The organism is Aeromonas sp. EU05-FHT14A05 (genome assembly GCF_058791175.1).
The window spans coordinates 1-56,456 of the sequence record NZ_JBYTDH010000013.1; the positions used below are offsets into that span (position 1 = coordinate 1).

Annotated in this window: 53 protein-coding genes and 1 rRNA gene (1 of these 54 running past the window's edge); 28 read left to right on the forward strand and 26 right to left on the reverse strand. The window is 62.4% G+C overall.

Going from position 1 to position 56,456, the window contains the following annotated elements; translation table 11 throughout:
- From rrf to AC3WR3_RS16770, 8 genes are all read left to right on the forward strand, one after another.
- Nucleotides 1–83, forward strand: a 5S ribosomal RNA gene (gene rrf / locus AC3WR3_RS16735); the annotation flags it as partial.
- Nucleotides 84–238: 155 nt separating this feature from the next.
- On the forward strand, nt 239–1,204 hold the full coding sequence (ebgR, locus tag AC3WR3_RS16740; protein ID WP_492292426.1) for a transcriptional regulator EbgR: 966 nt from the start codon (nt 239–241) through the stop codon (nt 1,202–1,204).
- 320 nt (nt 1,205–1,524) lie between these two features.
- Complete coding sequence (gene ebgA / locus AC3WR3_RS16745) at nt 1,525–4,599, forward strand: beta-galactosidase subunit alpha (RefSeq protein WP_492292428.1); 3,075 nt, start codon at nt 1,525–1,527, stop codon at nt 4,597–4,599.
- Complete coding sequence (locus tag AC3WR3_RS16750; protein WP_492292430.1) at nt 4,596–5,051, forward strand: beta-galactosidase subunit beta; 456 nt, start codon at nt 4,596–4,598, stop codon at nt 5,049–5,051. Before ebgA ends, AC3WR3_RS16750 begins: the two co-directional genes overlap by 4 nt.
- 102 nt (nt 5,052–5,153) lie before the next feature.
- The gene (locus tag AC3WR3_RS16755) at nt 5,154–6,599 is read left to right on the forward strand and encodes an amino acid permease (RefSeq protein WP_492292432.1); all 1,446 of its coding nucleotides are present in this window, start codon (nt 5,154–5,156) and stop codon (nt 6,597–6,599) included.
- A 62-nt stretch (nt 6,600–6,661) separates the two neighbouring features.
- Nucleotides 6,662–7,000 (forward strand): tRNA-binding protein, encoded by a 339-nt coding sequence (locus AC3WR3_RS16760; protein WP_492292434.1) that lies wholly within the window; start codon nt 6,662–6,664, stop codon nt 6,998–7,000.
- A gap of 167 nt (nt 7,001–7,167) precedes the next feature.
- Nucleotides 7,168–8,610, forward strand: a complete 1,443-nt coding sequence (locus AC3WR3_RS16765) for an amino acid permease (protein WP_492292436.1) — start codon at nt 7,168–7,170, stop codon at nt 8,608–8,610.
- 269 nt (nt 8,611–8,879) lie between these two features.
- Nucleotides 8,880–9,851 carry a bile acid:sodium symporter family protein gene (locus AC3WR3_RS16770; RefSeq protein WP_202047902.1) on the forward strand — a complete coding sequence of 324 codons (972 nt, stop codon included), beginning with the start codon at nt 8,880–8,882 and terminating at the stop codon, nt 9,849–9,851.
- A 57-nt stretch (nt 9,852–9,908) separates the two neighbouring features.
- On the opposite strand, the gene ovoA is transcribed toward AC3WR3_RS16770, so the two are convergent.
- Nucleotides 9,909–12,059: a 5-histidylcysteine sulfoxide synthase gene (ovoA, locus tag AC3WR3_RS16775; RefSeq protein ID WP_492292439.1), complete on the reverse strand. Its 2,151-nt coding sequence runs from the start codon at nt 12,057–12,059 to the stop codon at nt 9,909–9,911.
- A gap of 340 nt (nt 12,060–12,399) precedes the next feature.
- On the opposite strand from ovoA, the gene AC3WR3_RS16780 reads away from it, so the two are divergent.
- The gene (locus AC3WR3_RS16780) at nt 12,400–13,122 is read left to right on the forward strand and encodes a head GIN domain-containing protein (RefSeq protein WP_492292440.1); all 723 of its coding nucleotides are present in this window, start codon (nt 12,400–12,402) and stop codon (nt 13,120–13,122) included.
- Between the two features lie 64 nt (nt 13,123–13,186).
- Here AC3WR3_RS16780 and AC3WR3_RS16785 read toward each other — a convergent pair whose 3' ends face one another.
- The 3 genes from AC3WR3_RS16785 to AC3WR3_RS16795 all read right to left on the reverse strand — a co-directional run bounded on the left by AC3WR3_RS16785 (nt 13,187) and on the right by AC3WR3_RS16795 (nt 15,805).
- Nucleotides 13,187–13,693: a DinB family protein gene (locus AC3WR3_RS16785; RefSeq protein WP_492292441.1), complete on the reverse strand. Its 507-nt coding sequence runs from the start codon at nt 13,691–13,693 to the stop codon at nt 13,187–13,189.
- Between the two features lie 78 nt (nt 13,694–13,771).
- Nucleotides 13,772–14,626 (reverse strand): S-formylglutathione hydrolase, encoded by an 855-nt coding sequence (gene fghA, locus AC3WR3_RS16790; protein WP_247627670.1) that lies wholly within the window; start codon nt 14,624–14,626, stop codon nt 13,772–13,774.
- 51 nt (nt 14,627–14,677) lie between these two features.
- Complete coding sequence (locus AC3WR3_RS16795) at nt 14,678–15,805, reverse strand: S-(hydroxymethyl)glutathione dehydrogenase/class III alcohol dehydrogenase (RefSeq protein WP_247627671.1); 1,128 nt, start codon at nt 15,803–15,805, stop codon at nt 14,678–14,680.
- 119 nt (nt 15,806–15,924) lie between these two features.
- On the opposite strand from AC3WR3_RS16795, the gene AC3WR3_RS16800 reads away from it, so the two are divergent.
- Both AC3WR3_RS16800 and AC3WR3_RS16805 read left to right on the forward strand, forming a co-directional pair.
- A complete protein-coding gene (locus tag AC3WR3_RS16800) occupies nt 15,925–16,830 on the forward strand; it encodes a LysR substrate-binding domain-containing protein (RefSeq protein ID WP_492292444.1) in 906 nt (301 codons plus the stop codon).
- 409 nt (nt 16,831–17,239) lie between these two features.
- Nucleotides 17,240–18,421 carry a M28 family metallopeptidase gene (locus tag AC3WR3_RS16805; RefSeq protein ID WP_492292446.1) on the forward strand — a complete coding sequence of 394 codons (1,182 nt, stop codon included), beginning with the start codon at nt 17,240–17,242 and terminating at the stop codon, nt 18,419–18,421.
- Between the two features lie 77 nt (nt 18,422–18,498).
- On the opposite strand, the gene AC3WR3_RS16810 is transcribed toward AC3WR3_RS16805, so the two are convergent.
- The 4 genes from AC3WR3_RS16810 to AC3WR3_RS16825 form a co-directional block, all read right to left on the reverse strand.
- A complete protein-coding gene (locus AC3WR3_RS16810) occupies nt 18,499–19,464 on the reverse strand; it encodes an ABC transporter permease (RefSeq protein WP_025325295.1) in 966 nt (321 codons plus the stop codon).
- Nucleotides 19,465–19,466: 2 nt separating this feature from the next.
- On the reverse strand, nt 19,467–20,585 hold the full coding sequence (locus AC3WR3_RS16815; protein ID WP_202047911.1) for an ABC transporter permease: 1,119 nt from the start codon (nt 20,583–20,585) through the stop codon (nt 19,467–19,469).
- An 82-nt stretch (nt 20,586–20,667) separates the two neighbouring features.
- Complete coding sequence (locus AC3WR3_RS16820) at nt 20,668–22,245, reverse strand: ABC transporter ATP-binding protein (RefSeq protein ID WP_139437734.1); 1,578 nt, start codon at nt 22,243–22,245, stop codon at nt 20,668–20,670.
- 97 nt (nt 22,246–22,342) lie between these two features.
- Nucleotides 22,343–23,341, reverse strand: coding sequence for a BMP family lipoprotein (locus tag AC3WR3_RS16825; protein WP_005326140.1), 999 nt, complete (start codon nt 23,339–23,341; stop codon nt 22,343–22,345).
- A gap of 409 nt (nt 23,342–23,750) precedes the next feature.
- Here AC3WR3_RS16825 and uvrD point away from each other — a divergent pair, with 409 nt between their 5' ends.
- Nucleotides 23,751–25,922, forward strand: a complete 2,172-nt coding sequence (gene uvrD / locus AC3WR3_RS16830; protein ID WP_492292449.1) for a DNA helicase II — start codon at nt 23,751–23,753, stop codon at nt 25,920–25,922.
- A gap of 143 nt (nt 25,923–26,065) precedes the next feature.
- Here the strand turns inward: uvrD and AC3WR3_RS16835 are convergent, their stop codons facing one another.
- The 5 genes from AC3WR3_RS16835 to AC3WR3_RS16855 form a co-directional block, all read right to left on the reverse strand.
- A complete protein-coding gene (locus AC3WR3_RS16835) occupies nt 26,066–26,692 on the reverse strand; it encodes a hypothetical protein (RefSeq protein WP_492292451.1) in 627 nt (208 codons plus the stop codon).
- Nucleotides 26,682–27,551: an HAD family hydrolase gene (locus AC3WR3_RS16840; RefSeq protein WP_492292453.1), complete on the reverse strand. Its 870-nt coding sequence runs from the start codon at nt 27,549–27,551 to the stop codon at nt 26,682–26,684. Before AC3WR3_RS16840 ends, AC3WR3_RS16835 begins: the two co-directional genes overlap by 11 nt.
- Nucleotides 27,552–27,809: 258 nt before the next feature.
- Nucleotides 27,810–28,340, reverse strand: coding sequence for an REP-associated tyrosine transposase (locus AC3WR3_RS16845; protein ID WP_492292455.1), 531 nt, complete (start codon nt 28,338–28,340; stop codon nt 27,810–27,812).
- 173 nt (nt 28,341–28,513) lie between these two features.
- Entirely contained in the window at nt 28,514–29,407 is an 894-nt protein-coding gene (locus AC3WR3_RS16850) for a LysR family transcriptional regulator (RefSeq protein ID WP_492292457.1), read from the reverse strand.
- A 167-nt stretch (nt 29,408–29,574) separates the two neighbouring features.
- Nucleotides 29,575–30,360, reverse strand: coding sequence for a hypothetical protein (locus AC3WR3_RS16855; protein WP_492292459.1), 786 nt, complete (start codon nt 30,358–30,360; stop codon nt 29,575–29,577).
- Nucleotides 30,361–30,690: 330 nt separating this feature from the next.
- Here AC3WR3_RS16855 and AC3WR3_RS16860 point away from each other — a divergent pair, with 330 nt between their 5' ends.
- Together AC3WR3_RS16860 and AC3WR3_RS16865 are read left to right on the forward strand one after the other, a co-directional pair.
- Complete coding sequence (locus tag AC3WR3_RS16860) at nt 30,691–32,028, forward strand: DUF4397 domain-containing protein (RefSeq protein WP_492292559.1); 1,338 nt, start codon at nt 30,691–30,693, stop codon at nt 32,026–32,028.
- Nucleotides 32,029–32,238: 210 nt separating this feature from the next.
- Nucleotides 32,239–32,580, forward strand: a complete 342-nt coding sequence (locus AC3WR3_RS16865) for an SH3 domain-containing protein (protein ID WP_319917466.1) — start codon at nt 32,239–32,241, stop codon at nt 32,578–32,580.
- A gap of 163 nt (nt 32,581–32,743) precedes the next feature.
- Here AC3WR3_RS16865 and ydfZ read toward each other — a convergent pair whose 3' ends face one another.
- Nucleotides 32,744–32,941 carry a putative selenium delivery protein YdfZ gene (gene ydfZ, locus AC3WR3_RS16870; protein ID WP_043132242.1) on the reverse strand — a complete coding sequence of 66 codons (198 nt, stop codon included), beginning with the start codon at nt 32,939–32,941 and terminating at the stop codon, nt 32,744–32,746.
- 283 nt (nt 32,942–33,224) lie between these two features.
- On the opposite strand from ydfZ, the gene AC3WR3_RS16875 reads away from it, so the two are divergent.
- Complete coding sequence (locus tag AC3WR3_RS16875) at nt 33,225–33,725, forward strand: DUF1993 domain-containing protein (protein WP_492292462.1); 501 nt, start codon at nt 33,225–33,227, stop codon at nt 33,723–33,725.
- A gap of 201 nt (nt 33,726–33,926) precedes the next feature.
- Complete coding sequence (locus AC3WR3_RS16880) at nt 33,927–34,592, forward strand: hypothetical protein (RefSeq protein WP_492292561.1); 666 nt, start codon at nt 33,927–33,929, stop codon at nt 34,590–34,592.
- Nucleotides 34,593–34,671: 79 nt separating this feature from the next.
- Here the strand turns inward: AC3WR3_RS16880 and AC3WR3_RS16885 are convergent, their stop codons facing one another.
- Together AC3WR3_RS16885 and AC3WR3_RS16890 are read right to left on the reverse strand one after the other, a co-directional pair.
- Complete coding sequence (locus tag AC3WR3_RS16885; RefSeq protein WP_492292464.1) at nt 34,672–35,121, reverse strand: SRPBCC family protein; 450 nt, start codon at nt 35,119–35,121, stop codon at nt 34,672–34,674.
- 72 nt (nt 35,122–35,193) lie between these two features.
- On the reverse strand, nt 35,194–35,850 hold the full coding sequence (locus tag AC3WR3_RS16890) for a hypothetical protein (RefSeq protein WP_342059302.1): 657 nt from the start codon (nt 35,848–35,850) through the stop codon (nt 35,194–35,196).
- Nucleotides 35,851–35,878: 28 nt separating this feature from the next.
- Between AC3WR3_RS16890 and AC3WR3_RS16895 the strand changes: the two genes are divergently transcribed.
- Complete coding sequence (locus tag AC3WR3_RS16895) at nt 35,879–36,016, forward strand: hypothetical protein (protein WP_342059301.1); 138 nt, start codon at nt 35,879–35,881, stop codon at nt 36,014–36,016.
- 96 nt (nt 36,017–36,112) lie between these two features.
- Entirely contained in the window at nt 36,113–36,772 is a 660-nt protein-coding gene (locus AC3WR3_RS16900; RefSeq protein ID WP_492292466.1) for a chromophore lyase CpcT/CpeT, read from the forward strand.
- Between the two features lie 92 nt (nt 36,773–36,864).
- Here the strand turns inward: AC3WR3_RS16900 and AC3WR3_RS16905 are convergent, their stop codons facing one another.
- The 3 genes from AC3WR3_RS16905 to rarD form a co-directional block, all read right to left on the reverse strand.
- Nucleotides 36,865–37,509, reverse strand: coding sequence for a LysE family translocator (locus tag AC3WR3_RS16905; RefSeq protein WP_492292469.1), 645 nt, complete (start codon nt 37,507–37,509; stop codon nt 36,865–36,867).
- An 82-nt stretch (nt 37,510–37,591) separates the two neighbouring features.
- Entirely contained in the window at nt 37,592–38,395 is an 804-nt protein-coding gene (locus AC3WR3_RS16910; protein WP_319912584.1) for an AraC family transcriptional regulator, read from the reverse strand.
- Between the two features lie 56 nt (nt 38,396–38,451).
- A complete protein-coding gene (gene rarD, locus AC3WR3_RS16915; RefSeq protein ID WP_492292471.1) occupies nt 38,452–39,348 on the reverse strand; it encodes an EamA family transporter RarD in 897 nt (298 codons plus the stop codon).
- A gap of 208 nt (nt 39,349–39,556) precedes the next feature.
- On the opposite strand from rarD, the gene AC3WR3_RS16920 reads away from it, so the two are divergent.
- On the forward strand, nt 39,557–40,909 hold the full coding sequence (locus AC3WR3_RS16920) for a type II toxin-antitoxin system HipA family toxin (RefSeq protein WP_492292473.1): 1,353 nt from the start codon (nt 39,557–39,559) through the stop codon (nt 40,907–40,909).
- Between the two features lie 2 nt (nt 40,910–40,911).
- A complete protein-coding gene (locus AC3WR3_RS16925) occupies nt 40,912–41,226 on the forward strand; it encodes a helix-turn-helix transcriptional regulator (protein WP_236661792.1) in 315 nt (104 codons plus the stop codon).
- 6 nt (nt 41,227–41,232) lie between these two features.
- Here the strand turns inward: AC3WR3_RS16925 and AC3WR3_RS16930 are convergent, their stop codons facing one another.
- The 3 genes from AC3WR3_RS16930 to AC3WR3_RS16940 all read right to left on the reverse strand — a co-directional run bounded on the left by AC3WR3_RS16930 (nt 41,233) and on the right by AC3WR3_RS16940 (nt 43,763).
- Nucleotides 41,233–41,400, reverse strand: a complete 168-nt coding sequence (locus AC3WR3_RS16930; protein ID WP_162852236.1) for a hypothetical protein — start codon at nt 41,398–41,400, stop codon at nt 41,233–41,235.
- A gap of 125 nt (nt 41,401–41,525) precedes the next feature.
- Complete coding sequence (locus tag AC3WR3_RS16935; protein WP_492292476.1) at nt 41,526–43,022, reverse strand: aldehyde dehydrogenase; 1,497 nt, start codon at nt 43,020–43,022, stop codon at nt 41,526–41,528.
- A 198-nt stretch (nt 43,023–43,220) separates the two neighbouring features.
- Nucleotides 43,221–43,763 carry a cupin domain-containing protein gene (locus AC3WR3_RS16940; RefSeq protein ID WP_139437613.1) on the reverse strand — a complete coding sequence of 181 codons (543 nt, stop codon included), beginning with the start codon at nt 43,761–43,763 and terminating at the stop codon, nt 43,221–43,223.
- A 172-nt stretch (nt 43,764–43,935) separates the two neighbouring features.
- On the opposite strand from AC3WR3_RS16940, the gene aptA reads away from it, so the two are divergent.
- From aptA to AC3WR3_RS16970, 6 genes are all read left to right on the forward strand, one after another.
- Nucleotides 43,936–45,267 carry an omega-aminotransferase AptA gene (gene aptA, locus AC3WR3_RS16945; protein ID WP_492292478.1) on the forward strand — a complete coding sequence of 444 codons (1,332 nt, stop codon included), beginning with the start codon at nt 43,936–43,938 and terminating at the stop codon, nt 45,265–45,267.
- Between the two features lie 102 nt (nt 45,268–45,369).
- Complete coding sequence (locus AC3WR3_RS16950; RefSeq protein ID WP_492292480.1) at nt 45,370–46,866, forward strand: CoA-acylating methylmalonate-semialdehyde dehydrogenase; 1,497 nt, start codon at nt 45,370–45,372, stop codon at nt 46,864–46,866.
- Between the two features lie 83 nt (nt 46,867–46,949).
- Nucleotides 46,950–47,678: a glutamine amidotransferase-related protein gene (locus AC3WR3_RS16955; RefSeq protein ID WP_042650122.1), complete on the forward strand. Its 729-nt coding sequence runs from the start codon at nt 46,950–46,952 to the stop codon at nt 47,676–47,678.
- A gap of 155 nt (nt 47,679–47,833) precedes the next feature.
- Nucleotides 47,834–48,805 (forward strand): LysR substrate-binding domain-containing protein, encoded by a 972-nt coding sequence (locus tag AC3WR3_RS16960; RefSeq protein ID WP_005326177.1) that lies wholly within the window; start codon nt 47,834–47,836, stop codon nt 48,803–48,805.
- Nucleotides 48,806–48,870: 65 nt separating this feature from the next.
- Nucleotides 48,871–49,710 carry a PfkB family carbohydrate kinase gene (locus AC3WR3_RS16965; RefSeq protein ID WP_139437620.1) on the forward strand — a complete coding sequence of 280 codons (840 nt, stop codon included), beginning with the start codon at nt 48,871–48,873 and terminating at the stop codon, nt 49,708–49,710.
- A gap of 287 nt (nt 49,711–49,997) precedes the next feature.
- Complete coding sequence (locus AC3WR3_RS16970; RefSeq protein ID WP_005326180.1) at nt 49,998–50,450, forward strand: Rrf2 family transcriptional regulator; 453 nt, start codon at nt 49,998–50,000, stop codon at nt 50,448–50,450.
- A 92-nt stretch (nt 50,451–50,542) separates the two neighbouring features.
- On the opposite strand, the gene AC3WR3_RS16975 is transcribed toward AC3WR3_RS16970, so the two are convergent.
- Nucleotides 50,543–51,055 (reverse strand): ferredoxin-type protein NapF, encoded by a 513-nt coding sequence (locus tag AC3WR3_RS16975; RefSeq protein WP_247627693.1) that lies wholly within the window; start codon nt 51,053–51,055, stop codon nt 50,543–50,545.
- A gap of 137 nt (nt 51,056–51,192) precedes the next feature.
- On the opposite strand from AC3WR3_RS16975, the gene AC3WR3_RS16980 reads away from it, so the two are divergent.
- The gene (locus AC3WR3_RS16980; RefSeq protein ID WP_139437624.1) at nt 51,193–51,408 is read left to right on the forward strand and encodes a hypothetical protein; all 216 of its coding nucleotides are present in this window, start codon (nt 51,193–51,195) and stop codon (nt 51,406–51,408) included.
- 55 nt (nt 51,409–51,463) lie between these two features.
- Nucleotides 51,464–52,795: a DNA recombination protein RmuC gene (gene rmuC, locus AC3WR3_RS16985; RefSeq protein WP_492292484.1), complete on the forward strand. Its 1,332-nt coding sequence runs from the start codon at nt 51,464–51,466 to the stop codon at nt 52,793–52,795.
- A gap of 81 nt (nt 52,796–52,876) precedes the next feature.
- On the opposite strand, the gene AC3WR3_RS16990 is transcribed toward rmuC, so the two are convergent.
- The 3 genes from AC3WR3_RS16990 to rsmB form a co-directional block, all read right to left on the reverse strand.
- Entirely contained in the window at nt 52,877–54,319 is a 1,443-nt protein-coding gene (locus AC3WR3_RS16990) for a TrkH family potassium uptake protein (protein WP_492292486.1), read from the reverse strand.
- A gap of 93 nt (nt 54,320–54,412) precedes the next feature.
- The gene (gene trkA, locus AC3WR3_RS16995; RefSeq protein ID WP_139437629.1) at nt 54,413–55,789 is read right to left on the reverse strand and encodes a Trk system potassium transporter TrkA; all 1,377 of its coding nucleotides are present in this window, start codon (nt 55,787–55,789) and stop codon (nt 54,413–54,415) included.
- Between the two features lie 80 nt (nt 55,790–55,869).
- Nucleotides 55,870–56,456 carry the end of a 16S rRNA (cytosine(967)-C(5))-methyltransferase RsmB gene (rsmB, locus tag AC3WR3_RS17000; RefSeq protein WP_492292488.1) on the reverse strand. It continues 706 nt past the right edge of the window, so 587 of the gene's 1,293 nt are visible here — the last part of the coding sequence; its start codon lies off the right edge, out of view; the stop codon is at nt 55,870–55,872.

Genomic DNA, 56,456 nt, shown 5'->3' on the forward strand with positions numbered 1-56,456 from the left:
TCCCATGCCGAACTCAGAAGTGAAACGCGGTAGCGCCGATGGTAGTGTGGCATTCGCCATGCGAGAGTAGGACACTGTCAGGCACCTATTTAGAAGAGGCCTCCCATTCGGGAGGCCTTTTTGCTTTGGGATTTTTTCGATGCAGGCCGGCTTCTTTTAGTAAAAATGCTGGGCTGTCAGCGGCTTGCCCGTTACTCTTGGTCAGGTATTGTCGGGAGTCATCGCCAGAGGAGTATGCATGGCCACGTTGAAGGAAATTGCACAGGAGGCGGGGGTGTCCCAGGCCACTGTGTCGCGGGTGCTCAATGAAGATCCGACGCTGAGCGTCAAGGAAGAGACCAGGCAGAAGATCTTCGAGATTGCCGAGCGGCTGGAGTACAAGACCAGCAGCGCCCGCAAGGGGGTGCACAAGAGCAAGCTGCACTTTCTGGCGGTCTATGCCTACCCGCAGAGCACCGAGGTCAACGACCCCTACTATCTCGCCATTCGCTATGGCATCGAGACCCAGTGCGCCCGCTTCAACATAGAGCTGACCCATTTCTACAACGGTGCCGAGGGGCGTGAGCTCTCCGCCGTCGACGGCATCCTGGTCATCGGCCACCTGCCCGAGGAGCGTCTCGCCGCGCTCCATTCTCTCTCTGCCCAGCTGGTGTTCGTGGATTGCCGATCCCAGGGGGAATTTGACTCCGTGGACGTGGATCTGGTGCTCATCAGCCAGCAGGTGGTGGACTTCTTTATCGCCCAGGGGCATGGCCGCATCGGCTATATAGGGGGTCAGGATGAGGCGCCGGATCTCCGTGAACTGGCCTTCCTCGACTACGGCCAGCGGCTGGGGGTGGTGCAGGAGGGCGATCTCTATCGCGGGGACTTCTCCAGCGCCTCCGGCTACCGGCTGGCCAAAGAGATGCTGGCGGGAGATTGGCCCAAGGCGCTGTTCGTCGCCTCCGACTCCATCGCCATCGGGGTGCTGAGAGCCATCCACGAGAAGGGACTGGCGATCCCCCAGCAGATCGAGCTTATCAGCGTCAACGACATCCCCACCGCCAAGTTCACCTTCCCGCCGCTCTCCACGGTGCGGATCCACTCCGAGTTGATGGGCTCCCAGGGGGTCAATCTGCTGGTCGAGCGGCTGCGGGACGAGCGGGATATTCCGCTTCGGGTACTGGTGCCGAGCCGCCTGACCCTGCGCGGCACCACTCGCTGATTTTAGTAAAACAAAGCCTGTTTTAGTTGCGCCATCTTGCGGTGGTGCGACTCCTTCCCTTCATCATCCTCTCCACTATCTCTCCTGATAAAATCATAATGCATTGTTTTACAGTGGTTTTAGCCATTGCTTGCCTGCATTTATCAACATCCATGCCATCCCTGCCTGCTTTACCCCCTTTTATCCTCCGCTTCTGATCTCGCTCACAAAACCATCCAGCCATTGTGATCAGGTTAAAATTTTATCGATCCAAAACTGATATTTAGTAAATATTTATCTAAGGTTTACCCAGTCAAAGTTGCCTTGTTCCGGGAGGACATGTGAATAACTGGGAAAACGTCCAATTCGTTGGTGAAAACAGGCTGGCTCCGCGCGCCTACTTCTTCTCTTATGCCGGCCACGGGCTGGCGGCCACCATGCAGCGCGAGCTGAGCCGCCGTTTTCTGAGCCTAAGCGGCCAGTGGCAGTTCCACTACTTCGACCATCCCCTGCAGGTACCGGAGGCCTTCTATCACAGCCCCATGAGCGACTGGGGCCAGATCACCGTGCCCAACATGTGGCAGATGGAAGGGCATGGCCAGCTGCAGTACACCGACGAAGGTTTTCCCTTCCCCATCGACGTGCCCTTCGTACCGACCAACAACCCCACCGGCGCCTATCAGCGCAGCTTCACGCTGAGCCCGGCCTGGGACGGCGAGCAGGTGATCATCAAGTTTGACGGGGTGGAGACCTACTTCGAGGTCTATGTGAACGGCCACTACGTCGGTTTCAGCAAGGGCAGCCGCCTTACCGCCGAGTTCGACATCAGTGCCCATGCCAAGGTTGGCGAGAACCTGCTGTCGGTGCGGGTGATGCAGTGGGCCGACTCCACTTACATCGAAGATCAGGACATGTGGTGGATGGCGGGGATCTTCCGCGACGTCTATCTGGTGGGCAAACCGGCTGTCCATGTGCAGGACTTCTTCATCCGCACCGCGCTGGCTGATGACAATCAAAGCGCTACCCTGAGCTGCGATATCCAGCTGGAAAATCTGGGCGCTCCCGCCCGTGATCACCGTCTGGTCTGGTCGCTGCTGGATCAGGGCTGCGAGATCGCCAGCGGCTCGCTCGACCATCTCGCCATCGATGGCAAGTGTGATTGCCGCTTCACGCTGGATCTGGCCAACCCCCATCTGTGGAGCGCTGAAGACTCTTACCTCTACCAGCTGCAACTCTCCCTCTACAACGGTCAGGGCGAGCTGCTGGAAGTGATCCCGCAGCGGGTCGGGGTGCGTGAAATCAAGGTCAAGGATGGCCTCTTCTACGTCAACGGCCACTACCTCAAGCTGCACGGGGTGAACCGTCACGACAACGACCACCTCAAGAGCCGTGCGGTCGGCATGGATCGGGTGGAACGCGATATCGTGCTGATGAAGCAGCACAACCTCAACTCGGTACGTACCGCCCACTACCCGAATGACCCGCGCTTCTACGAGCTGTGCGACCAGTACGGTCTGTTCGTGATGGCGGAGACCGACGTGGAGACCCACGGCTTTGCCAACGTCGGCGATCTCAGCCGCATCACTGACGATCCCTTCTGGGAGCCGGTGTTTGTGGATCGCATCGAGCGCCACGTTCATGCCCAGAAGAACCACCCCTCCATCATCATCTGGTCGCTCGGCAACGAGTCCGGTTACGGCTGCAACATCCGAGCCATGTACCAGCGCTGCAAGGGGATCGACCCGACCCGGCTGGTGCACTACGAAGAGGATCGCGATGCCGAGGTGGTGGATGTGGTGAGCACCATGTATTCCCGCGTCTCCCAGATGAACTGCTTCGGCGAGTTCCCGATGGAGAAGCCGCGCATCCTCTGCGAATACGCCCACGCCATGGGCAACGGCCCGGGTGGCCTCAGCGAATACCAACAGGTGTTCGACCGCCATCCCCACATTCAGGGCCACTACATCTGGGAGTGGTGCGATCACGGCATCCTGGATCAGGACGAGCAGGGTCGCCCCGTTTACAAGTACGGTGGCGACTACGGCGACTACCCCAACAACTACAACTTCTGCATGGATGGCCTCATCTATCCGGATCAGACCCCGGGGCCGGGCCTGCGTGAATATAAGCAGGTGATCTGCCCGGTCAAGGTGCGGGCCCTGGATCTGGCGAGCGGCAAGCTGGCGGTGGAAAACCGCTACTGGTTCTCCACTCTCGACGACATCCGCCTGCTGATCGAAGTGAAGGCAGAAGGCGAGCTGTTAGCCAGCCAGCAAATCCGGCTGGAAGGGGTGGCTCCCGGTGCCAATACCGAGCTGCAGCTCGAACTGCCATCCCTCGATGGGCGGGAGACCTTCGTCCAGCTGCGGGTCATCAAGGCCACCGCCACCCGCTACAGCGCGGCGGAGCACGAGCTGGGCCAGTACCAGTTCCAGCTGAAGGCATCGACTCGCCAGCTGCAGCCCTTTGCCAATCCCAATGCCACGGCGTTGCAGATCGCCGATGAGCGCCTCGACCTGACCTTAAGCGGCAGCGGCTTCGTCCTGCGCTTCTCGCGCCTCGACGGCAAGCTGGTTAGCTGGCAGCAGGATGGCATCGAGCTCATCGAGCGGGCGCCGCGCCTCACCTTCTTCAAGCCGATGATCGACAACCACAAGCAGGAGTACGAGAGCCTGTGGCACCCGAACCACCTGCAGATCATGCAGGAGCACTTCCGCACCTTTAGCTGGCGTCAGCTGGGTGACGCGGTCGAGGTGACGGTGGAGAGCCTGATCGCGCCGCCGGTGTTCGACTTCGGCATGCGCTGCCGCTACGTCTACACCCTGAGCCCGAATGGTCAGCTGCATGTGGCACTGTCCGGTCAGCCCTACGGCGGTTATGACGACATCATCCCCAAGATCGGCTTCGAGCTGGGCATTCGTCAGGATCTCGATCGGGTGCACTACCTTGGCATGGGCCCGGGGGAGAACTATCAGGACAGTCGCCAGAGCAACTGGATCGACAGCTTCCAGAGCACAGTCGGCGAGATGTGGGAGCACTACCCCTTCCCGCAGGACAACGGCAACCGCCAGCAGGTGCGCTGGGCAACCCTGACCAACCGCCACGGCGCCGGTCTCTACGTGCGCCCCGATGCCCCCATCAATCTGAGCGTCTGGCCCTACAGCTGGGAGCATATCCACGCCGCCCAGCACATCAACGAGCTGGAGCCCTGCGGCTATCTCACCCTCAATCTGGATCACAAGGTGCTGGGGCTCGGTTCCAACTCCTGGGGCTCCGAGGTGCTGGACTCCTGGCGGGTGCGCTTCGAGCCGTTCAGCTTCGGCCTGACCCTGCTGCCCATCGCCCGTGGCAATCTCAATCCGGCTGCGCTGGCCGGGCTCGATCTCACCATCAACGGCGGGAGGAACCTCGCATGATCACCTTAGGCAACCTGACCCTGTTCAAAAACATCTACCGGGAGGGCAAGAAGTGGGGGCGCTGCGTGGAGGCCATCGACAACCTGGCCAACCTCAAGCCCGGCATCTGCCACTCCATCGGTGACTCCCTCATCTACCGCTTGCAGGAGGGGGCCAGTCCGGCCACCTCCCTGTTCGAGGGGCAGCGCCGCTACTTCGACGTCCACTACTACCTGGAAGGGGCAGAGACGGTGGAGTGGGCTGCCAAGAGCGAGCTGGGGGTCGAGCAGCCCTATGACGACACCACGGATCGCGAGTGGCTGGCCGGTGAGGTGCGTGAGCGCCAGAAAGTCGGCAACGGTCAGGTGGTGATCTTCGAGAACGACGAGGCCTACCGGTTCGTCGGCGACGGGCCGGTGCGCAAGCTGATCATCAAGGTCACCGTCGAAGGCGGCTACTTCAAAAACAAATAACAAGCCGCTGTTTTTGCACTGACAAAGCCGGAAGGGCGGGGCTCACCCTACAAATCATGCCCCGCCCTTTCGCGGAAATAACTACAGGTCTGGAGATGCACCATGTCTGATTCCAAACGTAATACGATAGGCAAGTTTGGTCTGCTGTCGCTCACCTTCGCGGCGGTATTCAGCTTCAACAACGTCATCAACAACAACATCGAGATCGGTCTGGCGTCCGCCCCGATGTTCTTTCTGGCCACCCTTTTTTACTTCATTCCGTTTTGCCTGATCATTGCGGAATTTGTGTCACTGAACAAAAACTCCGAAGCGGGCGTCTATGCCTGGGTGAAGAGCTCCCTCGGCGGTCGCTGGGCCTTTATCTCGGCCTACACCTACTGGTTCGTGAACCTCTTCTTCTTCACCTCGCTGCTGCCGCGGGTCATCGCCTACGCCTCCTATGCCTTCCTCGGCTACGAATATATTTTCACCCCGCTGGCGACCACTTTCTTAAGCATGGTGCTGTTTGCCTTTGCCACCTATGTCTCCACCAATGGCGCCAAGCTGCTTGGCCCCATCACCTCGGTGACCTCGTCCCTGATGCTGCTGCTGACCCTCTCCTACATTCTGCTGGCAGGTGTGGCGTTAGTCGGCGGTGTACAACCGGCTGACCCCATCACGGTCGAAGCCATGGTCCCCGATTTCAGCTGGGCCTTCCTCGGCATTACCACCTGGATCTTTATGGCGGCCGGTGGTGCCGAGTCGGTCGCGGTCTACGTCAATGACGTGAAAGGGGGCTCCAAGTCCTTCGTGAAAGTGATCATCGTCGCCGGGCTCTTCATTGGTGTGCTCTACTCCATCGCCTCCCTGCTGATCAACGTGTTTGTCCATAGCGACACCCTGAAATTTACCGGTGGCTCGGTGCAGGTGTTCGAGGGACTGGCGGCCCATTTCGGTCTGCCCACCGTGCTGATGAACCGCTTCGTCGGGCTGGTCTCCTTCACCGCCATGTTCGGCTCCCTGCTGATGTGGACGGCGACCCCGGTGAAGATCTTCTTCTCCGAAATTCCGGCCGGCATCTTCGGCAAGAAGACGGTCGAGCTGAACGAGAACGGCGTGCCCGCCCGCGCAGCCTGGATCCAGTACCTCATCGTGCTGCCGCTGATGGTGATCCCGACTCTGGGCTCCAACACGGCGCAGGATCTGATGAACACCGTCATCAACATGACCGCTGCCGCCTCCATGCTGCCGCCGCTGTTCATCATGCTGGCCTACCTCAATCTGCGCCTGAAGCTCGATCACCTGCCGCGGGATTTCAGGATGGGTTCGCGCACCACGGGGATCGCCGTGGTCTCGGTGCTGATCGCCATCTTCTCGGTGGGCTTCCTCGCCTCCACCTTCCCGACCGGCGCCGACATAGTGACCATCATCTTCTACAACGTCGGCGGGATCGTGATTTTCCTCGGCTTCGCCTGGTGGAAGTACAACCGCTACGAAGCCTCCCTCAGCGCCGAAGCGCGCGCGAAAGAGGCCCAGCCGGCGGCGCAGGCGGTCATCCAGCCGTCATGACCCCATCAAGCCGGGTGGCCGTTGGCCACCCGCAAACCCTTGAACCAGAAAAGGAGAAGAGCATGAGCGAGACGATCGAGTTTGCCGAATTCAAACGGGTCGAGATGAAGGTGGGCAAGGTGCTGGAGGTGGTGCGCCACCCCGGGGCCGACAAACTCTATATCGTCCAGATCGACGTGGGGGGCGAGCGGCCGCTGCAGACCGTCACCAGCCTGGTGCCCCATTACCGCGAAGCGGAGCTGCTGGGCAGCGAGGTGGTGGTGCTGACCAACCTCAAACCCACCAGGATGCGCGGCGAGCGCTCCGAGTGCATGTTGCTCTGCGCCGAGACTCCGGACGAGAGCCAGAGCGTGCTGTTGCAACCCCGGGTGCCGATGGCGCCGGGCACCCCCATCGTCTGACTGGTATTGCGAGCCGGTGCGGGGAGATTGCACCGGTTCACCAAGGAGGCCGTCCAAGCGGCCCGATCATAACAAGAGAGTAAAGCGCGGGGCCGACAGACCCTTGCCGAACACATCACAGAGTCACAGCGTTGCCCGCAGGGAGCGCGAGTCCATTGGAGGACACCATGTCTGAATCCGTACGCGGCACCATAGGCAAGTTTGCCCTGTTGTCGATGACCTTTGCCGCCGTGTTCAACGTGCGCAACATCGTCAACAACAACATCGAACTGGGGCTTAGCTCCGCCCCCATCTTCCTGCTGGCGACCCTCGTCTACTTCATCCCCTTCGTCTTCATCATCGCCGAGTTCGTCTCGGCCAACAAAAACTCCGAGTCGGGGATGTACGACTGGCTGAAGAAACCGCTCGGCACCCGGATGGCCTATCTGGGCTCCTTCCTCTACTGGTTTGTGAACCTGTTCTGGTTCGTCTCATTGCTGCCGAACGTCATCGCCTACGCCTCCTACGCCATGCTGGGGTACGAGTACAGCTTCTCGCCGACCGTCACCTCGATCATCTCCATCGTGCTGTTCGCGGCGGCGACCCATATCTCCACCAAGGGGGCGAGCTGGCTCGGCAAGATTGCCGAACTGGTGGCCTACGGCGTCTTTGCCCTGTTCGCCATCTATGTGCTGGGTGCCCTGATGGCCCTCGGCGGTGACCATGTGGCGGCCCAGCCCATCACCCTGGAGGCCATGACCCCCACCGTCAACTGGGCGACGCTGGGCATCATGTGCTGGATCTTCCAGGCGGCCGGTGGTGCCGAGACGGCGGCGGCCTATCTCAACGACGTGAAAGGCGGCCAGAAGTCCTTCATCAAGGTGATCATCATCGCCGGTGTGGTCATCGGCGCCATGTATGCGCTGGGTTCCCTGCTGGTGAACGTCTTCGTGCCGAGGGAGAGCCTCACCTATGCCGGCGGCATGGTGGAGATCTTCACCGGCATGGCCCAGTACTTCGGGCTTTCCGAGACGCTGGTGGGCCGCGCGGTCGGAGTGGTGCTCTTCATCGCCATGTTCGGCTCCATGATGATGTGGACCTCGGCGCCGGTGAAGATCCACTTCTCCGAGATCCCCCAGGGGGTTTACGGCAACAAGACCACCCGGCTCAACGAGCACGGGGTGCCGGTGCGCGCCGCCTGGTGGCAGTTTGCCTTCGTGTTCGTGATGCTGGTGGTCAACGGCTTTGGCTCCGAGTCGGTGCAGCAGATGATGAACACCGCCATCAACCTCACCGCCGGGACCGCCATGCTGCCGCCCATCTTCATCATGGTGGCCTACTTCGTGTTCCGCTGGAAACATGACGACACCCCCCGCGAGTTCCGCATGGGGTCGCGCACCTTCGGCATGGGCGTGGTGTCGGTGCTGATCACCATCTTCGTGGTGAGCATGAGCGCCTCCGCCTTCCCGGCCGGGGTGGATCTGGTGCGCGCCTTCTTCATCAACGTCTTCATGACCGCGGTCTTCTCGGCGCTGGCCTACTGGTGGATCTCCCGCTTCGAGAAGCGTCAGGCCCGCAAGCTGGCGGCCGGGGGCAAGGCGGGGGGCGACGCCCTGGCCCGGCAGAGCTGAGCATCGACTGCGGTGCAGCGCGGGTGGCCTCTGGCCACCCGTTTTTTTGTCTCTGCGGCCCGCCGTGGCCCCCCTGGGTGTTCAGTTTTAAAGCGCTAAAATCCCACTCGTTTAATTTCACTGAATGCTTGGATACGCCGCTCAACTTTGCGCCACCCTGTGTTCGGGGTAAGCTGGGGTTTCGTGTCGAGGGTCGCCGTCTGAGGATGGCCCTCGAGTGCCCTGTCGTCCCCATACGGTGCGGGACGCGCTTTCCCTGGAGACTTCCCGTGCGTCTGGATCCCTTTACCTCTGTATTGATTGCCGTGGTGGCCCTGGCCTCCTTCTTCCCCTGCGAGGGCCAGGTGGCCGTCTGGTTCGCGCTGCTGACCAAGCTGGCGGTGGCGCTCTTGTTCTTCATGCATGGCGCCAAGCTGTCGCGCCAGAACCTGCTGGCGGGCCTCGGCCACTGGCGGCTGCACCTGGTGGTGATGGCCAGCACCTTCCTGCTGTTTCCGCTGCTGGGGCTCTTGCTCACGCCGCTGGTGCCCCAGTGGCTGAGCCCGGCCATCTACCTCGGTTTCCTCTATCTGTGCGCCCTGCCCGCCACGGTGCAATCGGCCATCGCCTTCACCTCCATGGCCGGGGGCAATGTGTCGGCGGCGGTGTGCAGCGCCTCGGCCTCCAGCATCCTCGGCATCTTCCTCTCCCCTGTGCTGGTGGGGCTGATGATCCAGGTGCAGGGGGAGGGGGTCGACACCTGGCACTCCATCCAGGCCATCATGGTGCAGCTGATGCTGCCCTTCGTGGTGGGCCATCTGTCGCGGCCCCTCATCGGCCGCTGGGTCGACAGCCACCGGCCGCTGATCGGCAAGCTGGATCAGAGCTCCATCCTGCTGGTGGTCTATGTGGCCTTCAGCGAGGCCGTGGTGCAGGGGATCTGGCATCAGGTCGGCTGGTACGATCTCGCCAGCATAGTGCTGCTGAGCTGCGTGCTGCTGGCCCTGGTGCTCTGCTGGAACGTCTGGATCAGCCGCCGCCTCGGGTTCGACAGGGCGGACGAGATCACCATCGTCTTCTGCGGCTCCAAGAAGAGCCTGGCCAATGGTGTTCCCATGGCCAACGTCATGTTCCCCGCCGCCAGCGTCGGGGTCATGGTGCTGCCGCTGATGATCTTCCACCAGATCCAGCTGATGGTGTGCGCCGTGCTGGCCCGCCGCTACCGCGAGCAGGAGGCCCTGCCCCAGGTTCAGGAGGGGTAAGATGCCCGGATAAAGAAGAGGGAGGCCACTGGCCTCCCTCTCTCGTTTGCCGCTCCCTCAGCGTTTACGCCAGACGGTGAGCTGGGCCACCGTATGCTGGTGCTTGCGCGCGGTCTCGCGGATGACGAAGGGGACGTCTCTCGGCGGGCACAGCTCCTCGAACTCCGCCGCCAGCAGCCGTTGCAGCGCCTGATGGGTGGAGAGGGCCTCGCCATTTTCACGGATGCCGCCGAGCCAGTTCGCCTTGGGGGTGTAGTCGGTCAGCCAGGTGTAGGGGCTGGTGAGCACCAGCAGGCCGCCGCTGCGAAGGCGCGGAGCAATGTCCCGCAGGAAGCGGGCGGGCTCCCGCAGCCGGTCGATCAGGTTGGAGGCGAGCACCAGATCGTAGTGCTCGTACCTGGGCTTGAGATTGCAGGCATCCCCCTGGCTGAAGTGGACCCGATCGCTCTGCTCGCGGCCGAGATCATGGCGGGAGAGGTGCGCCTCGCAATACTCCACCAGATCCCCCTCCAGGGGCAGGGCATAGCGGAAGCTGTCCTGGCTGGCCAGGGCCAGCGCCACGTCGATGAAGCGGGCCGAGTAGTCCACCCCGTCCACGTGCTGGAAGTGGCGGGCCAGCTCGAAGCTGGCGCGGCCGGTGGCGCAGCCGATGTCCAGCGCCCGCTCATGGCGGCTGCACAGTTCGCTGGCGAGGCTGGCCAGGGTCTGGGCGTAGTTGGCCACCCCGAAGTGGGTCGGGCCGTACTGGAAGTCGAGGTATTGCGCCACCAGGGCGTCGGTTTCATAAGGATTCACTGTGATGGCTTCCTGATAGCGTGAGACCAGATAGCGGAAGCCCGCATGCTGGAAGAAGTGGCGGCGGAAGGCGTAGCGGGAGGACCTGAGCGCCTCGTTGCCTGTGCTGATCCAGCTGCCGCCCTTGATGAGGCTGTGCTTGCCATCGAAGGTGGGGGTGGAGAAGTCGTCGTAGAGGGGGTGCACCTTGAACCCCTCGAAGCCGTCGATGGCGGTGCTGGTCCACTGCCAGACGTTGCCCACCAGATCGTAGAAGTCGCCCTGGGGGCAGGCATCCACCGGGCAGGAGGAGGCGAAGCGGGCCAGGTTGATGTTGCCGGGTGCCTCGATCCAGTTCGGTTGATCCCCGGGCACCTGCTCGCGCAGCAGCGCCCACTCCCCCTCGCTTGGCAGCTGGATGGGCAGGCCGGTCTGATCCGCCTTCCAGCGGCAGAAGGCGGCGGCCTCCAGCTGGTTCACCTCCACCGGCCAGTCCCAGGGCAGGGGGACCTGCTCGGTCATCAGCCGCAGTTGCAGTTGCTCGGGCTCGCTGGGGTCGCCGACCCAGAAGCTGGGCATGCGCGCCCTGGCATACTGGCACCAGCCCCAGCCCTCGTCGTCCCACCAGGCCCGGGTCTGGTAGCCGCCCGCCTGCACGAAGGCGAAGTACTCGGCGTTGCTCACCAGCATGCGGCTGGCCTGGAAGGGGGCCAGCGCTATGTGGCGCTCGCCATATTCGTTGTCCCAGCCGTAGGTGGCGTCCTGCTTGCCGAGGCGCACCCGACCGCCGGCCACCGGCAGCAGGCTGTTGGCGGGCACCTGGTCGCGCCTGTGGCGGGCCTGGGTGCAGGCGGGCCAATGGGGCCGTGATTGCACCCAGGCCAGGGGCAGCTGGCGGATCAGCACGCTGGAGGTCTCCAGGTGGATGCGCTCGTGCTCTATCCCCATCAGGATGACCCAGGCCGGGCTCTGCCAGTCGATGGGCAGGGCGAGCGGCATCCGCTCGATGAAATCACACACCAGGGCGCGCACGCGGCCACGGTAGGCGCGCAGTTCACTGACGGCGGGCCAGTCGTAGTGGGTCTCGTCCAGATCGTCCCAGCTCATCTCGTCCACCCCTATGGCCACCATGGCCTCGATGCGGGGGTCGAGGCGGCTCTCGATGAGGCGCGCCGCCAGCAGCTTGTTGACGAAGAAGGCGGCGGTGTGGCCGTAGTAGAAGATGAGGGGGTGGCGCAGGGGGATCGCCTTGTTGAACCAGGCCCGCTCGTCGGCCAGGCAGTCAAACAGGCTGTCGTAGAGATCGAAGGTCTGACAGAAGTAGTCGAGCAGCTCGCGGCGCTTGTGCTCGGGATTGTCGCCGCCGAGCAGCGGGGTGCGGGTCGGGGCCGGCAGGCCCTCTGGGCTGGCGAATGGGTGGCTGACTTGGGTCACGCTCTGACTCCTTGTTGGCGGTGACAAATGCACGGTGGAGAGCTCTATACGCACAAGGTATCACTATTGGCTCAACAGACCGGGGCGGCAACCAAAAACTTGCTCCTCCGGTGGCGACTGGCCCTGCCGGTGGGCTGTCTCCCCCCGTTCGGGCATGGTGAGTTTGACCAACTTATGGTCTGAATGGCTCTCCAAGATGAAGGCTGTGGTGAAGATGAAATCTGATTTTCATTTGAAAATCATAGTCTTGGATCTGTGGCATGTGGCTTGCAATCGCCCCTGCACCAGGCTGTGCGGACCCAGGGGTCGCGTTTGCCAACACACAACGAGGAGAGTGGCGATGAAATGGATGATGGGAGCCGTGCTGGCCCTGGGGCTGGGTGGTTGCAGCTGGCAGGATGACGTCAAGGTGAGCGGGACCGGGGCTCTGGTAGAGCAGCAGCACCCCCTGGGCCGGGAGGTGACCCGGGTGCTGGCCGGGGTGCCCGCCAATATCCATCTGGTGGCGGGGGAAGAGAGGAGCATCTTGATCCGCGGGCAGGGGAACCTGCTGCCCTACCTGGAGCTGACCGAGCAGGAGGACAAGCTGGAGATAGAGGTGAAGGAGGGCTACCGGCTCGATCCCCCCGAGCCCATCGAGATCACCATCACCCTGCCCGAGCTCCATGAACTGGCGCTGGCGGGCCTGGCTCGCGGCGATCTGAGCGGTTTTTCGGGAGACGAGCTGGTACTGTCGGTGGCCGGCCTGGGGGATATAGTCACCAGCCAGCTGGCACTGGGTCGACTGGAGGGCAATATTGCCGGTGCGGGCAGCCTGGATCTGGGGCAGGGCTCGGCCAGGGAGGTGGAGCTCAACATCGCCGGTGCCGGTGGCGTGTCGGGCGCGCAGTTCAGAGGAGAGGAGGTCGAGGTCAATATTGCCGGCAGTGGCGACGTGACAGTGAATGCCAGCGCGTTGCTGAAGGTCGGCATCGCCGGCTCCGGCTCGGTCAGCTATCTGGGCAACCCCAGGTTGGAGAGCGAGATCGCAGGGTCCGGCGCCATCTCCCGGGCAGGAAGCTGAGTAGCCGGCGCGATGACAGCTAAATAACAGGCCCATGCAGGGCCTGTTTTGTTATCCATGGTTCTCACTCGAGGGGCAGCGCGAGCTCCAGATCCGCATTGAGCCGCATCAGCAGCCACTGCATGCCGGCGAGGTGCTGGTGGTCGTGGCTGACGAGCAGGCGCACCAGACCGTCCAGGGTCACCTCCCCATAGCCGCCATAGCGGGCACGCCGCTGCCAGGCGCTGGAGGGCAGCGCCTTGAGCCACGCCACCGTCTGCATACGGGCGGTGCGGAAGCGGTCGAGCTGCACCGCAGGATCCTGCCGGGGGTAATCATGGTCCAGCGCCAGCTGATAGCCATCGAGGGAGGCGAGCGCCGGCAGGCTCTCCTCCAGGGTACGGCGAAAGCGCACCTGGTAGCCCTGCGTCTCGATGTCCAGCAGGTGGCAGAGGTGTCCCCGGGCGCTGAAGCGCTCTGAGGGGATCCCGGCCCAGTTGGCGGGCTCCCAGTCCAGCTGGTCGGCGGGCACCTGTGCCAGCAGTCGTGCGAACTGGTCCGGCATGGCCAGCAGCGTGGTGAAGATCGTCATCCTTGTCTCCCTGTTCCCTTGTTTATGGCCGCCCGCCTAATGGCGGTCGGGCGACCATGGGGGCCTGTCCGGCCCTGGTCAGCCCTGGGCCGGCTCGCCCAGGTGGCTGGCGTGAAAGCGCAGGTGCTCCTCGATGAAGCTCGCCACGAAGTAGTAGCTGTGGTCATAGCCGGCATGGCGATGAAGCGCCAGGGGCCACTCCTTGGCGGTCGCGATCTCGGCCAGGGCGTCTATGCCGAGCTGTTCCGTCAGGAAGGGGTCGTCCAGCCCCACGTCCACCCGGGTCGGCAGGGGCTGGCTGTCGTGGTGGCGCAGCAGCTGGCAGGCGTCCCACTCCTGCCACAGCAAGGGGTTGTTGCCGAGATAGGCGCCGAGGGCCTTCTGGCCCCAGGGGGCGCGGCTCGGGTGGCTGATGGGGCTGAAGGCCGACACCGAGCGGTAGCGACCGGGTTCGCGCAGGGCGGCGATCAGGGCGCCGTGGCCCCCCATGGAGTGGCCGCTGATGGCGCGCCTGGTCGAGACCGGGAAGTGGGTCTCGATGAGCTCGGGCAGCTCCCGGGTGACGTAGTCATACATCTGATAGTGCGCTCGCCAGGGGTGCTGGGTGGCGTTGACATAGAAGCCGGCCCCCATGCCGAGATCGTAACCGGGGTCGTCCGGGATCCCCTCGCCGCGGGGGCTGGTGTCCGGTGCCACCAGGGCGATGCCGAGCTCGGCGGCGATGCGCTGGGCCCCCGCCTTCTGCATGAAGTTCTCGTCGGTGCAGGTGAGGCCGGAGAGCCAGTAGAGCACGGGCACCTTCTGGCCGGTGAGGGCCTGGGGCGGCAGATAGATGGCGAAGCGCATCTCGCAATCGAGCACGGTGGAGGGGTGGCGATACTGCTTGTGCCAGCCGCCGAAGCTCTTGTTGCTGCTGATGATGTCCAGATTCATGGAAGGACTCCTTGCCCCGCCCATGCATCGATGGGTGGGGCTCTCATGGGATCAGTAGTGGATGACGGTGCGGATGCTCTTGCCTTCGTGCATCAGATCGAAGGCCTCGTTGATCTGCTCGAGGGGCATGGTGTGGGTGATGAAGTCGTCCAGGCGGAATTCACCCTGCATGTAGCGCTGCACATAGCTCGGCAGTTCGCTGCGACCGCGCACGCCGCCGAAGGCGCTGCCGCGCCAGACCCGGCCTGTCACCAGCTGGAACGGACGGGTGCTGATCTCCTGGCCCGCGCCAGCCACGCCTATGATGACCGACTCGCCCCAGCCCTTGTGGCAGCATTCGAGCGCCGCGCGCATCACCTTGACGTTGCCGATGCACTCGAAGGAGAAGTCGACGCCGCCGTCGGTCATCTCGACGATCACCTCCTGGATGGGCTTGTCGAACTTGTTCGGGTTGATGCAGTCGGTGGCGCCCAGCTTGCGGGCAAGCTCGAACTTGCTCTCGTTGATGTCGATGGCGATGATGCGGCCGGCCTTGGCGAGACGCGCGCCTATGATGGCGGAGAGGCCTATGCCCCCCAGCCCGAAGATGGCGACGCTCTCACCCTCCTTCACCTTGGCGGTGTTCATCACGGCGCCGATGCCGGTGGTGACGCCGCAGCCCAGCAGGCAGACCTCTTCCAGGGGGGCGGCCGGGTCCACCTTGGCGATGGAGATCTCCGGCAGCACAGTGTATTCGCTGAAGGTGGAGGTGCCCATGTAGTGATAGATGGGCTGGCCGTCTTTCGAGAAGCGGGTGGTGCCGTCCGGCATCAGCCCCTTGCCCTGGGTGGCGCGGATCTTCTGGCACAGGTTGGTCTTGCCGGACTTGCAGAACTTGCACTCGCCGCACTCCGGGGTGTAGAGCGGGATCACGTGATCCCCCACCTTGACGCTGGTGACGCCCTCGCCGACGGACTCGACGATGCCGCCCCCCTCATGGCCCAGGATGCAGGGGAAGACCCCTTCCGGATCTTCACCCGAGAGGGTGAAGGCATCGGTGTGGCAGACGCCGGTGGCGACGATCCGCACCCGCACCTCGCCGGCCTGGGGCGGCATGACCTCGACCTCTTCGATGGAGAGGGGCTGACCCGGTCCCCAGGCGATGGCGGCTTTACACTTGATGCTCTGAACCTGTGCCATGAATGATGTCCTCGTGGTTGTGTGGGTGAACGGAAATGAGTTCGGACATTCAGTGTAGTTTCCCGCCGATTTGGTGATAATAAGGCTAAATATCAAATCACTTTTACACACAGGTAATAATGTTCGGCTGGGAAGGGGTCTGTGAATTTGTCAGCGTGGCGGAGCAGGGGGGCTTTACCCCGGCGGCGCGCAAGCTGGGGGTGTCGGTGGCGCAAGTCAGCCGCCAGGTGGCGCAGCTGGAAGACAGGCTGCAGGCCAAGCTGCTGCTGCGCACCACCCGTCAGGTGCGGCTCACCGAGCTCGGGGAGATCTACTTTCGCCACTGTCGCCAGTTGCTGGACAACCTCTACGAGGCGGAGCTGGCCTTGGGGCGCCATCAGGCGGTGCCGCAAGGGTCCCTGCGCATCACGGCCCCCGTCTCCTATGGCGAGAGCCGCATCGCCCCCCTGGTGAACGACTTCATGGTGCGCTTCCCCCAGCTGGAGGTGACCCTCAACCTCACCAACCAGTTGCTGGATCTGGTGCACGAGGGGTTCGATCTGGCGATCCGCCTCGGCCACCTGAAGGACTCGACCCTGGTGGCCCGCAAGCTGGCCCAGCGGGTGCCCTATGTGTGCGCCTCGCCGGCCTATACCGCCTGTCACGGCATCCCCAACAGCCTCTCCGAGCTGGCCCGCCACCACTGCCTGGTGGGCAACGGCGACGAGTGGCACTTCACTCTGGACGGTAAACCCCACAGCGTGCGGGTGCGCGGCCTGCTCCACTGCAACAGCGGCCACGCCCTGCTGGACGCGGCGCTCAAGGGGATAGGCATCATCCAGCTGCCGGACTACTACGTGAGCGACCACCTCGCCCGGGGGGATCTCATCGAGCTGTTGCCGGAGCTGCGGGCGCCAGAGGAGGGGATCTGGGCCCTCTATCCCCACAACCGCCACCTCTCCCCCAAGGTGCGGCTGCTGGTGGACTACCTCGCCGAGCGGCTCAGCGATCCCGCCCAGCCGGCGCTGGTGCGCCCCATAGGTTGACGCCCGGATGACAACATGCGCCTCATAAAAAAGGCGCTGTCCAATTGGGTATTGGAAGGCCAGTCCTGAGGCACGTCATCGCTGCAAGGGGCATCATCATGGATGCACCCTCGGCTATCCGCACCGACATGGCACAGTTTGACTCCCTTTGTCAGCCCCCCAGCCTGGGCTGTCATCGTTCTGTCCGGCGGGCACGCCCTGTGGAACCCCCTCGCCAGCACAAAGCTCCGTCCGCCCCCCTGATACCGGCGCAGTAGACAGCAGATCCTGCAGCGGCCCCCACCGGACGGGGGGACGGCCGCACCAGACGGGCAAATTCGCCGGTCAGCCTCCTTGGCTAGACTGGACCGGTCGTCTTATGACACCCATTTGGCACTTTTGCCCGCCACTCTATCTGGAAGGATCCGATATGAAACCCTTGTTGACCGCCCTCTTGCTCCCCCTGCTGCCCCTCGCCGCACAGGCCGCCGACCCCGTCTGGATCACGGTCGGTGCCGACAGCGGCGTCGAACTCAAGCAGGTCAAGGCCAGGCTGGCCCCCCTGTTCAGCGCCAGCGGCGCCCCCATCCAGCTGGCCCAGGTCGAGGCGAGCGAGCTCGGCACTCTCTCCCACCTGATGCACGAAGGGCACCAGCGCTGCGGCGGTTACGTGGTGCACAGCACCCTGGCCGACGCCCTGCAGAGCATGGCCCAGCCCATCAGCCAGAACCTGTTCAGTGCCCCGCCGATGACCCAGGGGGCCAGCGTCAACCGGCTGCTGCCCCATCTGGATCAGGGCAAGATAGTCGGCACCATCAGCCAGCTCTCGAGCTGGCGCAACCGCTACTACACCACCACCACAGGGGTGCAGTCGGCGGACTGGGTGGCCGGCCAGTGGCAGAGCCTGAGCGCGACCCTGCCCTGGGCCAGCGTCAGCCGGGTCAAGCACAGCGGCTATCCGCAGCAATCCGTGGTGCTGACCCTCAAGGGCAGCCGCTACCCGGACGAAGTGGTGGTGCTCGGCGGTCACCTCGACTCCACCGCGGGCTCGGCCCCCAACAGCCGCACCCTGGCCCCCGGCGCCGACGACGATGCCTCCGGCATCGCCACCCTGACCGAGGTGCTGCGGGTCATCGCCGAGCAGGGCCGCCAGCCGGAGCGCACCCTGCAGTTCATCGGCTATGCGGCGGAAGAGGTGGGGCTGCGCGGCTCCAAGGACATCGCCACCCGCTACAAGGCGGCCAATACCAAGGTGCTGGCGGCGCTGCAGCTGGACATGACCAACTATCAGGGCTCGGCGGAAGATATCGTCTTCATGACCGACTACACCGACCAGGGGCTGACCGGCTATCTGGCCCAACTGCTCGACGCCTATCTGCCCCAGATCCGCTACGGCTACGACAGCTGCGGTTACGGCTGCTCGGATCACGCCTCCTGGCACAATCAGGGCTACCCGGCCGCCATGCCGTTCGAGTCGCGCTTCAACGACTACAACCCCAAGATCCACACCGCCCAGGACACCTTGCAGAACTCGGATCCCTCGGCCGCCCACGCCCTCAAGTTCGCCCAGCTGGCCACCAGCTTCGCCATCGAGATGGGCAAGATAAACTGAGGCGCCTGGGGGGGTGAAGCACGCAAAAAAAGGCCCACATTCGTGGGCCTTCTTGCATTTTTGGTATGGGCGGAGCGCTATTCCCGCTCCTTGACATAGGGGGTGCCAAGCGCCTTGGGGGCCACCGCCTTGCCGATGAAGCCGGCCAGCAGGAAGACCGTCAAGATGTAGGGCAGCGCCTCTATGGCCTGCACCGGGATCGGGAAGTCGCCTATGCTGACCCCCTGCAACCGGATGGCGACCGCGTCGAGGAAGCCGAACAGCAGGCAGGCCGCCATGGCGTTCCAGGGGCGCCACTTGCCGAACACCAGGGCCGCCAGCGCCATGAAGCCCTTGCCCGCGCTCATGTTGGGGATGAACTGGGCGGTCTGGGCCACCGCCAGATAGGTGCCCCCGATCCCCGCCAGCAGGCCGCCGATGATGAGCGCCGTGTAGCGCATCCGCACCACGGAGATACCAGCGGTATCCACCGCCGCCGGGGCCTCGCCCACCGCCCGCAGCCGCAGGCCGAAGCGGGTTCGGAACAGCACCCACCAGGCCAGGGGCACGGCGGCGAACGCCACGTACTCCAGCAGGGAGTGACCGCTCAGCAGCTCGCTGTAGAGCTGGCCGATGACGGGCACGTCATAGAGCTCCTTGGCGAAGGGCAGGTCGATGGGGGCGAAGCGGGCATCGCCGGAGAGCGCCGGAGTCTGACCGCCCTGATCGAACCAGTAGCGGCCCAGGGTGACGGTCAGACCGGCCGCCAGTATGTTGATGGCCATGCCGCTCACCACCTGATCCCCGCGGTGGGTGATGGTGGCGAAGCCGTGCAGCAGGGCGAACAGGATGGAGACACCCACCCCGGCACCCAGCCCAATCCAGGCGGAGCCGGAGACGGCGGCCGCGGCCGCACTGGCGAAGGCCGCCGCCAGCAGCTTGCCCTCCAGGGCGATGTTGACCACCCCGGAGCGCTCGCAAAACATGCCCGCCATGGCCGCCAGAATAAGCGGCGGCGCTGTACGAATAGTCGCGTCCAGCATCAGGATCAGCATTTCGAACATGATCAGACTCCCTTCACTTGTGCGGTTGAGCGGTTGGCAAAGGCCAGATAGGCCTGCTCGATGCGCGGACGCAGCATGTGCTCAAGGGCGCCGCAGAACAGGATCACCAGACCCTGCAGCACCACGACGATGTTGCGGTCCACCCCGAACTCGAAGCTGAGCTCGGCGCCACCCTGATAGAGGAAGCCAAACAGCAGGCTGGCGATGATGACGCCGACCGGGTGGTTGCGACCCATCAGGGCCACCGCTATGCCGGTGAAGCCGAAGCCTTCCACGAAGTTGAGCTTGATCTGGTGCAGCTCGCCCTGCAGTACGTTGAGGGCGAAGAAGCCCGCCAGCATGCCGGAGATCACCATGGCCAGGATCACCACCTTGGGGTAGGAGATGCCCGCATAGGCGGAGGCGCTCTGGCTCGCGCCCACCGAGCGGATCTCGTAGCCCCAGCGGGTATGCCAGATGAAGACCCACACCAGGGCCGCGCAGATCAGCGCCCAGAAGAAGCTGATGTTGAGGGGGCTGTTCGGCATCTCCACACCGAAACCGGCCGCCAGCTCGCTCATCTTCGGCAGCCAGCTCGCCACGGCGAACACCTTGCTCTCCGTGGCCATGGATCCTGGCGGCTTGAAGACGTCGACCAGCAGGTAGGCCATCAGGGAGGCGGCGATGAAGTTGAACATGATGGTGGTGATGACGATGTGGCTGCCCCGCTTGGCTTGCAGCCAGGCCGGGATGAAGGCCCAGGCCGCACCGAACAGGCCACCGGCTATGATGGCGAGCGGCAGCAGCAGGGCGAACGGCAGCACGTCCCCGAGCAGCAGACAGACCAGCCCCACACCCAGGCCGCCGATATAGGCCTGCCCCTCACCGCCGATGTTGAACAGGCCGGCGTGGAAGGCCACCGCCACCGCCAGACCGGTGAAGATGAAGCCGGTGGCGTAGTAGAGGGTGAAGCCTATCCCCTCGCCGGTGCCGAAGGCGCCGTACCACATGATCTCGGCGGCATCGATCGGATTGATGTCGAGGTAGTAGAACAGGATGGCCGACACCAGGAAGGCCAGCAGGATGTTGACCGCGGGCAGCACGCCCACGGAGATCCAGGCAGGAATACGTACTTGGCTCATCAGTGGGCCTCCTTGGCAATCTCGTCAGGCACGGGTGTGTTGACCATCATCAGACCCCCTGTTTCACGGCAGGATACCTGGTTCATGATGCGGCTCCTTCGGGTTGGCTTGCCGCCACCTCGTCGGGAACGATATTTGCCATCATCAGACCTATGGTGCGCTCATCCGCCTTGGCGCCGTCCAGCTCGCCGACGATGCGGCCGTCGGCGATGACCAGGATGCGGTCGGACAGGCTCATGATCTCGTCGAGTTCCACCGACACCAGCAGCACCGCCTTGCCCTTGTCGCGCATGGCGATGATCTGCTGGTGGATGTACTCGATGGCGCCGATGTCGACGCCCCGGGTCGGCTGGCCGACCAGCAGCACATCCGGGTCCTGCTCCACTTCCCGGGCGATCACCAGCTTCTGCTGGTTGCCGCCGGAGAAGTTCGCGGTCTTGTGCTCCGGGCTCGGCGGGCGCACGTCCCACTTCTCCATCTTGGCCTGGCAATCCTGACGGATCGCCTCCTTGTCCTGCAGCCAGCCCTTGTTGTACTGGGTGCGGCGGTGATAACCGAGGATGAAGGCCTCTTTCGCCTCGAAGCGATTGATGAGCCCCATCTTGTGGCGGTCTTCCGGGATGTGGCCGAGGCCGAAGTTGCGCACCCGCTCCGGATCGGCCGGATGGCTCAGGCTCACCTCGTGGTTCTGGGCTCCGGCGATGGTGAAGCTGCCCTTGCTGGGCTTGAGGATGCCGCCGAGCAGGCTGAGCAGCTCGGACTGGCCGTTGCCGGAAACCCCGGCGATGCCGACCACTTCCCCGGCGCGCACCGCGAAGCTGACGGACTTGACCCGCTCCACCCCGGCGTCATCGACGTAAGAGAGGCCATCGACCTTGAGCTTGGCTTCGCCCGGCTGGGCGGTGCCCTTGTCGACCTTGAGGCGCACCTTGCGGCCCACCATCAGCTCGGCGAGCTGCTCCTTGTCGGTGTCCTTGGTGGCGACGTGGGCCACCATCTCCCCCCGGCGCATGATGGAGACCTGATCCGTGATGGCCAGGATCTCCCGCAGCTTGTGGGTGATGAGGATGATGGTCGCCCCCTGATCCCGCAGCTTTTTCAGTACCTCGAACAGGTGATCCGCCTCCTGCGGGGTCAGCACCCCGGTGGGCTCGTCGAGGATCAGGATGCGGGCGCCGCGATAGAGCGCCTTGAGGATCTCGACCCGCTGTTGCAGGCCCACCGGCAGATCCTCGACTTTCTCGTGCAGCGGTACCTCGAGACCATAGTCCCTGGCCAGCTCGCCGAGCAGTTTCTCGGCCGCCGCCAGGCTCTTGCCCAGGTGCCAGCCGTTTTCCGCGCCGAGGATCACGTTTTCTAAAACAGTAAAATTGTTCACCAGCATAAAGTGCTGGTGCACCATGCCCACCCCTGCGGCAATCGCATCTTGGGAGCCATGGGGTTTGAAGGGGTTGCCGTCGATCAGCATCTCGCCTTTGTCGGCGTGGTAGAAACCGTAGATGATGCTCATCAGGGTCGACTTGCCGGCGCCATTTTCGCCGACGATGCCGTGAATGCTGCCTTTACGAACCTGAAGGTCGATCTGCTTGTTGGCGTAAACCTCGCCAAAGCGCTTATCGATACCTCTTAATTCGATGGCATAGCGATCTGTCTGGTCCATGATGCAGTCCTTGCGGGTCATGAAGTAGAGACTAAAAACCGGCCCGTGCGGGCCGGTCTGGGTTGAGAGTCGTAGCAGAGACTCGGTACTCGCAGTATCAGTACTTACAGGAGTTGTCGCTCATGTAGTCGTGCACCTTGATCTTGCCGGCGATGATGTCGGCCTTGATGCTTTCGACCTTGGCCTTCATCTCCGGGGTGATCAGCTTGGCGTTGTTCTCGTCCAGCGCCCAGTCAACACCGCCTTCCGCCAGACCCAGGGTCTGGATGCCCGGCTTCCAGCTGCCTTTGGCGGCGTCATCCCAGGACTTGTAAGCGGCCAGGCCAACATCCTTGACCATGGAGGTCAGCATGGTGCCAGGTTGCAGGTGGTTCTGGTTGGAATCCACGCCGATGGCCAGCTTGCCTTCGTCCTTGGCAGCCTGGTAGACACCGATGCCGGTACCGCCGGCGGCGGCATAGACAACGTCGGCGCCCTTGGCGAACTGGGACTTGGCGAGCTCGGCACCCTTGGCCGGGTCGGCGAAGGCCGCCGGGGTGGAGCCGGTCATGTTCTGGTACACGTCGATCTTCGGATTGATGTACTTGGCGCCCTGCTCGTAGCCGCACTGGAATTTGCGGATCAGCGGGATGTCCATGCCGCCCACGAAGCCGACCTTGCCGCTCTTGGAGGCGATGGCCGCCAGGGCACCCACTAGGAAGGAGCCTTCATGCTCCTTGAAGATGAGGGACTGGACGTTCGGCTTGTCGACCACCATGTCGATGATGGTGAACTGGGTTTTCGGGAACTCGGTGGCGACTTTCTCTACCGCGGAACCCATGTTGAAGCCGACGGCGACGATGGGGCCGTTGCCACGGCTGGCCAGACGGCGCAGACCCTGCTCACGCTGGGCTTCGTTCTGGGGTTCGAACTCCTTGACCTTGACGCCTTTGTCCTTGTTGTAGACTTCGACGCCGTTGCGGAACACGGCTTCGTTGAAGGACTTGTCGAATTTGCCAGCGGTGTCATAGATGACGGCGGGCTCGGAGGCTGCCTGGGCAGAAAGGGCAGCGAGGGTGAGGGCGGCCACGGTGGCCAGCTTGAGCACTTTAGTCACGATCGTATCCTTGATTGTTATGTGAGGGTCCACAACCTGTCTTGGCAGGTCATAAAGCACGCTGGCTAACTGTAAGTGAGCCAGCCTGTGGGTCAAGGGGATCATAGAGGAAAAACGTTTGCGTTAACGGTTTGAAATATAAGCAAATTGCTTTATAAGTGTTTGTTTTTAGGTTTGTTTGCAGAGTTAAATTCTGCGATTAATAGGCGCCAAATGACATTTGTGTTTCTATTCATGAGGTTATACGCAAGCGTTTTCCTCCGGCGATGAAAAAAGTGGTTTCCATCGGCACCAAATCCGGCGGCCAGAGCGCCTCTCTCGGCAGGGGCGCGCAGGCGCCGCACCTCGACTTGGTCTCTGGCCGCTCAGGCCGTATAATCGCCGCCTGTATAAATAAACAGGAGTGGTGATGGACGTTTCAACCCTGCTCGACGGGCTCAACGACAAGCAAAGAGACGCGGTGGCGGCCCCTCGCAGCAATCTGCTGGTGCTGGCGGGCGCCGGCTCGGGCAAGACCCGGGTGCTGGTGCACCGTATCGCCTGGCTGATGCAGGTGGAGCGTTGCTCACCCTTCTCCATCATCGCCGTGACCTTTACCAACAAGGCGGCGGCCGAGATGCGCGGCCGGGTCGAGAAGGTGATCGGCGACGGGGTGCGCGGCATGTGGATAGGCACCTTCCACGGCATCGCCCACCGCCTGCTGCGGGCCCACCATCTGGATGCGGGGCTGCCGCAGGACTTCCAGATCCTCGACTCCGACGACCAGTACCGTCTCATTCGCCGGGTGCTCAAGGCGCTCAACCTCGACGAGAAGCACTGGGCCCCCCGCGCCGTGATGGGCTACATCAACGGCAAGAAGGACGAAGGCCTGCGCCCCGGCGACATCGACCTCTACGGCGACCCGGTCACCCGCACCTATCAGCAGATCTACAAGACCTATCAGGAGACCTGCGATCGCTCCGGGCTGGTGGACTTCGCAGAACTCCTGCTGCGCGCCCACGAGCTGTGGCTGAACAAGCCCCACATCCTCGAGCACTACCGCGACCGCTTCCAGAACATCCTAGTGGACGAGTTCCAGGACACCAACGGCATCCAGTACGCCTGGCTGCGGATGCTGGCCGGCGACACCGGCCGGGTGATGATCGTCGGCGACGATGACCAGTCCATCTACGGCTGGCGCGGCGCCAAGATAGAGAACATCCAGCGCTTCCTGACCGACTATCAGGGGGCGCAGACCATCCGCCTCGAGCAGAACTACCGCTCCACCGCCAATATCCTCAAAGCCGCCAACTGCGTCATCGCCAATAACGCCGAGCGGCTCGGCAAGGAGCTGTGGACCGAAGGGGCCGAGGGGGATCCCATTTCGCTGTACGCCGCCTTCAACGAGGTGGACGAGGCCCGCTTCGTGGTGGGCCGCCTCAAGGATTGGAAAGAGAAAGGCGGTTTGCTCGCCGACTGCGCCATCCTCTATCGCTCCAACGCCCAGTCCCGGGTGCTGGAAGAGGCGCTGATGCAGGACGCCATGCCCTACCGCATCTACGGCGGCCTGCGCTTCTTCGAGCGCCAGGAAATCAAGGACGCCATGGCCTACCTGCGCCTTATCAACAACAGAGGCGACGACGCCAGCTTCGAGCGGGTCGTCAACACCCCGACCCGGGGCATCGGCGATCGCACTCTGGAGATCCTGCGCGGCAACGCCCGCGATCAGGGGCAGAACCTGTGGCAGTCGGCCAAGACGCTGCTCAACGACAAGGTGCTGACCGGTCGCGCCGGCAACGCTGTGCGCGGCTTTGTCGATCTGATCGACGCGCTGGAGAGCCAAGTCGGCATGCTGCCCCTGCACCAGCAGGCGGATATCGCCATCCAGAATTCCGGCCTCAAGGCCATGTATCTGGCGGAAAAAGGCGAGAAATCCCAGGCGCGGGTGGAGAACCTGGACGAACTGGTCACCGCCTGCCGCCAGTACCAGCGCCCGGATGAGCTGGAAGAGATGAGCGACCTCTCCGCCTTCCTCGCCCACGCGGCGCTCGAATCCGGCGAGAATCAGGCGGACGAATATGCTGACGCGGTGCAGCTGATGACGCTGCACAGCGCCAAGGGGCTGGAATATCCCCTGGTGCTGCTGGTCGGTGTGGAGGAGGGGATGTTCCCCAGCCAGCAATCCACCGAGGAGTCGGGCCGGCTGGAGGAGGAGCGCCGCCTCTGTTACGTCGGCATGACCCGCGCCATGGAGAAGCTCTACATCTGTTATGCGGAGAGCCGCCGCATCTACGGCCGCGAGATGTTCCACAAGCCGAGCCGCTTTATCCGCGAGATGCCCGCCGAGTGTCTGGAGGAGATCCGGCTGCGCACCCAGGTCAGCAGACCCACCCAGTACGGCCGCTTCAGCCAGAACGAGGTGCAGCAGAGCTTCGACGCCAGCGGCATCAAGCTCGGCCAGCGGGTGCTCCATCCGAAATTCGGGGAAGGCATAGTGCTGAACTTCGAAGGGGTCGGCCAGCAGAGCCGGGTGCAGATCCAGTTCGATGACGTCGGCGCCAAGTGGCTGGTGACGGCGTATGCCCGCCTTGAGGCGCTGTGATTTTTCCCGTCTTTTGATACAACCAACCCGGCTTAGGCCGGGTTGATTTTTATATAAAGTATCGCGACAACGTTAAATTCACGACCGTCTGAATATGTTTCCGAGATGACAATCCATACGTTATAGGTCTTTACTTTGAAAAACTACGGAAGATTAAATGCACATTCAATAGTGTTATATTTTTGTTTTGTACAATTTATAGTTGCCGACTTATTTTGTTTGTTAATAGCATCACTATTTTTTGGTGTATCCACAAAAAACAAAATCACTGATGACACTATAAGAATGACAAAAACACCAATATAGTATATGTTGGCCTTTCCCTTACTATGGAGATGTGTATTCCATTTCCAAAATTTTATTTTTACTGGACTTTCATCACCAATTGTTTTGGTTAGCCCAATAATATTAGGCAACTCATGTTCAAGCTCTCTCTCTATTTTCATTCCCTGTTTCACTGCACCTATTAAAAGAGGGTGATACCAGTAAACGTCTACAAAAAAGAATAGCATCCAAATAATAGCGGCACCCAATGAGAGAATTGTAGCTATAGAGGTAGAATGTCCCATTATATCGAGAGAAAAACCAGACTTAAAACTGACCCCGATAGCACCAATAAATGCAGATAGAATCAATATCGCAAAATTTCTTACTTTCATCTCTAGGTCATTAAAGTGCTGCTGAGTATTAATGACCTGTTTCCATATGTCTACCTTTACTTTCAGTAGCTCAATATCATTTTTTCTTTTTTCTTCGACTTCATTTGCCATGCTTTTGGAATCCTTCAAACTTAAACAACGACAATATATCACCAAAGCTATCAACAGCTAAATCTGCATGAATATCTTTTTTACTGTTCTTTATTTCTATTTCTCGTGCCACATCCTGATCAGTCCAATGGGTTACATCGCGAAGTAAATTATACCCATCCTTATTATTGGTAAAATGGGTAGTTCCGTATCGCGCGAAAACGGCATCTACACCAGCGTCTTTTGCCATTGCTATATCTTTCATTTCACTATCTCCGATATAAACACATTCATCAGAGGTTGCATTTATAGAAGATATTATTTCCTTTAGTATTTTAGGGTTCGGTTTTATTTCACCGCGTGGTGTGTGCATATTTTTTGTAATTTTAAGATTGTATTTTGTTTGAGGCACAACCCCTGTCGGTATATCATGATCCTCAGGGGAAAATAAAATATCGATTACCCCATCCAAACCTAAATTAGAAATCCTATAATTAGAATAAAACTCTTTAGATTCTGTGTAACCAATAATTAACACCCCTTTTTCCTTGAGCGTACATAACGTTTCATGTACCGTAGGATAAAGAATCAAATTCTTTTTTCTTTCACTTCGATATAAATGAATGGCAGAATCAAAAGCCTTTAGTATGGCGTCTCTATCTCCATATTTATCTTTCAGTAGAGGGATTTCCTCTAATACAAATGCATATTCAGCGGTTCCATGTTTCTGGTGAATTTTTTTAATCTGTGGTTTCAATTCTTCGACGGAAAAACCACTAACCCTAGATATTTCATTTAACATAGCGCTAAAGCTATGATACCAAATGTTAAACCAATCAAATAATGTGTTATCAAGATCTGTTATTAATACTTTTTTCATACTCACCCCATTATTGCTTAAGTCTATGCTGGCACAACATAGATAATATACATGTATGATATACTAAAAACATTTTTTTTCAATTATAAACATATTTACCCAGCATTTTAATATAGTCTTAATTGTAATTTAGCCGAATTATAAAAGGTTATATTTATATAAAGGTGGTTACCTTTTAATAGCCGTAGGTTCGATTAGCGAAGCGTAATCGGACGATCGCGTAATCGGACGCTTACAACGGAACAATCCTTGAGAGGTTTACTCCAATCCCTGCAATACCCCATCCACCGACCCGCACCAATCCTGCGAATAGACGCCACTCGCCACATAACGATGGAAGGTGGAATACGGCCAATCGGCCACCCGGGTGACATGACCATGCTTGAGCGGGTTGATATGGACGTAATCCATATGGCGGCGGTAATCCTGCTCATCCCGGATCAGGTGTTCCCAATAATGGCGTTGCCATATGCCCCGCTCCCCGTGGCGTAACCGGGTCTGGCTTCGCCGCTCGTTCACCGGCAAGGCGCGGGAAAAGTGGCTTTTGATCAGTCGCCAACGCAGGGGGAAATCGGTGTCTCCCTCCGGCAAAGAGAGAATGCAGTGAAGATGGTCGGGCAACACCACCCAGGCATGAATGGCGAAGGGGTGAGCCTGCTGCACCTTGGCAACGCTGTGGCGCAGCAGATCGATCTGCTCCACCAGCAACCGGTTGTTGCGCCGCTCCAGCAGGTTGACGGTAAAGAACCAGGTTCCTCCGGGCCACCATGCCCGCCGCCAGTTGGCCATGTCTTTCTCCTCGCGTCGGCAGAAAAGCCAAGCATAGCCTTGTTGTCTATATAGCCAATCACGAGAACGTCCGATTACGCGATCGTCCGATTACGCTTCGCTAATCGAACCTACACGCTGCATACAGGTGTCGTGGCCGAGAGGCACAAACCCCAAGCTCCCGCCTGTCTGGCTCACCTCAGCTGAAACGCCTTGACGAGAAATTCGATAAAGAGCCGCACCTTGGGGGACTGCTCCTTGTGGAAGGGGTAGACGGCGAACAGGGCGTGGGGGTCGGGTTGCCAGTCGGGGAGCAGCTTCACCAGGGTGCCGTCCGCCAGTTCGCTCGACACGAACTCTTTGGGCACCAGGATCACCCCAAGCCCCTGCACCGCCGCCTGTTTCAAGGCGATGCCGTTGTTGGCGCAGAAGCTGGTGGGCTTCAATTCCACCGCCACGCTCTCCGCGTTCCGGGTGAAGAACCACTTGCGGGGGGAGGACGAGAGGCTGTAGAGCAGGCAGTTGTGGGTCTTGAGATCCTCAGGGCTGGCAGGCTGGCCCGCCTCCTCGAGGTAGTCGGGGGCGGCGCAGAGCACTCGCCGCACCTCGCACAGGGGTTTGGCGCGCAGGGTGGAGTCATCGAGCGCTGCAGCCCCCCGGATCACCACATCCAGCCCCTGATCCACCAGATCCATATAGGCGTCGCTCAGGATCACCTCGATGCTGATCGCCGGATAGCGGCGCTGGAACTCGCAGATCAGCGGGTTGAGGCGGATCAGCCCGTAGGACATGGGCACGCCGACCCTCAGCCTGCCCCTGGGGGTGAAGGAGGCGGCCATGATGGACTGGTCGGCGGCCTCCAGGCTGTCCAGCACGGCGCATATCTGGCCGTAGTAGGCCATGCCGGATTCGGTGACGCTCAGCCGCCTTGTGGTGCGGTTGATCAGCGCAATGCCGAGAAAGGCTTCCAGCTCGTTGATGTTCTTGCTGACCGCCGCCTGAGAGAGGTGCAGGTCATCCGCCGCCGCCTTGAAGGTGCCCATCTCCACCACCCGGCGAAAGACGTTCAGCGCCGTGATCTTATTCATCCTGCCCCCGTTAATTCACCACTGGTAAATGATGCTGCCATCATTGCGCACTTTAATCGCGATAGTGCGGATTGCAAGGAGGGCCATCGGCAGCCCGCCATCATGGAAACGCGGGGCAAGACGAGGCGGCCGGGCTGCTGCCCGACCGCCCGATCCATGGAGGAGGCTTATTGCGCCTTGCCCGGTGCGGGGGGCAGGGTGATGCCGACATCGGCCCAGGGGTTGGTGCCGAGCAGTTGGGCGTGGGGCACGTCGGCCTGGTAGCGCATGGTGAACGCCTTTGGGCCATGGGCGAAGGCCACCAGCAGCCCCTGTCTGGCATCCATCAGCCCGGCGTGCATGCCGAGCCCGTGATAGCTGATCCGCACGGCCTTGTCCTCCAGGCCCACCTTGTCTATCTGGAAGCGGGCAATGCTGCCGTCTTTCAGGGTAAAGCCCCAGCGGAAGGGCCCGCCGCTGACCACAGTCATCACCTCGTCGATGTCGGTGCCGTCCTCTGCGGAGTTGACGTGCATGCGGCCATATTTGCCGAGCACGGCGCTGCGGGTGCGCTCGTCCAGCGCCATCAGGTCATAGACCTTGGGGTAGGGGCCGACGCCGGTCTCTTCGGTGGCGACGCCGCCCCCTTGCACCGCGGGTTCGCGCCCTGCGAGCCTAGCCTGCTCCAGCAGCTCGGCCTGACTCAGGTTGAAGGCCGCAATCAGGGCGCCGTGCTCAGCCCGGGTCAAGGCGCGGCGGTGGGAGGCTTCGAGCAGCGGCCTGGCGGTCTCGGGAATGTCGACGGTGACCACGTTGACGCCGATGGGGTTGAGCGCTTTGTTGACCGCCTCGACCCCGGTCACGGCGGGGCGGCCATCGCTGAACTGCACCGAGACAAGGTCACCGGCGAAGGTGTTGAAAGAGATTGCCGAGGCGATGGCGCCGGCCAGCAAAGCGACTTGGGGGAATTTCATATCAGACTCCTCGTTAAGGTTCGAGAAGCAGTCTAGGGCGGTGCAGTGTTCACTGAAATGGCACTCGGTTGATATGAAAATTCACTAGCAGTAATGAATGGCAGGGGGAGAGGGGGCAGGAACGCCCGCTATGTGAGCGAGGCGCTCTCTGCCGGCGTGGCGGGGGCAGGAAGGGGGAAGAGGAGGTCTGCCGTTCATGCCGCGCCACCGCCAGGTCAAATAAAAAGCAAAGGGTGATGATCCAGTCATTAGCGAGTTGCATATGCCCGTGGGGACCAACCAATGGAGAATGACCAGATGAAATGGATTCAACGTTGTGCCGCACTGGCTATGGTATTGGGTCTGGCCGCATGCGGAGGCAGTGAAAATGACAGCAGCCCGCCCAATGCCGCCATCAGGATCAGCCACTTGGCTCCTGATGCCCCCAAGGTGAATGTCAATGTCGACGGTGCGCCTTTGCTGACGGCCGTCGACTATGGCTCAAGCAGCGGGCTTAAGCCGGTTGCCGCTGGCAGCCACGAGGTGGCGGTGGACGGGATCTTGCCGAGCGGCACCTCGACCGTCATAGGTCCGGTCTCCCTCGACCTCAAACCCGACACCCAGTACGACGTGCTGGCAGTGGGCAAGCTGGCTGGCAGTGGTGATACCGCCTTCGGCCCGCTGGTGATTGAGCGACCGAACCAGGGGCCAACGGGGGGCGATATTCGCGTGCAGGTGCTGCATGCCGCACCGGATGCTCCGGCCGTCGACATCCATGTCACCGCGCCGGGGGCCGCCCTGACCAGCCCGACGTTGGCCAATATTCCGTTCAAGACCCATAGCGACCCCCTGACCCTGCCGGCAGGCGAATACCAGATCAGGCTGACGCTGCCGGGGACAGTGGATGTGGTTTATGACTCAGGCCCACTGCCACTCAATGCCGGGGCTGATCTGCTGATCGCGGCGATCGACAACCTGGGAGCGGGGCCAAGCCCGGTGCAGTTGCTCGCCATAGACGGTGCTGGCGCCACCCCCCTGCTGTCTGCCGATGAGCAGGCTCAGTTGAGGGTGATCCATGCCGTGGCCGACGCCCCGGCCGTGGATATCCGGGTCAATGGCGTGGCGCCGACCGCAGCCCCGCTGCAGGGGTTGGCGTTCAAGGGGAATACCGGGTATCTGGAGCTGGCCGCCGCCGATTATGACTTTGTGGTTACGCCAACCGGGGCCGCTACGCCGGAAGTCATCAATGCCGGCGACGTGCCGCTCAAGGCGGGGGTTCGCTACTCCCTGTTTGCCGTGGGCCAGTTGCTGGATCCCGCCGGTGAAACCATAGAGCCCTTGTTGCTGACCGACAGCGGTCGCGCGGTGGCGACGGAGGCACAACTGCGCGTGCTCCATGCCGCCCCCACGGCACCTGCGGTGGACGTCTATCTGACGACGGGGTCGGATATCAGCAGCGCCACCCCAGTACTCAAGGCCGTGCCCTTCAAGGCGGACAGCGGCTATCTTGCGGTTGCCGCCGGGGATTACCAGGTCACCGTCACCGCCTCGGGTGACAAGAGCCCGGTCATCGGCCCCCTGCCGGTCACCCTGGCCAATGGTCAGGTGCTGACAGCCGCGGCCCTGTCTGACAGCGTCGGTGGCGTGGATCCCGAGCTGCTGATCCTGAACGACGTCAGCAGCAAGTGATGCTCCTCTGCGAGCCAGCCGACTCGCAATCTGACCCAGACTGAGCCCTTCAGTCTGGGTCTTTTTATGGCCTGTCGACATCCTGGCGGAACTGGAACCCTGGCTATCCGGGGTCGCGATCCAAAAGATGCTGCCAGCATCGAGCCGCAAGGCCCGGGTTGTGGTATGACTCGGGGCGTCACCAAACAGAACCTGTCGGAGGAAGAGACAATGCTGGCGTTGATCACCCTGGCTCACCAAACCTGTTATCCCAATCCCATCGCCTTTCGGGCCGGGGAGCGGGTGCGCACCGGCCACGAGGACGACGAATTTCCGGGCTGGGTGCGCACCTTTACCGCAGACGGCAACGAGGGGTGGGCGCCCCTGTCGCTGCTGACCCCGACCGGCGCGGGGGAGGCGCTGGCGCGCCAGGACTATAGCGCCCGGGAGCTGGACGTGGCGGTGGGTGAACGGGTCAGGGTGGAGCGGGAGCTGGCAGGCTGGCTCTGGGTTCACAACGACGCGGGGGGCTCAGGCTGGATACCGGCAAGCTGCATCGCCTCGCCGTCATGAAACCGGGCCAGTTGGCGTTGCCGCGGGCGGCAGGAGTGCCGTCAACATCGCCGGGATAAGGCTGTCTGGGAAGGAGGGGGAGCCAGGGCATTCAGAAACCCGGCCGTCAGCTGGGGCGCGGCGGCCGGGTGAATTGTAAAGAGTAGGGTGACGGAAAGCGGGATCAGCCTAGTCTAATCAACTCGATGGGGGCGTAACGCTCCTGGCTGTTCGCCAGCAGCACGCACTTCTCGTGCTCCGCCTCATAGGGGGTCAGGTTGTCGGTGTGCGCCTCCTTCAGGGTATCGACCGCGCCGGTGGCGGCAATCATCACCCGTTGGCCCAGGGTCAGCACATTGCGGTTTCTGTCGTAGATCTTCATGGCATTCTCCTTGTGGGATGGGCGCCCCGGCCCGTGCCGGGGCAACGGGCCCCAGACTACGCCCCTCGAAAAACGGTATGCCTGTCACAGATCAAAAAAAAGGGGAAAGAGGGACTCGACGCGGCGCTGGTGCGCTGGCAAGGGGGTCGCCGAGGCCGCCACTGCCTGTCGCAGGGCGGGGAGGGCACCTCCGCTTTTCATCCCCCCCGGGCTCGAACTGCAAGGGGGATGCGCTATAGTGGAGCCGCTCGTTTAACTGCCTTCAACCAACCGAGAGTGCATTATGAATCGTGAAATTGCCGCCCAGTTCATCAAGATGCTGACCAACCTGGACCAGTGCCTGACCAAGGCCGAGGCCCATGCCGAGGCGAAGAAATTCAATGTGGAGAACTTCTTCAATGAGCGCCTCATCGTCGACATGCTGCCGCTGAGCAAGCAGGTGCTGATCTGCTGTGACAGCGCCCGCGCCCTGGTGGCCACCGCCAGCCTGAGCGAGCCGCCGGTGCTGGGGGATGATCCCAAGACCATGGCGGATCTGCGCGCCCACGTGGCCAAGACCCTCACCTATCTGCAGAGCAAGCTGGAGGCCGACTTCAGCCAGTATGCGAGCGGCCACTACTACCCCTACTGGGCCGGTGGCAAGGGGATGGATGGCCACAGCTGCGTGCACGAGTACGGCATCCCTAACTTCTACTTCCACCTGACCATGACCTATGCCCTGCTGCGCCAGGCCGGGGTGGATCTGGGCAAGCGGGATTATCTGGGCGGCCTGAATCTGCAATAAGGTCATAACGCCGGGAATAGAGAGAGCCTGCCATCCGGCAGGCTTTTTTATACGCGAACGGGAGCGCCCGGGGGTCGAGCCAGAGCCCTCTGCCTGACCGCTGGAGACGGCTCAGGGCATAAAGGCGTGGTCTTCGGCCCTCCCGTGGTTACAATCCGGCGTAAAAGTGGAAAGGGTAATAAAAACATGAAGATTCGAGTAATGATGCTGGCAGCCTTACTGTGCCATGGTGCCGTACAGGCGCAGGAAAGCGTCGCCGCAAGCTGGCCTGACACGCCCGTCACCCGTCTCAAGGCGCAGGCGCTGCTGCAGACCCTCAATGCCACCCTGCTCAGCAACCCGAGCGCCACCGTCACCCTGCAAAACTGGTGCGCCGACCACCGGATGGCTGGTGAGCCGCGCATCCGCGCCCTGCGTGATCAGCGCACCCGCAAACCGGCCGATGCCACCGTTCGTGAGCAGCTCAAGATCGCGACCGATGAGCCCGTCGGCTATCGCCGGGTGCAGCTCGCCTGCGGTGATCATGTCTTCTCCGAAGCGGACAACTGGTACGTGCAAAGCCGCCTCACACCCGAGATGAACCGGCTCCTCGATACCAGCGATACCCCGTTTGGCCTGGCCGTCAAGGCGCTGAACTTCAGCCGCCGGACCCTCTCTTCCACCCTGCTCTGGGCGCCCCTGCCGGCCGGTTGGGAGATGCAGATGCCCACCCTCACCAGCAGTGAGCAGCCGCTGGCGATCCCCGAGCGGGTGCTGCAGCATAGCGCCCTCCTCTCGCGGGGTGATGGCGTGCCGTTCAGCCTGGTGGTCGAGACCTATCGCCGTGATCTCTTCGCCTTCCCGCTGGACAACGCACTCGGCCACTGATCCCGGATGGCGGCTGGGTGCACCGGGGTCGCCATCAATAAAAAGCCTGCCAGATGGCAGGCTTTTTCGTGGGCGCCACTCAGCCCGGCGGGAGCTCCGGCTCCACCAGGGCGGCGAGCTGGGTCAGGGACTCCTGCCAGCCGAGGTAGCACATCTCGACCGGGATGGCCGCCGGGATCCCCGCCTGTTCGATGGCGAGATCGGTGCCGCACAGCACCTGGGTGAGGGTGATGGTGACCCGCATCTCCCCAGGCAGATTGGGGTCGTCGAAGCGATCCGTGTAGCGGATGCGCTTGCCCGGCTCCAGCTCGAGATACTCGCCGCCGAAGGCATGGCTGTGGCCGGTGGCGAAATTCGAGAACGCCATGCGAAAGCTGCCGCCGACGCTGGCCTCCAGCTGCGCCACCTTGCAGGTGAAGCCATGGGGCGGCAGCCATTTGGCCAGGGCGTCCGCCTCGATAAAGGCTCTGTATACCCGCATCGGCGGGGCCTTGAGTACGCGGTGCAGTGTCACGGTTCCAGTCGTCATGAGGGATACCTCCTCGGTGGGTCCGCAGCAAGAATAGTCGCCCACGGCGATGTTGGCCGCTGCCGGGCTTTTTCAGCCGCCGAGGGCTATGGTGGCCAGTACTATGGCGACGCCTGCGGCGGCGAAGAGCACGCCTATCAGCATGGGGCGGGGGGAGCCGGCATAGCGGGCGAGTCCGTAACCAATCCCCATCAACATCAGCAGGGCGATGGCGTGGGAGAGGCGCAGGGCCGGAACGGGATCCTGCATGAAGATGAAGGGCAGCAACACGGGGAAGGTGGAGAGGAACACCATGAGGAAGACCCCCAGGCTGTTGAGCAGATCATTCCAGCGCCAGATGCCCCCCTGACCCAGCTCGGGGCGTTGTTGCAGACGCACCTGCCACTCCCTGAGTTCAGGGTCGCGGCAGATCGCCGCCAGCGGGCCGGGCAGGGCGTCTCGCAGCGCCGCTATCCCCCTCTCGTCACCGGGTGTCAACAGGCGCAACTGCTGCAACAACCGCAGGGCTCGGCTTCGTTCGGTCAGGGTGGTGATGAGGTAGACGATGGCATCTATCATGCCCCAGGCGATGTTGCAGCCGATGCCGGCGATCAGCAGATCCCTGATCTCGGTGCGCCCCGCCTCGAGCGCGTTGAAGCACCCTGTGAAGGTGAGCACCATCAGCAGGCCGAACAGGATCTCCGAGTAGCGGGAGATGGGGTCTATGGGGGAAAAACGGGGTGGGTTCATGGGGCTGTCTCTGGATGGACGCTGAGACATGAGCATGGAAGCGGCCCACGGCAAGATCAAGGAGACCCGGTGCGCCAGCCAGGTGCCGTCAAGCCTGGCGCAGCGGATGGCCCCTGCTGCGGTCATGATCCCTGTCCTGCGTCGTACTTCTTCGCTAACACAGTGATTTTTCAGCGGATTGGCGAGGAGTTGATCAAGGTAGAGGTTATTGCCGCCGTTCGCTCATATAATCGCCGCCATGCAAGCGACTCGGAAGGATTCGATGACAAAGCTGATGGTGGCCCTGCTGGGGTTGTTTTACGGCTGCCTGGTGTGGGCCAACCCCGTTCCCTTCGTGGCCAGTCCGTCACCGGTGCAGGGGAAGATGGAGCCGCTGCTCTCCTGGTTCACCGGCGAGTTCTCCAGCCAGGAGCAGGCCGGTTACGACCCGCGTTTCACCAGCGCCGAGCTGCGCCTGGTGGAGATCTGGCCCGGAGAAGGCCCCTTTCGCTGGGTCTATGCCGAACAGTTCCTGACCGAGCGGGCGGTGCGCCCGTTCCGTCAGCGCATCTACCGTTTCTCCCCGCTGCCCGATGGCCGCATCCTGATGGCCGAGCTGACCATGCCGAGGGCCACGGATTTCGCCGGCGCCTGGCGTCAGCCCGAGCTGCTCGACACCCTCACCCCGCAACAGCTCTCCCTGCGCCAGGGCTGCGAGATCTGGCTGACCCGCCAGGCCAGCGGAGAGTACGCGGGCCACAGCAAGGTCGGCAGCTGCGCCACCGACTTTGGCGGCGCCACTACCCTGGTGCAGTACCTCTGGATAGGCCCCAACAGCGTCAGGCTGCTGGACAGGGCCTATGACAACGGCGCCCGCCAGCGCTGGGGCAGTCCAGGGGAGGGGTATCTCTACCTGCGCAAGGTGAAGCAGCGGGGGGAGTGACCCGGGCGGCGCCGCATCACGTTGGCATCTCCCGCTTCTGACTGTGCTCGCTGAGGTCGCCGCTTCGCAGCCGCTCGTCCGCCCAGCCCCGTTTATGTCGCGAGCCCAGGCCAGTGCGCCTGAAGGTCGATGAGGATGGAGAGGCTGACCGCCCCGAACAGCAGCCCTGTGACCAGGTTCAGGGGCCGTTGCACCCGGCCGATCAGCCGCTGGGCCCGGGCGGTGGAGAGGCTCCAGGCCAGCAGCCCGAACCAGGCCAGGGAGAGCAGGAAGAGCTCCAGGATCAGCAGGCCCCGGGTCAGGCCATCCACCTGGGGCGTCACCATGGCCGCCAGCAATCCCATGAAGAACAGCAGCGCCTTGGGGTTGAGCAGGTTGGTGGCGATCCCGGCTCTCAGCCCCCGATTCCAGCCCTGCAACTCCCCGCCAGCCCGCAGTGCCTGAGTGGCGGCGCTGCGGCGCGCCGCCTTGATGGCCCCCCAGCCGAGCCAGCCCAGATAGAGGGCGCCCACCACCTTCACCGCCAGGAACAGCCAGGGCTGGCTCGCGATCAGCAGGCTGATGCCGGTGAGGCTGAGGGTGGCGTGCAGCAGGATGGCGAGGGCGATGCCAAGCGCGGCCCCGAGCGCCGTGGGCCTGTGCAGGCTGGTGCGCAGGATCAGCGCGAAATCCGGGCCCGGGCTCGCCAGGGCGATCAGGTGGATGAGACCTATGGTCAGAAACAGGCTGGTGAACATGGCATACCTCGCTACAAAGATGAGGCAGCAGCATGGGGGATGGGGGCAGGGGCTGGCTTGTAAAAGATTGCAGCTGGATCGGTCAGCCGGGGAGCATCTGCTGACGGTAGTCCGCCGGGGTCAGTCCGAAGGCCTGGCGGAAGCCGTGGTGGAAGTGGCTCTGATCGAAGAAACCGACCGCCAGCGCCACCTCGCTCACCGGCAGGCCGCGGGCGAGCAGGTGCTTGCCGCGCTCGAGACGCAGCCGCTTGAGCCAGGCGTAGGGGGTCATGCCGGTCTTTTTCTTGAACTGGCGCAGGAAGGCGAAGCGATCCAGCCCGAACAGGGCGGCCAGATCCTCCAGACTGTGGTGCCCGTCCAGCTGGCCCAGCAGGTAGTCGCGCAGGAATCTTATCTGGGGATCCGCCAGGGCATGGCGCTCCGGTGCCAGGTGCAGCAGCTCGCCGAGCAGGGCCAGGAGCTGGCTCTCCGCCAGCAGGGCGTCGGGCTCGGGCTGATCCAGATACATGTGCAGCCTTGCGAAGCCCTGATAGAGGTCGGGGCGGCTCTGCAGCCCCTTGTCGAAGAAGGGTTCTGGCTTGTCTGGCAGCCAGCGGGCCAGCTGCTCGGGGGCGATGGCGAACACCCGCACCTCGTACCCTTCCGGCAGCAGGCTGAGGCCGTCGTGCATCTCGTCCGGGTTGACGGTGGAGAGCTGGCCGCGCACCAGGTTGTGGCTGCTGCCCTTGTGGATGAACTTCTGGCCGCCCTGCTGCACCAGACCAATGTGGTAGTCCAGGTGCACGTGGCGGCCATAGCTGAACTCCCTGTGATGGGAGTGGGAGAGTTCAACCCCCGGCAGCAGCCGGGATTGCCAGTAGTGGATGCGGGATTGGGGGGCGTTCATCCCCTATTGATAACCCGAAAGCCGCCCCTTGGCTTGTAGATTATTGCGCCGGCGTCTCAGCCAGCCTCCTGGCGCCGCTTGCCGCTGCGCAACCCGTCCAGGCTGAACAGCACAAGGGCGCTCCAGATGCAGCCGAAGGTGATCATCTTGTCCAGTGCCAGCGCCTCCCCGTAGAGGGTGACCGCCAGGATGAACATCAGGCTGGGGCCTATGTACTGGAAGAAGCCCAGGGTGGAGAGCTTGAGCCGGGTGGCGGCGGCGGTGAAGCAGAGCAGAGGCGCCGTGGTCACGACCCCGGCGGCGATCAGCAGCAGGTTCAGGTGCCAGTCGTTTTGCGTGAGGTGGCTGGTGGGGCTGTCGGCGAATCCCCACAGGTAGATGGCCGCCGGCGGCAGCATGATCATGGTCTCGATCAGCAGGCCGGTGAGGGCATCGAGAGCCAGCTTCTTGCGGATCAGGCCATAGATGGCGAAGCTCGAGGCCAGCACCAGGGCTATCCAGGGCAGGGAGCCGAAGGCGATGAGCTGGACGGCAACCCCTATCACCGCCAGTCCCACCGCCCACCACTGCAGGCGGCGCAGCTTCTCGCTCAGAAACACCATGCCGAGCAGCACGTTGAACAGTGGGTTGATGTAGTAGCCGAGGCTGGCATCCAGCATGTGACCGTTGTTGATGGCCCAGATGAACAGCAGCCAGTTGCCACCGACGGTGATGGAGGTGAAGGCCAGGGTGAGCAGCACTTTTGGCTGGCGCAACACCGCCTGCACCTTGTGCCACTGGCGGCCGATCAGGGTCAGCACCATCAGCAGGGCGCAGGACCAGATCATGCGGTGGGTCAGGATCTCGGCGGCCGGGACGGCGGAAATGGTCTTGAAGTAGATGGGCGCCAGGCCCCAAAGGGTATAGGCGCACAGGGCATAGATGATGCCCTGGCGCTGGATCTGTTGCTGCATGCGTGAATGTTGCCTTATGGCTTGTTGTGGGTGTTGGAGATCACGGGGTAATGAGTGTAACGAGTACCGTAGCGGGAACAAAGAACCATGTTTTGATGTGAATTATTTTGCTCAAAATTTACTGAAGGATCTATTTTTGAGTAATATAATTCTCAAAATATGAAGGACGTCATAATTTTGAGCAAAATAACTCACATGGTGAGGTGTGATGGAACTGACTATCCAGATTTATGGTGAAAAGGGGTGGTGTGATGCAGCCCGTTTGCGGCTGAATGAGGGAGGGAAGCGCTCGGCCCGGCTCGCCTATGAGTTTGATTATGCCCTTGAACATCTGCATCAAACACAGGGATGGCACGCCTGTGCCTTGAGGTACCCCATTGAGCTGATGATCCCTCATGATGGTGGCTGGTTTCGTTTTCTCGATGACATTATGCCAGCGGGCAGTGCGCGCCGTTACTGGGTCAGGCAGCTCGACATCGGACATTTGGGTGAAGAGGGACAAGACCGTACCCTTCTGGCTCTCGGTACTATTGCTCCGATCGGAAACTTGCGCATCAAGGAGGCTGTAGAGAGAGTCGCGACTCAGATACCCGAGCAGAGCCGGGTCACACAACTGCGCTTCCCTGTGGCGACGGTATTGGAACGTGATACCGACTTTCTGGAATATGCCCAGCAGATGGGGGCCGCCAGCGGTGGTGCGACCGGGGCCGGTGGAGAGGCCCCCAAGCTGCTGTTGCGGCAAAATCGCAATCAGGAGGTGTGGATAGACACTTTTCAGGATGACCCCTACTGCCTGGATGAGTTCTATCTGGTCAAGTTCCCGCGTAACAATCGCAGCGCCATTGATCAGGATATCCTCAGAGCTGAGTATCACTATTATCAAGAACTTAATGCCTTGGGGATCGATACGATACCGATTCATGGCATGCGTCTTGACGAAGGGAGCAAATACCCTTCGTTGTGGCTTCCCCGCTTTGATGTAGCGGTGCAGGAGCAAAAATTGGTTCGCTTCGGAGTGGAATCTGTCTATAGCGTGATGGACGCAGCCCCAGGCTCGGACCTTAACCATCTGGATATTCTCGATACCTTGCTGCCCATGCTGGAGGGGGAGGCCCGACAGCGTAACACTCGTTTCAACAGCGCTGCATTTGTGATCGAGTGGGTCAGACGCGACTTGCTCAACGTGGTCTTTGGAAATTCGGACAACCATGGCCGCAATACGGCATTGCTCAAGAGCGACGAGGGGATCTGGCTCGCGCCAGTCTACGACTTTGCCCCCATGAAAGCCGATCCAGAGGGGATCCGTCGCACGACACAGTGGGGGTTGGGGCTCGAAGAGGGAGGGCAGTTTGATTGGGTGGCCATTGCGCAACGCCTGTCACACAGGGTTGAGCCTGACATCTTGTTGGCATCGTTGACCGAGCTGGCACTAAGGCTCAAGGGGTTACCGGAACGCTTGGCTCGACGTGGAGTGCCCGTTTCCATCCTGAATATGCCGACATTCAATTTCAATACGCTCGATGAAAGACTGACGGTCTGGATTGAGCAGTGGGGGGCATGAGGATGAAGAAACTATCTATAGAGGAGCGTGAGGAGCTGCTGCGTGAACTGTTGGTCAAGTTGCATCGTGGCGTCATCCACGAAGGCGACCTGCTACGCAAGTTGCGCAAAGAGATGCTAGGGATGGATCAGGAGGGCTATGCCAGTCTAATTGGTATCAGTCGACGCACCTTGTCAGCAATCGAACGCAATACTGCCACTCCTTCAATGAAGACGGTCGATCAAGTATTCCGGCCATTTGGATTGAAGATGAGGCTGACACCATTGAACTTGGGTTTGCAAAAACAGATTGCCGAACAACTGGTTGATGATGAGTAGGAATGATCAACGTCCACGGCGGATCTTCTCTACATCCATGAGCAACCACAGCATGAGTGCGATGGCGGAGATCCAGGGACCCCAGGTCACATAGGCCTCACCCTGGCCCAGCATGAAGAAAAGCAGCGGCAGACCCACCACCAGAAACAGTACACTTCCCAGAAAAAATAGCATTTTTATCTTTATATTTAAGGGCTTGTCTATTTGATGATTATATCGATTGAGGCCGTTGAAGAAAGGGTAAAAATGAAAAAGGGGGATTTCTCCCCCTTTGTTGTCTGATCTCGTCATATTCGACGCTAATCGAGCTGGATCCAGGTGCTTTTCAGCTCGGTGTACTTCTCCAGGGCGTGCAGTGACTTGTCGCGGCCGTTGCCGGACTGCTTGAAACCGCCGAACGGCATCGTCATGTCGCCGCCATCCCAGTTGTTGACGAAGACGGTGCCGGCGCGCAGGGCGCGGGAGCCCTTGACCGCCTTGTTGAGATCCGCCGTCCAGATCGCCGCCGCCAGGCCGTAGTCGGTGTCGTTGCCAAGGGCAATGGCCTCTTCGAGGGTGTCGAAACCGGTCACCGCCAGCACAGGGCCGAAGATCTCCTCGCGGAAGATGCGCATCTGCGGGGTCACGTCGTCAAAGATGGTGGGCTCGATATAGAAGCCGCCGCTCTCTGTGTGGGTGCGCTTGCCCCCCAGCAGCAGTCTGGCGCCCTCCTGCTGGCCGATGGCGATGTAGTTCAGTACCTGCTCCATCTGGATGCCGTCCACCATGGCGCCGATGCGTGTGGCGGGGTCCAGCGGGTTGGCGGCTATCCATTCGCGGGCATGGGCCAGCAGGCGCTCCATGAACTGCGGCTTGACGCTGTTCTGCACCAGCAGGCGGGAGGCGGCGGTGCACACCTCGCCCTGGTTGTAGAAGATGGCGCCCACGGCGCTCCTGGCGGCGGCGTCCAGATCCGGCGCATCCGCCAGCACTATGTTGGGGCTCTTGCCGCCACACTCCATAAAGGCGCGTTTCAGATTGGACTTGCCGGAGCACTGCACCAGATGCTTGCCGATCTTGGTGGAGCCGGTGAAGGTGATGCAGTCCACGTCCATGTGCATGGCCAGCGCCTCGCCCACTGTATGGCCAAAGCCCGGCAGCACGTTGAAGACGCCGTCCGGGATGCCCGCCTCTTTCGCAAGGCCGGCGATGCGCAGGGCGGTGAGAGGGGATTTTTCGGACGGCTTGAGGATGACGGAGTTGCCGGTGGCCAGCGCTGGCCCCAGCTTCCAGCAGGCCATCACCAGGGGGAAGTTCCAGGGCACGATGGCGGCCACCACCCCGAGCGCCTCCCGGGTCACCAGGGCCAGGGCGGACTCTTCCACCGGGGCGACCTGATCGTAGATCTTGTCGATGGCCTCGGCGTTCCAGGCGATGCAGTTGGCGGCGGCGGGGGCGTCATAACCCATGGCATCGCCGATGGGTTTACCCATATCCAACGATTCCAGCAGGGCCAGCTCCACCTGGTTGAGGCGCATCAGTTCGGCGAAGCGTTGCATGACGAGCTTGCGCTGTTTCGGGGAGAGCCCGCTCCAGCGCTTGTCATCGAAGGCGGCGCGGGCGGCCTGCACCGCCAGTTCGGCGTCGGCGGCATCGCAGGAGGCCACCTTGGTCAGCAGCTGGCCGTTGGCCGGGTTGATGCAATCGAAGGTGGCGCCGTTCACGGCATCCCGGTAGCTGCCGTCGATAAAGGCTTGCGAGGGCAGGGTCAGATGGGCGGCCTTGTGTTGCCACTGGGCCAGGGTCAGGTCACTCATGTTCACTCCTTGAACCGGCAAAAAACGTCTTCGCGTATCAATATGCTAAACATCCTGCCGCTTGTAAATCCATCTTGTAACAATTCATTAAACACTTGCCGCTCCGTGCCCGAGGAAAGGCCCCGATCTGCGGCGGACCTCATCCAGGCAGCAGGGCCGTTTCGTGGAGGGGCGAGCGGCCCTGGCCACCCATGGGGATCAGAAGCTGGCCGGGGTGTTGGCTGAGATCAGCATGCACTCCTGCTCCCCCACGTTGCGGAAGCGGTGCGGGGTGCGGCTGTCGAAGTAGTAGCCATCCCCGGGGGCCAGCAGGTGTACCTGCTCGCCGACGGTGACCTCCACCTGTCCCCTGATGACGATGCCGCACTCTTCCCCCTCGTGACTCAGCATGTCGTCGCCGGTGTCGGCCCCCGGGGGCAGTACCTCCTGCATCATGCCGATGGCGCGGTTGGCCCGGCTGTGACCCACCAGTCGATAGCTGATGGGGTGGGTGCCGAGATCCGGCATGTCGTCCGCGCGGAAGATCACCTCGGAATCCATCTCCGTCTCATCGGTGAAGAAGCTGGCCAGCGACATGGGGATGCCTTCCAGCACCTTGCGCAGCGACGCGACCGAGGGGCTCACCTGATTTTTCTCGATCTGGGAGATAAAACCGTTGGTCACACCGGAGCGCTTGGCCAGCTCGCGCTGGGAGAGGGCCGCCTTGGTGCGAACCGCCTTGAGGCGGTGACCGATATCCATCGATAGACACTCCTTGACTGTTTACTATTATTAAAATTGTGTTAAATATCTTATACCACCCCTGGGGGGTGACACCAAGCAGGGCGATGAAAGGCCCTTTTTTATGGATTCAGGTGTTTAATTTAATAGGCATCAGCCAAGTGTTACTAAACGCCTTAAGGATGAGGTGACCATGAAACCGATTAGCGACATCAATACCCCTTCCGACATGTCCGCCTTCTGGATGCCCTTCACCGCCAACCAGCAGTTCAAGGCGGCGCCGCGCATCCTGAAGTCGGCAGAGGGGATGTATTATCACTCAGAGGATGGCCGCAAGATACTGGATGGCACCGCCGGGCTCTGGTGTTGCAACGCGGGCCATGGTCGGCGCGAGATTGCCGAGGCGGTTTCCCAGCAGATCTCCCACCTCGATTTCGCCCCCACATTCCAGATGGGCCATCCTCTACCGTTCGAGCTGGCCAACCGGTTGGTGGAGATAGCCCCCAAGGGCTTCGGCCACGTCTTCTATACCAACTCCGGCTCGGAGTCCGTCGACACTGCGCTCAAGATAGCGCTGGCCTGGCAGCGGGCCCGCGGTCAGGGCACCCGCACCCGGCTCATAGGTCGCGAGCGCGGCTACCACGGGGTCGGCTTCGGCGGCATCTCGGTGGGGGGCATTCCCGGCAACCGCAAGTGGTTCGGCTCCCTGCTTGGGGGGGTGGATCACCTGCCCCACACCCTCAACATAGGGAAAAATGCTTTTACCAAGGGGCTGCCCGAGGAAGATCTCTCCCTGGCCGACGAGTTGGAGAAGATCGTCTTCCTCCATGATGCCAGCAACATAGCGGCCGTCATCGTCGAGCCCATCGCCGGCAGCACCGGCGTCATCATGCCCCCCAAGGGCTACCTCAAGCGCCTTCGGGAGATCTGCACCAAACACGGCATCCTGCTGATCTTCGACGAGGTGATCACCGGCTTCGGTCGTCTGGGCTCCGCCTTTGCCGCCCAGGAGTTCGACGTCATTCCCGACCTTATCACCTGCGCCAAGGGCCTCACCAACGGCGCCATCCCCATGGGGGCGGTGCTGGTCCAGAACCACATCTATGACGACATGATGGCCGCCGGCAAGGGCGCCATCGAGCTGTTCCACGGTTACACCTACTCGGGCCACCCTGTGGCCGCTGCCGCGGGTCTGGCGACCCTCGAGATCTACCGCAGCGAGAACCTGCTCCATCGCGCCGCCGATCTGGCGGGCTACTGGGAGGAGGCGGCCCATTCGTTGAAGGGCTGCAAGCATGTGAAGGATGTGCGCAACTACGGCCTGGTGGCAGGCATAGAGCTGGAATCCATGCCGGATGCGCCGGGCAAGCGCGCCTACGAGGTGTTCGTGCGCTGCTTCGAGAAGGGGGCGCTGATCCGGGTGACCGGCGACATCATCGCCCTGTCGCCCCCCCTCATCATCGAGCGCAGCGAGATCGATGACCTCTTCACCCTGCTGCAGGACGTGTTGCAGAGCCAGGAATAACGTTTCACCCGATTGCATGGCGCCCGCCGGGCGCCCTCTTCCTGTGCCTGATGCCCACGGCCGCGCGCAGGAATGACGCGAATGACCCATCACGGAGGATTTATGAGTTACAGGATCGACAACTTCATCGACGGCGAAACCACAGAGAGTCGCAGCGAGCGTTTCGGCGCCATCTTCGATCCGGCCACCGGCCAGCAGCAGGGCACTGTGGCCCTCTCCACCGCCGCCGAGTGCCTCGATGCCATCGCCAGCGCCGAGCGCGCCTTCGCCGACTGGTCCCAGACTCCGCCGCTGGTGCGGGCACGGGTGATGTTCCGCTTCAAGGAGCTGATGGAGCAGCACAGGGACGAGCTGGCCCGCCTCATCAGCCGCGAGCACGGCAAGGTGTTCTCCGACGCCCAGGGGGAGCTGACCCGGGGGCTGGAGGTGGTGGAGTTTGCCTGCGGCATTCCCCATCTGCTCAAGGGGGAGCACTCCCTCAACGTGGGCCGCGGGGTGGACAGCCACTCCATGATGCAGCCGGTGGGGGTCTGCGCCGGCATCACGCCGTTCAACTTCCCGGCCATGGTGCCGCTCTGGATGTTCCCGGTGGCGCTGGCCTGCGGCAACAGCTTCATCCTCAAGCCGTCCGAGAAGGATCCCTCCCTCTCCCTGCGCATGGCCGAACTGCTCAAGCAGGCGGGTCTGCCGGACGGGGTGCTGAACGTGGTCAACGGCGACAAGGAGGTGGTGGACGTGCTGCTGACCGATCCGCGGGTACAGGCGGTCTCCTTCGTCGGCTCCACCCCCATCGCCCAGTACATCTATGCCACCGCCTCGGCCCACGGCAAGCGGGTGCAGGCCCTGGGCGGCGCCAAGAACCACATGCTGGTGATGCCGGATGCGGATCTCGATCAAGCGGTCTCCGCCCTGATGGGGGCGGCCTACGGCGCGGCCGGCGAACGCTGCATGGCGATCTCGGTGGCCCTGGTGGTCGGCGATGCCACCGCCGATGCCCTGGTCGCGAAACTCTCGCCCCTGGTGGCGGCCCTGCGGGTCGGACCCGGCCTCGGCCAGAGCCCGGAGAACGAGATGGGCCCCCTCATCAGTCGCGAGCACCTGGCCAAGGTGCGCGGCTACGTGGATCAGGGGGTGGCCGAGGGAGCCGAACTGGTGGTCGATGGTCGCGGTGTCAGCCACGGTGAGGGCTACTTTATCGGCGGCAGCCTGTTCGACCGGGTCGGCCCCGAGATGCGCATCTACCGGGAGGAGATCTTCGGCCCCGTGCTCGCCATAGTGCGGGCGCCGGACTACGAGACGGCCCTGCGCCTCATCAACGAACACGAGTACGGCAACGGCACCGCCATCTTTACCTGCGACGGGGATACCGCAAGGGACTTCACCACGAGGGTTCAGGTCGGTATGGTAGGGGTGAACGTACCCATCCCTGTGCCCATGGCGTTTCACAGCTTCGGTGGCTGGAAGCGATCCATCTTCGGGCCGCTCAACATGCACGGGCCGGACGGGGTGCGCTTCTATACCCGGATGAAGACGGTGACTGCACGCTGGCCCCAGAGCCTGCGGGCCGGCGCCGAGTTCTCCATGCCGACCATGAAATGATCAACATGCAGCAGCTAGCCCTGGCATGGCCCGGCGGAAGGAGTCCGCCGGCGTGTCCCGCTATCCCTGTGAAGGAGTGACAGATGCGACTGGGAATTCTCGATTGTGACCGGCTGGACCCCGACTTGGTTGGGAGTTTCGGCCCCGTTTACTCCGAGATGTTTATCAAGGGATTCCGGGCGCTGGCCCCGGCGTTGGAATACAGGGTCTGGTCGGCGCTCGACGGCGAGCTGCCGAGCGACTTGAACGAGTGCGATGCCTGGCTCATCACAGGCTCGCGCCACGATGCCTACAGCGACATCCCCTGGATCCTGGCGCTGCGCGACTGGATCCGGCGGGCCCACGATGCCAACGTCAAGCTGGCCGGCATCTGCTTCGGTCATCAGGTGATCGCCCAGGCGCTGGGGGGAGAGGTGGTGAAGTCCACCAAGGGCTGGGGGCTGGGGGTCTCGGTTCACCCCATGCAGGAGGCGAAACCCTGGATGCAGCCGGGGCTCGAGACCATACGGATCCTGGCCAGTCATCAGGATCAGGTGGAGCAGCTGCCACCGGGGGCGACCCTGCTGGCGGGCAACGATTTCTGCCCGAACTTCATGTTCCTGCAGGGGGATCACATAGTCGCCATCCAGGGTCATCCGGAGTTTTCGGTGGAGTACAACCGGGCGCTGATCGAGCGGCGGCGGGATCGGTTGCCCGACGAACACTACCAGAGCAGCCTCTCCTCCCTGGAGGGAGAAGTGGACTCGGCCACCATGATGCAGTGGCTGCTGCAGTTCCTCGGCATGCTGCCGGTCGGGCCTGCCGTGCGCTGAGCGTCCGTTTGTCATATCCACCCTGCAGATGCTAGATTTTGTAGCAAAATGAAGGATCAAGCGGTGATATGCCGAGCTCGGATGGTACACTGGCCGCCATTTGTGGCGGCCTTGTCCATCTGACGACAGCCGCGCCAGCCTGTGAGGGTGCAACCTTGAAACTACAGCAGTTGAAGTATCTGATCGCGGTGCGGGACCACAATCTCAACGTCTCCGTCGCTTCCGATGCGCTCTATACCAGCCAGCCTGGGGTGAGCAAGCAGATCGGCTTGCTGGAGAGCGAGCTGGGGGTGCGCATCTTCGAGCGTCGCGGCAAGCACCTGCACAGGATCACCCCTGTGGGGGAGGAGATCATCAAGTGTGCCGAGGCCATGCTCAACATAGAGAGCAAGATCAAGGCCATCTCCCGGGAGTACCTGGACCCGACGGTGGGCACCCTCAACATCCACACCACCCACACCATAGCCCGTTACCTGCTGCCGAAAAGCGTCACCTATTTCACCAAGAAGTACCCCAAGATCTCGTTCCACCTGCACCCCGTGATGTCAGCCACCAAGGAGCAGATCAGCAAGGGTTACTCGGATTTTTCCATCGTGGCCCACGAGATCGGCTTCGACAAGGAGCTGATCGCGCTGCCCGCCTATCTCTGGACCCTGTCGCTGGTGGTGCCCCAGGATCACCCCCTGGCCAAGGTGAAGAAACCGACCCTGGAGCAGCTCTGCCAGTATCCCATCCTCAGCTACGAGAGTGGCGCCACCGGGCGTCAGGTGCAGGACAGGGTGTTCCAGGCGGCCGGCCTCAGCCCCAACTACTACATGACGGTGATGGATGCGGGGGTCATCAAGCGCTACGTGGAGCTGGGCTTTGGCATCGGCATCATCTCGTCGCTGGTGGCCAACGACACCGACGCCCCCGGCCTGGTGGCCATCAATCTGGAGCACCTGTTCGAGCCCTGCCCGGCCCAGCTCTGCTTCAGCAAGAGCATCCTCTTGCAGAACTACATGTATGACTTCATCAGCTCCTTCTCCCCCCATCTCACCAAGGAGATGATCCAGAACGTGATGCAGCAGCCGACCCAGGCGCGCATCGACGAACTGCTGGTCGGGGTGGAGCTGCCCGTCTACTGAGTCGTCTTCCGTGACAGATCCGGTGCCGCTGGGTGCCGGATCCTGCCCGCCCTGCCGAGGTCCCCATGTCCCGCATCCTGCTGCTTGCCAATCTCAACTGTGATCATGTGCTCTCCCTGGCCGAACCTCTGGTGGCGGGGGCGCGCCTGCAATACGTGGATCAGGGACGCAGGCTCGGCGGCGGCGCCGCCAACACCGGCATAGGGCTGGTGTGGGCGGGGCACGAGGTCATCATCGCCTCCCGCATCGGGCTGGACGAGACCGGCGACTGGCTGCTGGAGCAGGCGGCGGGCCATGGGCTGGACTGCTCCCATGTGGAGCGCTTCGGCGGCGAGACGGGGGAGCTGCTGGTGCTGGTGGACTCCACCGGGGAGCGCACCATTCTGAGGCGGCCACGTCGCCCGGATCTGCCCGGCGACCTGCCGCTGGAGGGGGTGGACTGCCTCTATGTGAACTACCCCGGCACCGCCATCATCGGCTACATGCGCCAGATGCTGGGCAAGAGTTTCGTGGTGGCCCAGTATCCCAAGGGCGGGCAGGCTCGCCGCCCCTGCCACGTGCTGGTGGCCTCCCGCGCCGATCTCGCCGAGGTGGGCGACCCCTGGCAGCATGCCCGCCAACTCGCAGGAGATCAGCTCGAATGGCTGGTGCTGACCGAGGGCAAGGCGGGGGCCGTGGCCATCCACGGCGAGGAGCAGGTGCGGGTGGCGGCGCGGCCTGTGTCCGTGGTCGACACCACGGGGGCGGGGGATGCCTTCGCCGGCGGCCTTATCCACGGTCTGGCCCGCGGCATGGCGATGAGGGATGCCCTGCAGTGTGCGGTGGACTGGGGCGCCTTCGCGGTCGCCTCCGAGAGCTCCATCCCCTCCCAGGCCCTGAAAACCTGGTTGAAGCATCCCCACTGACAGCCGCGCACCGGCCCGCTCGCCGGACTGTGGCCCTGTGCCTGCCGATGGAATTTAGCCGCCGGAAATGGCCAAAACCCCGCCTCGAGCCGGCAAGTTTGCGATCAATCAAAGAAAGTGTCGATTTATGTACATCTTCGTCGACACCCGCCAGAGCTGCTCTTAACCTTGTCACTCCACGACCCGGCTGAAGACGCGACACCTGTGCGGGCGCACGTGCAGTCTCACCTCTCTGGCCACTGGCTGTCGTCCTGATTTCTGGCTTGTAGTAAGAGGCAAGTGCGACCATGCAACTCACACGATTTACCGACTATGCCCTGCGTACCCTGACCTTTCTGGCCATCCAGCCCGGTGATCGCCTGTCGACCATCACGGAAGTGGCCGACACCTTCGCCATCTCCCGCAACCACGTGGTCAAGATAGTGCATCAGCTCGGCATCAAGGGGTACATCGAAACGGTACGTGGCAAGCATGGCGGCATCCGTCTCGGCCGCTCCGCCGTCTCCATCAACCTGCGCGACGTGGTGATGGACATGGAACACGTGCTCTGCCCGGTGGACTGCAAGCGCGAGAACTGCCGCCTCTCCGGCGGCTGCCGCATCCAGGGCATACTGCGCCGCGCCATGAACGCCTTCCTCGAGGTGCTGGGGGAGTACACCCTGGCGGATGCGGTGCGGGATCCGACCCGGCTGTGCCACCTGCTGGGGATAGAGCAGGACAATATCCTGACCATGGCCTGAGGGTCATGACGATGAAAGGGCCCCGAGGGCCCTTTTTGCTGTCTGGCATGCATGCTGGGGACGGAGCTGGGGGCGTCGGAATGCCGGTGCCGTCAGAGCTGGGGGATCAGGGTGATGGCGCCGTGCAGGCAGGCGAGGCCGCAGGCACCGCAACCGTCGCAGGCCGCCATGTTGACGCTCACCCCCTCGCTGCTGGCCTTGATCGCCTGCTGGGGGCAGGCATCCTCACACAGCAGGCAGTAGAAGCCCTGACGGGCCTGACAGCTCGCCTCTATCCTGACCCGGGTCTGTACCTGACGGCCGAGCCTCAGATCCAGCGCCCCGGTGGGACAGGCTCTGGCGCAGCTGCCACAGTAGCTGCACTGGCCGCAGGCGAGATCCAGCACTGGGGTGCCGGCGATGGGGGTGCCGACATATTCGGGCTGGTCGGCGGGTTTGAGCAGACCGTTGGGGCAGGCCTTGAAGCAGTCGCCGCAGCGGCGGCACAGGGCGAGGAATTGCGACTCTTCGATGGCCCAGGGCGGGCGCGCCTCGTGGCAAACCATGTCCGGTTTGCGGGTGCCCCCCAGTGCGTGCGTCAGCCAGCGACAGAAAAAATGAGTCATGCCCACCCCTATACCTATTAGGGGTTAATTTTATCCAGTTTTCCGTCGGCAAGCCAGAGAATAGCGCCGGCCAGGATCGCAAGCCGGGTTGCCCTTGTGTAAGCTAGGCGGGTCTTTTTGCGGGATCTGATGAACTCATGTGGTTATTTCTGTGGCGTGCTTCTCTGCTGTATATCTTCCCCCTGCTGATGTGGGCCTACTGCCACATCAAGGAGATCGAGTTCACCGAGCTCGACACCGGGGTCAACAGTCACAAGTGGGTGGTGCTGGCCGCCTACCTCATCTATGTCCTGTTCTGGTTGCTGCTCAACCGTTACCTCGAACTCTTTCTGCGCCAGCGGAGCCGCCGATGACAGGGTTGTCTGCACGAGTTGATCTCCAGCGCTTCCTGCGTCGGCGGAGTCGGCGATGATCCCGATGACGACCTGGCTGCCTGCCTTGCTGGCCGGTCTGCTCGCCCTGCTCCTCGGCTGGCTGGCGGGGCGTCGCACGGCCCGTGAGGAGGCACTGCTCATTGAGGAGCGCCATCAGGCGCTGCAGGACAGGTTCGACGAGCTGCAGGACGAGAAGATGCTGGGCCAGCAGAAGCTGGAGCAGCAGCAGGCCCTGTTGCTCAAGCTCACCGCCCGCCTCAAGGATGCCGAAGCCACCCTGCGCAGCGAGCGCATCGCCAGCGCCGAGAAGCTGCAACTGCAACAGCAGGCGGAGGCTCGCCTCAGCCAGCAGTTCGAGAACCTCGCCAACCGTATCTTCGAGCAAAACTCCGGTAATTTCCGCGAACTGAACCAGAACAGCCTGGATCTGCTGCTGACCCCCCTGAAGGAGCAGCTCGAGGGCTTTCGTCGCCAGGTGGGGGAGACCCACGCCCAGGAGACGGCCCAGCGCCACAGCCTCAGGTTCGAGCTGGAGCGCCTCGCCGAGCTCAATGCCCGCATGACCGAAGAGGCCGCGGCCCTGACCCGGGCCCTCAAGGGGGACAGCAAGCAGCAGGGCAACTGGGGGGAGGTGGTGCTGGCGCGGATCCTCTCCGAGTGCGGCCTGCGGGAGGGCCACGAGTACCACACCCAGGTCAATATCGAGGTGGACAAGGGCAAGCGCTATCAGCCCGACGTCATCGTCCACCTGCCCCAGGACAAGGACATCATCATAGACGCCAAGGTGTCGCTGACCGCCTACGAACGCTGGTACAACGCGGGGGACGAGCTGGAGAGGGCGGTGGCGCTCAAGGAGCACGTCGCCTCGGTGCGCAACCACATCCGCGAGCTGGGCCGCAAGGATTACCAGCAACTGCCCGGGGTGCGCACCCTGGATTACGTGCTGATGTTCGTGGCGGTGGAGCCTGCCTTCCTTACCGCCCTGGAGGCCGATCCCTCCCTGGTGCGTTACGGGCTGGATCACAACATTCTGCTGGTGAGCCCCACCAACCTGATGGTGGCACTGCGCACCATAGAGAACCTGTGGCGCTACGAGCGGCAGAACCAGAACTCGCGCCAGATAGCGGAGCGGGCCGGTCGTCTCTACGAGAAGCTGCGGCTGTTCGTGGAGGAGATGCAGCAGATGGGGGGCAGCCTGCACAAGGCGCAGGAGAGCTACGACAAGGCGATGGGGCGGCTGGTCAACGGCCGTGGCAACCTGATCGCCCAGGCCGAGCGTTTTCGCGAGCTGGGGGTCGAGGTCACCAAGCCCCTGCCGGAGCCCCTGGTCAACCGTGCGCTGGAGCGGGAAGACTCCGCCGACTGACGCAACGGCGGCGGTCGAACTCAGACAAAAAGGGCAGCCCGCGGGCTGCCCTTTTTGTCATGGTGATCCGCGACGCCAGCCTCATTGCCGCCAGAACGAGGGGAAGCAGATCACCGCCACCGTCAGGATCTCGAGCCGCCCCAGCAGCATGCCGAACGACAGTATCCACTTGGCCGAGTCCGGCAGGCTGGCGAAGTTGGTGCTGGGCCCGATGACGGGGCCCATGCCCGGGCCCACGTTGGCCACCGCCGTGATGGAGCCCGAGATGGCTGTCAGGGGATCCAGGCCGATGGCGGCAAGCAGGGCGGCGATCAGCAATATGACGGCGAAGTAGACCAGCACGAAGGAGATCAGGGAGCGGATGATGGCGTCGTTCACCGGGCGGCCATTGTACTTCTGGGGGAAGACACCGGAGGGGTGCATCAGCTGGCGCATCTGCTTCTTGAACAGGGCGAAGGCCACCTGCACCCGGAAGATCTTGAGGCCGCCCGAGGTGGAGCCGGAGCAGGCGCCGAGCGCCAGCAGGATCATGAAGATGATGCTGGTGAGAGGGCCCCAGGTACCGAAGTCCCCGAGGCCATAGCCTGTGGTGGTAATCACCGAGACAATATTGAAACTACTGATGCGCAGAGCATCCATGAAACCGTAAATGTCCCTTATCCAGAGATAGAAGGTGACCACCACCGTCACCCAGACCACCAGCCAGAAGAAGCCCTGCACCTGGGCATCCTTGAGCAGGCTGTTGTCACGGCGGGAGAGGGCCTGCACATAGAGCAGGAAGGGCAGGCCGCCGAGGAACATGAAGAGGGTGCCGATCCAGTGCGCCTCGTTGGAGAAGTGGGACATGGATTGGTCCGAAGTGGAGTAGCCCCCGGTGCTGAGGGTCGTCATGGCGTGGTTGACCGCCTCGAACAGCGTCATGCCGCTCACCCAGTAGGCGAGGAAGCAGAGCATGGAGAGCACCAGATAGACCACCACTATGTTGTTGGCCACCGTCTTGGCGCGGGGCGCGCTCTTGTCCGACCAATCCGAGCTCTCGGTCTGGAACAGCTTCATGCCGCCGACGTTGAGGTAGGGCAGCACGGCCACCGCCATCACGATGAAGCCCACGCCCCCGAGCCACTGCAGGATGGAGCGCCACAGCAAGATGCTGTGGGCCATGCCGTCGAGCCCCGACAGCACTGTGGATCCCGTGGTGGTGACCCCTGACATTGTCTCGAAGTAGGCGTCGGCAAAGCCGATATGGGTGATGAAGACGAAGGGCAGGGCGCCGAAGATGCAGGCCACCACCCAGACCGAGGTGGTGAGCAGGAACATCTCCCTTACCCCGAGGTGAAACTCGGCCTTGCGCCCGTAGTGCAGGCAGAGCAGGGCGGCGCCGTGGGTGATGAGCACGGACTTGAGAAACTCGACGAAACCCTCGGAGCCGGTGAGCAGCGCCAGCAGGGTGGGCAGCCACATGAAGAGGGCCAGCTTGGAGAGCACCAGCCCGAGGGTGAAGACGATGGGACGCAGCTTGATCATGCAAGATAACCTGGTCGTTGATTGAAAAAAGACCCGGACCTTCCCTCTGGGAAGTGTCCGGGTCTGAATGTCGCAGCCTGTTGCATGGGGTGCTTACAGGAAGAAAGGGCTTGGCTGGAACAGGCGTTCCACTTCCGGGATGTACTTCTTGTCCACCAGGAACATCACCACATGGTCATCCTGCTGGATCTGGGTGCGATCGTGGGCGATCAGCACCTCATCCCCCCGGACCACGGCGCCGATCGTGGTGCCCGGCGGCAGCTTGAGCTCGCCCACCGTCTTGCCCACCACCTTGGAGGTGTTCTCGTCACCGTGGGCGATGGCCTCGATGGCTTCGGCGGCGCCGCGGCGCAGGCTGTAGACGTTGGCGATGTCGGCACGGCGCACATGGGTCAGCAGGGCCGAGATGGTGGCCTGCTGGGGCGAGATGGCGATGTCGATGGAGCCGCCTTGCACCAGATCCACGTAGGCGCCGCGCTGGATCAGCACCATTGTCTTCTTGGCACCCATCTTCTTGGCGAGCAGGGCCGACATGATGTTGGCCTCGTCCTCGTTGGTCACCGCGATGAAGACGTCGATCTGATCGATGTGCTCCTCCGCCAGCAGCTCCTGATCCGCCGCGTCGCCGCAGAAGACGATGGTGTGTTCCAGGTTCTCCGAGAGCTGCTCCGCCCGCTTCTGGTTGCGCTCGATAAGCTTGACGCTGTAGCGCTTCTCCAGCTGGCGGGCAAGGCCGGCACCTATGTTGCCGCCCCCGACTATCATGATGCGGCGATAGGGGCTCTCCAGGCGTTGCAGCTCCGACATCACGGCCCGGATGTGGCCGGCGGCGGCGACGAAGAACACCTCGTCATCCGCCTCTATGATGGTGGTGCCTTGCGGGCGGATGGAGCGACCCTGGCGGAAGATGGCGGCTACCCGGGTCTCGATGTTCGGCATGTGATCCCGCAGGGTGGAGAGGGCATTGCCCACCAGGGGGCCGCCGTAGTAGGCCTTGACCGCCACCAGGCCCACCTTGCCACCTGCAAAATCAACCACCTGCAGTGCACCCGGATACTCGATGAGACGACGCACATAGTCGGTCACCAGCTGTTCGGGGGCGATCAGGTGATCCACAGGCACGGATTCCGGCAGGAACAGGCGATCCCGCTCCACCAGATAGGCGGGAGAGCGGATCCGCGCCACCTTGTTCGGGGTGTTGAACAGGGAGTAGGCCACCTGACAGGCGATCATGTTGGTCTCGTCACTGTTGGTGACCGCGACCAGCATGTCCGCATCCTGGGCCCCCGCCTCCCGCAGCACCCTGGGGTGGGCGCCGTGGCCGTTCACCACCCGCAGGTCGAACTTGTCCTGCAGCTCCCGCAGGCGGTCGCTGTCGGTGTCGACTATGGTGATGTCGTTGTTCTCGCCGGCGAGGTTTTCCGCCAGGGTGCCACCCACCTGACCCGCACCCAGAATGATGATTTTCATATGGACATCTTACTCAAGATTGTTGCTTCGAAACGAGGCAGGCCAGCCTGTCGCCCGGACTCGGCATCCGGCTGCACGGCCTACAGCTTGATCAGCTTGGCATAATAGAAGCCGTCCATCTCCGCCTCGCCGGGCAGGAACTGACGACCCGGGCAATCCGGGTTGTCCTGCTGGTGCAGCGGCACCAGACGGGCATCCTTGGTGTCAGCCAGGAAGGCGCGGATCTGGTCGCGGTTCTCTTCCGGCAGCACCGAGCAGGTGGCATAGAGCAGGGTGCCGCCGCTCTTCAGCTTCGCCCAGAGGGCATTGAGAATGCGGCGTTGCAGCTCGGCCAGCTCACGGATGTCCTGATCCCGGCGCAGCCACTTGATGTCCGGATGGCGGCGGATGACGCCGGTGGCTGAGCAGGGGGCATCCAGCAGGATGCGGTCGAACTGACCCTCTGGCCACCACAGATCCGGCGTACTGGCATCCCCGTGGATCACCCGGGCGGTGAGGCCGATGCGATCCAGGTTCTCCTGCACCCGGGTGAGGCGGTTCTCATCGGCATCCACGGCCACCACACCGGCGAGGGCGGGCTGCAGCTCCAGCAGGTGGGCGGTCTTGCCGCCGGGGGCGGCGCAGGCGTCCAGCACCCAGTCACCCGGCTGGGGATCGAGCAGGCGTG

Coding starts and splice junctions, on each gene's coding strand:
- AC3WR3_RS16890 (WP_342059302.1), bottom strand. CDS start 35,850: ATGAACCCACCCCGTTTTTCCCCCATAGACCCCATCTCCCGCTACTCG.
- AC3WR3_RS16935 (WP_492292476.1), bottom strand. CDS start 43,022: ATGAGTGACCTGACCCTGGCCCAGTGGCAACACAAGGCCGCCCATCTG.
- rmuC (WP_492292484.1), top strand. CDS start 51,464: ATGATCCCGATGACGACCTGGCTGCCTGCCTTGCTGGCCGGTCTGCTC.
- AC3WR3_RS16885 (WP_492292464.1), bottom strand. CDS start 35,121: ATGACGACTGGAACCGTGACACTGCACCGCGTACTCAAGGCCCCGCCG.
- AC3WR3_RS16845 (WP_492292455.1), bottom strand. CDS start 28,340: ATGGCCAACTGGCGGCGGGCATGGTGGCCCGGAGGAACCTGGTTCTTT.
- AC3WR3_RS16850 (WP_492292457.1), bottom strand. CDS start 29,407: ATGAATAAGATCACGGCGCTGAACGTCTTTCGCCGGGTGGTGGAGATG.
- AC3WR3_RS16955 (WP_042650122.1), top strand. CDS start 46,950: ATGCGACTGGGAATTCTCGATTGTGACCGGCTGGACCCCGACTTGGTT.
- AC3WR3_RS16965 (WP_139437620.1), top strand. CDS start 48,871: ATGTCCCGCATCCTGCTGCTTGCCAATCTCAACTGTGATCATGTGCTC.
- AC3WR3_RS16810 (WP_025325295.1), bottom strand. CDS start 19,464: ATGTTCGAAATGCTGATCCTGATGCTGGACGCGACTATTCGTACAGCG.
- AC3WR3_RS16865 (WP_319917466.1), top strand. CDS start 32,239: ATGCTGGCGTTGATCACCCTGGCTCACCAAACCTGTTATCCCAATCCC.
- AC3WR3_RS16910 (WP_319912584.1), bottom strand. CDS start 38,395: ATGAACGCCCCCCAATCCCGCATCCACTACTGGCAATCCCGGCTGCTG.
- AC3WR3_RS16760 (WP_492292434.1), top strand. CDS start 6,662: ATGAGCGAGACGATCGAGTTTGCCGAATTCAAACGGGTCGAGATGAAG.
- AC3WR3_RS16920 (WP_492292473.1), top strand. CDS start 39,557: ATGGAACTGACTATCCAGATTTATGGTGAAAAGGGGTGGTGTGATGCA.
- AC3WR3_RS16875 (WP_492292462.1), top strand. CDS start 33,225: ATGAATCGTGAAATTGCCGCCCAGTTCATCAAGATGCTGACCAACCTG.
- AC3WR3_RS16780 (WP_492292440.1), top strand. CDS start 12,400: ATGAAATGGATGATGGGAGCCGTGCTGGCCCTGGGGCTGGGTGGTTGC.
- AC3WR3_RS16820 (WP_139437734.1), bottom strand. CDS start 22,245: ATGGACCAGACAGATCGCTATGCCATCGAATTAAGAGGTATCGATAAG.
- AC3WR3_RS16785 (WP_492292441.1), bottom strand. CDS start 13,693: ATGACGATCTTCACCACGCTGCTGGCCATGCCGGACCAGTTCGCACGA.
- AC3WR3_RS16895 (WP_342059301.1), top strand. CDS start 35,879: ATGAGCATGGAAGCGGCCCACGGCAAGATCAAGGAGACCCGGTGCGCC.
- AC3WR3_RS16980 (WP_139437624.1), top strand. CDS start 51,193: ATGTGGTTATTTCTGTGGCGTGCTTCTCTGCTGTATATCTTCCCCCTG.
- ebgR (WP_492292426.1), top strand. CDS start 239: ATGGCCACGTTGAAGGAAATTGCACAGGAGGCGGGGGTGTCCCAGGCC.
- AC3WR3_RS16880 (WP_492292561.1), top strand. CDS start 33,927: ATGATGCTGGCAGCCTTACTGTGCCATGGTGCCGTACAGGCGCAGGAA.
- rarD (WP_492292471.1), bottom strand. CDS start 39,348: ATGCAGCAACAGATCCAGCGCCAGGGCATCATCTATGCCCTGTGCGCC.
- aptA (WP_492292478.1), top strand. CDS start 43,936: ATGAAACCGATTAGCGACATCAATACCCCTTCCGACATGTCCGCCTTC.
- AC3WR3_RS16860 (WP_492292559.1), top strand. CDS start 30,691: ATGGTATTGGGTCTGGCCGCATGCGGAGGCAGTGAAAATGACAGCAGC.
- AC3WR3_RS16795 (WP_247627671.1), bottom strand. CDS start 15,805: ATGGCACAGGTTCAGAGCATCAAGTGTAAAGCCGCCATCGCCTGGGGA.
- AC3WR3_RS16905 (WP_492292469.1), bottom strand. CDS start 37,509: ATGTTCACCAGCCTGTTTCTGACCATAGGTCTCATCCACCTGATCGCC.
- AC3WR3_RS16990 (WP_492292486.1), bottom strand. CDS start 54,319: ATGATCAAGCTGCGTCCCATCGTCTTCACCCTCGGGCTGGTGCTCTCC.
- AC3WR3_RS16835 (WP_492292451.1), bottom strand. CDS start 26,692: ATGGCAAATGAAGTCGAAGAAAAAAGAAAAAATGATATTGAGCTACTG.
- AC3WR3_RS16800 (WP_492292444.1), top strand. CDS start 15,925: ATGTTCGGCTGGGAAGGGGTCTGTGAATTTGTCAGCGTGGCGGAGCAG.
- AC3WR3_RS16975 (WP_247627693.1), bottom strand. CDS start 51,055: ATGACTCATTTTTTCTGTCGCTGGCTGACGCACGCACTGGGGGGCACC.
- AC3WR3_RS16755 (WP_492292432.1), top strand. CDS start 5,154: ATGTCTGATTCCAAACGTAATACGATAGGCAAGTTTGGTCTGCTGTCG.
- AC3WR3_RS16970 (WP_005326180.1), top strand. CDS start 49,998: ATGCAACTCACACGATTTACCGACTATGCCCTGCGTACCCTGACCTTT.
- AC3WR3_RS16855 (WP_492292459.1), bottom strand. CDS start 30,360: ATGAAATTCCCCCAAGTCGCTTTGCTGGCCGGCGCCATCGCCTCGGCA.
- AC3WR3_RS16815 (WP_202047911.1), bottom strand. CDS start 20,585: ATGAGCCAAGTACGTATTCCTGCCTGGATCTCCGTGGGCGTGCTGCCC.
- trkA (WP_139437629.1), bottom strand. CDS start 55,789: ATGAAAATCATCATTCTGGGTGCGGGTCAGGTGGGTGGCACCCTGGCG.
- AC3WR3_RS16805 (WP_492292446.1), top strand. CDS start 17,240: ATGAAACCCTTGTTGACCGCCCTCTTGCTCCCCCTGCTGCCCCTCGCC.
- AC3WR3_RS16750 (WP_492292430.1), top strand. CDS start 4,596: ATGATCACCTTAGGCAACCTGACCCTGTTCAAAAACATCTACCGGGAG.
- AC3WR3_RS16930 (WP_162852236.1), bottom strand. CDS start 41,400: ATGCTATTTTTTCTGGGAAGTGTACTGTTTCTGGTGGTGGGTCTGCCG.
- uvrD (WP_492292449.1), top strand. CDS start 23,751: ATGGACGTTTCAACCCTGCTCGACGGGCTCAACGACAAGCAAAGAGAC.
- AC3WR3_RS16900 (WP_492292466.1), top strand. CDS start 36,113: ATGACAAAGCTGATGGTGGCCCTGCTGGGGTTGTTTTACGGCTGCCTG.
- AC3WR3_RS16765 (WP_492292436.1), top strand. CDS start 7,168: ATGTCTGAATCCGTACGCGGCACCATAGGCAAGTTTGCCCTGTTGTCG.
- ydfZ (WP_043132242.1), bottom strand. CDS start 32,941: ATGAAGATCTACGACAGAAACCGCAATGTGCTGACCCTGGGCCAACGG.
- AC3WR3_RS16925 (WP_236661792.1), top strand. CDS start 40,912: ATGAAGAAACTATCTATAGAGGAGCGTGAGGAGCTGCTGCGTGAACTG.
- AC3WR3_RS16840 (WP_492292453.1), bottom strand. CDS start 27,551: ATGAAAAAAGTATTAATAACAGATCTTGATAACACATTATTTGATTGG.
- AC3WR3_RS16950 (WP_492292480.1), top strand. CDS start 45,370: ATGAGTTACAGGATCGACAACTTCATCGACGGCGAAACCACAGAGAGT.
- AC3WR3_RS16940 (WP_139437613.1), bottom strand. CDS start 43,763: ATGGATATCGGTCACCGCCTCAAGGCGGTTCGCACCAAGGCGGCCCTC.
- fghA (WP_247627670.1), bottom strand. CDS start 14,626: ATGAATCTGGACATCATCAGCAGCAACAAGAGCTTCGGCGGCTGGCAC.